We start from the raw sequence: 56,227 nt of genomic DNA on the forward strand, positions 1-56,227 counted from the left end.
GGAGGCGGTCGGGCGGGTATCGTTGAGGTCAGGCTCGGAAAAACGCGGATGGGACATGATTTCTTTCTCAAACAGTCCCCGCACCATGGCACGATTCCGCAGCGAGGATCGACCCGATAATCACGGCGCGTACGTTTGTCGCGTCTCGCAGTCGAACGCAGAACGGCCCCGAAGCACAGCACAGTGCCCGGAGCCGTTCTGAAAATCGATGTGATATCGCTTACTTGACGTAGACGACCTTGCCACCATTCGCGGCCGTCTGGATGCCGACGACATTTTCGATCTGGACATTCTTCTTGACGAGGATGTCCATCAGCGCCGGATCAGCCTGGATTTCCGTCTGGGCGCTGGAGATGGTTTCAGGCGACGCGTTCTTGTAGGTTTCCGGAACCTCCGTCTGGCCATCGTCCGGCAGCGGCTCGGACACAACGATGATGCTGACCATCTCCTCGGTCATCGCCATCGGCGCGGCCATGGGCGTCGTGGTGGTTGTGGTTTCCTGCGCGACGGCGATGCCGCCGATGGAAGCCGTCGAGAAAACTGCAGCAAGTGCAAGCGTAAGGGCCTTGTTCATGATTCTTCTCCTCGTTTGTCAAAATTCCTGTGCGACCATCTTCAAGGCTCTCGCCATGTCAGTCACACAGAGCAAACGGCTCATTCCCTTGATGGTTCCGCGATAAGATCGGGAGGAGAGAATGGGGGGAGACCGACCTGCCGGCAGGTTAAAAGGCAGAGGGCTACTTTCCGGCCGGCCCTTTGATGCGCCCTGACAGAACGCCGAAACCATCGATGATGGCCTCCTGGTTTTCCATGCGCACGACTTCGAGCTGGACCTCCTGGAGACTGCGCAGGACCTGCGATACGGTCTCGCCGTCGCCCTCCTCCGTGGCATAGGCCAGCTCGTTTTCCAGCTCCCGTCTCTGCCACAACAAGGCCTTGGTGCGCTTGTGCAGCGACATCGCCTGGCGGTAACCTTCAAGCGCATCTTCGGGGGCTGCGGCTGCCGTCGCAGTCCACAGGCGCGCGAAGCGGATCTGCTGGTCGAGCCCCTTCAAAAGCGCGCCAAAACCTTCCGCCTCCAGCATCTCGATCAGCACCTCGCGGGTCAGGCGCGGACCGGCGGACGACGCGGCGTTGAGCACGGCCGACCAGAACTTCTGCATATCGCGGTTTTCGTAGTCGATCGCCGAAACCTCGTCATACTCCTCGAACAGAAGTTGCGGATGGTTGACGATGGTGAGCGCCAGAACGCTCTCGCGCAAGGGCGGCAGCGCCTGGTTGCCGCTGACCATGGAGGAGCGGGCCAGCCGGTCGGATATGGCGCCCGTCCCTGCCCTCTGGGCCGGTTGTCCGCCCCTGCCCGCCGGGCCGCCGCGGCCGGCACTCTGCCGCGGATTGCGCTCGAAACCGCCACGCGGGGCCGATTGCTGGCGCGACGCCCCCTGGAAAAACGCGTTTAGCCGATCGCGCACGTCCTGACCGTAATGGCGCCGGACATTTTCATCGGTGATGACGGTGGTGATCTGCTTCAACCGCGCTTCGAGCTCGGCGCGCTTTTCCGGCGTGTCGAAGCCGCCGCCCTGGACTTCCCGGGTCCAGAGCATTTCGGACAGGGAGCGCGCATTCGCCAGCACCTTGTCGAAGGGCGCCCGGCCCTCGTGTTTCACCAGATCATCCGGATCCTTGCCGTCGGGCAGCATGGCAAAGCGCACGGAAAAACCGGGCTTCAGATGTGGCAAGGCAAGATCGACGGCGCGGTTGGCGGCGCGGATGCCGGCGCCGTCGCCGTCGAAGCAGAGCACCGGCTGCGCCGTCAACCGCCAGAGCAGCGAAAGCTGGTTTTCGGTGAGCGCCGTTCCAAGCGGCGCCACGGCATTTTCGATACCCGCCTGATGCAACGCAATCACGTCCATATAGCCTTCGACGGCGATGATCGTCCCGGCGCCGTCCGCGCCCCCCATCGCCTTGCGGGCACGGGAAAAATTGTAGAGCACGCTGCCCTTGTGGAAGAGTTCGGTCTCGTTGGAATTGAGATATTTGGCCGGCGCATCCGGCGACATGGCGCGGCCGCCAAAGGCAATGACCTTCTCGCGCGCCGACAGGATCGGAAACATGATGCGGTCGCGGAAGCGGTCGTAGGACACCGGGATCTCCGGCCCGTGAACGACAAGCCCGCAGGCCTCGATCTGTTCCTTCGGCACGCCTCTGCCGGCAAGATGCTCCTTCAGCGCATTGCGGCTTTCCGGAGCATAGCCGAGACGGAAGGTCTCGATGGTGCGGCCGGTCAGGCTGCGGTCGCGCAGATAGGCGCGGGCCTTCGCCCCATTCGCCGTCTGCAGCTGATCCTGAAAGAACTGTGTCGCCATTTCCATGACGTCCTGCAGGCTGGTGCGCTCCCGGTCGCGCTTTTCGGCCTCGACATCCGGTTGCGGCATGGCAATGCCGGCCATATCGGCAATCTGCTGCACGGCTTCGGGAAAATTCATGCCGTCGAGATCGGTCAAAAAGCGGAAATGATCCCCCGACACCCCGCAACCGAAACAATGATACCGGCCCTTGCGATCTTCGCAGTGGAAGCTCGGCGATTTTTCGCCGTGGAAAGGGCAGCAGGCCCAATAATCGCCCTTGGAGGCATTGGTCTTTTTCCGGTCCCAGGAGACGCGTTTGCCGATCACGTCCGAAATCGGCACGCGGTCGCGGATCTCGTCAAGAAAGGTCGGTGAAAAGCGCATTCGATCCTCTGGGGTTGGCCCTTGCTATAGATGGCAATGAAGGCAAGCGCCAGCAAGCGGAACGATGTTGCCCGCAATCCACAGCTTGATGAAACGCCGACAGTGGATATAGATTTTGGAAGCATGATCGTCGGGTTGATAACGCATGCCGGAACGATCGACGCCTGCCGGGACCGCAGCCATGACGTTTTCTGCCGAAGACCTCGCTTCCAGTGCGGATTTCTTTTCCGCGATGCGTCTCTATGCGCGGGACATGACGGCGATGTTCAGCGAAAATCCGCGGCTGACATCGATCTTCGCGTCGCAGCAACGCTGGCTGATGGCCCAGGCCGGGCTCGCCCTTTATTATGGCAGGGATCCTGCCGATCCCGCCTCGGGGCTCTATGCCGGTCGTTTCGTCGCCCAGACGCTGGTTCATGGCATTGCCAGCCGCAACACGGCGACCGCCTTCGTCCAGGAAATGCTGGCTTACCGCTTCGTGCGACCCAGCGACAATCCGCCGGACCGGCGCATGCGCCCGCTGGAGCCGACCGAGACCACCTATCAGGCGGTCTGGAAATGGCTGAACGCCCATCTTGCTATCCTTGACGGACTGGACGGTGGCAGCCGTGCCGAGCGTTTGGCCTATGGCGACCCGCTGTTTGAACGGATCCAGCCGCGCATCGCCGAAGCCATCCTGCAGAACCATCAGGTGCGCAATCCCGGCGAGACCTTCAATCTCTTCACCTGGGCCAATTCCGGCGGAGTGGTGATGGACCACTTCATTTCACAGATCGAAGCGTTCGATCCCGCACTGGCCCGCATCGGGATCGGCGTCCTCTCAACGAGCACGATCTGCCAGCGCTATTTGATCTCGAAAACCCATCTGAAGCGGCTGATCAACAAGGCGGCCGGCCTGCAAAGCCTCGGCATCGAGGAGCGCAGCGGCAAGAACCATCTCTGGCTCTCGCAGGGTTTCATCCGCGAATACTGGCGCTATCAGGCCGAGAAATTCGCGATCATCGACCACGCCTTCGAACAGGCTGTCGCCACCGGTGCGTCGGCTCTCGCCACTGTCGAAAGGCTCACGCCCCCGACAGCAGCGCTTTCAGCGTCGACGACGCTTTAGCGAAATCCATCTGGCCGGCATAACGCTCCTTGAGCACGGCCATGACCTTGCCCATGTCCTTCGGTCCGCTCGCGCCGAGTTCGGCGATGGCCGCGGCAACATTGGCCTGAACCTCGGCCTCGCTCAATTGCTTGGGCATGAAATCCTGGATGACGACAATTTCCGCGCGTTCCTTGGCAGCCAGTTCCGGACGGGCATTGTCCTCGTAGATCTTGGCTGATTCCTCGCGCTGCTTGACCATCTTTGCCAGGATCTGCAGAATTTCGTCGTCGCTGGCGTCGCCCTTGCCGGTGCCGCGATTGGCGATATCGCGTGTCTTGATCTCGGACTGAATGAGGCGAACGGCCGAGAGACGCGGCGCATCCTTCGATTTCATCGCATCTTTCAGGGCGGCAGCGAGGTGATCGCGCATCATTGTCCATACTCCTGTTGTTGCCGCTGCATAAACCGGCGGGACTATCGGGTGCAAACGAATTGCGCCACTTCCCTGCAAAAGCCAAGGGAAAAGCCGGATCTGCCCGTCTTCAACATTGACCTTGGCCGACATGGCGGCTATTGACCGTCACCTGCACAAACATCGTGACCAGGCCTTGAGAGCGCGCGCCCACAGCCCGCGCTCATCCGCCTGCGAACCACATCGGTCGCCCGGCGTTCGTCTGAACGTCCGGTCCGCGCCGCCTGAACGGGATGAAGACCATGACTGCGACAAGCCCCTGGACCACGGAAAAACCAACCGCCCTGCTCGTTCTGGCCGACGGCACGGTGATATCAGGCAAGGGCATCGGCGCCACCGGCACGGTTCAGGCCGAGGTCTGCTTCAACACTGCTTTGACCGGCTATCAGGAAATCCTCACCGACCCTTCCTATCTCGGCCAGATCGTTACCTTCACCTTCCCGCATATCGGCAATATCGGCGCCAATGACGAGGACATCGAAGACCTGACACCGGCGGCCCGGCACGGCGCGGTCGGCGTCATTTTCAAGGCTGAGATCACCGATCCCTCGAGCTACCGGTCCGAAAGACACCTCGATGACTGGCTGAAGGCTCGCGGCATCATCGGCATGTGCGGCATCGACACGCGCGCCCTGACGGCCTGGATCCGTGAAAACGGCGCACCAAATGCCGTCATCGCCCATGATCCGAACGGCGTCTTCGACATCGACGCACTGAAGGCACAGGCAAAGGCCTGGAGCGGGCTCGAAGGTCTCGATCTTGCCAAGGTCGCCTCCTCCGGCCAGTCGTCGCGCTGGAGCGAAAAGCCCTGGGTCTGGAACGAAGGTTACGACGACCTGGCAGATGCCGACACCACACACCATGTCGTGGCGCTCGACTATGGCGTCAAGCGCAACATCCTCAGGCTGTTCACCGGTCTCGGCTGCAGGGTCACGGTGATGCCGGCATCGACGTCGGCGGAAGAGGTCATGGCCCAGAAGCCGGACGGCATCTTCTTGTCCAACGGCCCCGGCGATCCGGCAGCGACCGGCGAATATGCGGTGCCTGTCATCCAGGACCTGATCAAGACGGATATTCCGATGTTCGGCATCTGCCTTGGCCATCAGATGCTCGGGCTTGCGCTCGGCGCCAAGACCGAAAAAATGCACCAGGGCCATCACGGCGCCAACCACCCGGTCAAGGATCACACGACCGGCAAGGTCGAGATCGTCTCGATGAACCATGGCTTTGCCGTCGATGCCAAGTCGCTCCCTGACGGTGTCGAGGAAACCCATGTCTCGCTGTTCGACGGCACCAATTGCGGCCTGCGCCTGAGCGGCAAGCCGGTGTTCTCCGTGCAGCATCATCCGGAAGCCTCCCCCGGGCCGCAGGACAGTCACTACCTCTTCCGCCGCTTCATCAATCTGGTGCGCGAAAAGAAGGGCGAGCCGGCTCTGGCAGAGCGCGGGTAACGTCCGGACACATCGCTAGCCGTAGTGTTACCGCGTCTGGAACATCTGATCAGCCCCTTCACACCCGTGAGGGGGCTTTTTCTGTGCCATTCCTGGAATCTCAGCGACGTTTGCCTTTCCGCTTTATTAAACACTAACATCTAATATAACAGCAGTGTTGGTTTGGATGGCGATCGCATCATTGCGCGATGAAGTTTACAGTGAGTACCATGCTCAAGCGCATTGAGATCAGTCAGCTCCGTGTCGGGATGTTCATCGAATCGCTCGAGGGTCCATGGTTGAACAGCCCGCTGGCCGGACGCCGTTTCCTCCTGGAAAGCGAAACGGATGCGCAGACATTGAAGCGAAGCAATCTCAGCGGCATCTTCATCAATACGGCAAAGGGAGTGGATGTGCCTTCGACCGCGAAAGCCTCTGCCGCTGTCGACAAGATGCGCCTCAATTTGCAGACACCGGTTCGGCAGAAGCGGCAGCGGGAGGCGATCGCGAGGATCCTCAGCGACGCCACCGCCATGCTGAAGGGCGTTTTCGACGGTGCCAGCGCTGGCGGGGACGTCACCGTCGCAATGGTTGCACCGATCGTTGCCCAGATAACCCAGGCGAGCCAGCGACACGGCGATATCATTTTGAGCATGACCCGCCTCAAGACACTGGACGAGGCCACGTTCCTGCACTCCATCGCGGTCTCTGCCTTGATGATCCGGTTTGGCCGATATTTGAATCTCGACGAACAGACCATTCGCACGCTCGGCATGGCTGGACTTCTGCACGACATCGGCAAGCTGTCGGTGCCGAGTGAACTGCTAAGCAAGGACTGCGCCCTCAGCGAGAGCGAGATGTATCTGATGCGCGAGCATCCCTCGAAAGGCCATGCCACGCTCTCACGCCAGCCCGACATGCCGGAGATCGTGCTGGATGTCTGCCTGCACCATCACGAACGCATTGATGGCAAGGGCTATCCGCGTGCCCTGGCAGGCGACGAGATCAGCCGGTATGCACGCATTGCCGCGATCTGCGACGTCTATGACGCCATCACCTCGGCGCGCCCCTACAAAAAAGCCTGGTCCGCACAGGAAGCCTCGACCTGGATGCTGGAGCGCAAGGGCTATTTCGATCGCGCGCTCCTGCTGCAGTTCCTCAACGGCGTGCTGCACTCCTGATCGGACCCGCTCCTGTCAGGCCGGCAGAGCCAGAAGTTTGCGCTCCGACGACAGGAACCGGAAAAACCGCCATGTGAGGGAAACGCTCGCGGCGGCAAGCCCGAGAACAAAACCGTACCAGACGCCGACGCCGCCAAAACCGGCATGAAATGCCAGCAGATAGGCGGCCACGAAGCCGATGGCCCAATAGGAGACGAGCGCCAGGATCATCGGCACCGTCGTATCCTTCAGTCCCCGCAGCATGCCGGCCGCCAAAGCCTGAACGCTGTCGACCAGCTGGAAGGCGCCGGCAATAACGATCAGCGGACCGGCATAGGCCAGAACCTGCGCCGCATCGGGGCGCCGCGTATCCAGATAGAGCGCCGCAAGCTCGCGCGAAAACACAGCCAGGACGACACTGCCCAGGACGGCAAAACCACAGCCGATCACAAAGACTGCAATCGCCGCCCTCTTGATCCCCTCGGCATCCCGACGCCCATGGGCAAGACCGATGCGCACCGTCGCCACCTGCGCCAGACCAAGCGGCACCATGAAGGCGATCGAGGCGAACTGAAGCGCAATGCCATGGGCAGCCAGTTCGACCGTGCCGATCATGCCCATCAGCAGCGAGGCCACCGTGAACAGGCTGACCTCCGCCAGGATCGTGACAGCGATCGGCAGGCCGAGCTTGAAGACATCCCACAGGACCGGCCAGTCGGACCGCCAGAACCGGACGAAGATTTCATAGGACCGGGTTTCCGGCTGGAACTGGATATAGGCGTAGAGCAGCAGAAAACTCAGCATGTTGACAATCAGTGCCGCAATGGCGGCCCCGACGATGCCGAGCGCCGGCGCGCCGAAATGGCCATAGATGAAGACATAGCAGAGCGCGGCATTGGCGATGAGCACGATGATCGTGACATAGAGGATGATGCCGGCGCGCTCGAGCGAACTCAGAAATCCGCGCAGGACCATGAACAGAAGCGCCGGAAACATGCCCCAGAGTGCGATTTTCAGATAGCTGCCGGCCAGGGCTGCGACGTCGGGCTGCTGGCGCATCAACAGCAGGATCGCTTCGGCATGCCACAACAGGGGCGCTGTCAGGGCACCGTAGCCGAGAACCGCCCACATGCCCATGCGCACGGCACGGCGAACCGCAACGCGGTCGCCCCTGCCCTCCGCCTGCGCCACGATCGGCACGACCGCATTGGCAAAGCCCGAGCCGAAAATGAACACGGTGAAGAACATCTGCGCCGCCAGCACCATGGCGGCAAGTTCGGTGGTGCCAAGACGGCCAACCATCAGCACGTCGGTCGCATGGATGGCAAACTGCGCCAGTTGCGCGCCGACAAAGGGAAGGCCCAGCGCGATGCTCGCACGATAATGCGCGGACCAGGAATTGTCGGTGCGGACGCCCGTATCGCTATGGGTCGAAATCAACATGGGAAAGCGGAGCCTTGACTGCGTCGCAGCCGGAATGGGCCGCATGACGGAGACCCCCGAAATAGATCAACCGCCGCATAAGAGCCAGAAGGAAACACGGACATGCTTATTTTTTCATCGAAACATCACAAAACGTGATGGATTTTTCGCAGATGGGCGTCTTCCAGGCCTAGGCCGGCTGCGGCGTGACCTTTGCAGAGCCTTGCGGAGATGGCCGCACCTTCAAAAGATACACGAACAGCGCGACCACGACAAAACAGGCGGCCAGCGCATAGGGCGCGCCGGCAAAGGCAACAGACGCCGATGGTCCGCCGAAATGGCTGAAGATCTGCGTGAAAATGAGCGGGCCGATGATCGTCGTGAGGCTCGAAAGACTGGAAAGCGCACCCTGCAACTCCCCTTGCGCCGACGGCGGCACTTTGGCGGCCGCAACGCTGCGCAGCGGCGCATCGGCCAGCGCTTCGAAGCAGGTGAGCAGGATGACGGCATAGATCATCCAGCCCTGCCAGGCGATGGCGTAGCCGAACAGCCCGATGGCCGTGAAAACCAGACCGACAGCACCGGTCTTCCATTCGCCGAGCACGGGAAGGATGCGCGGCAGAACAAAACCCATGACAAAAGCGCCGCCAATGCCGAAAATACCCAGCGACAGGCCGATCTGGCCTTCGCTCCAGCCGTAACGCGCCGCAGACACAAAAGGCCAGACGGAGGGATAGACGGCATGCGCCAGCCAATAGAGAAAGAAGACCAGGCCGATCCAGCCGATACCAGGATAGTTCCGCATCTGCTTCAATGCGCCGAGCGGGTTTGCCCGGCGCCAGTCGAACCGGCGGCGATGCTCCGGCGCGAGCGTTTCCGGCAGCAGGAACAGAGCGACGGCGAAATTCGCAAAGGCAAGCGCGGCGGCGCCATAGAAAGGGACACGCGGTCCGAATTCGCCGAGCAGGCCGCCGAGCACCGGGCCGAGCGCGAAGCCGGTGCCGAAGGCGATGCCGATCAATCCGAAATTCTTGGCCCGGTTGCTGTCGTCGCTGACATCGGCAATGTAGGCGGCGGCGGTCGAGAAACTCGCACCGCTGATGCCGGCCAGTACCCGGCCGACAAACAGCATGCCGTAGCTCACCGCCAGCGCGCAGATGAGATTGTCGATGGCAAAGGTCAGCACCGAGGCAAGCAGGACCGGCCGGCGGCCGAAACGATCCGACAGATTGCCGATCAGCGGCGCAAACAGAAACTGCATGGCGGCATAGACAAGCAGCAGCCAGCCGCCATCCACGGCCGCCTCGCTGAGGCTCGCCCCGGTCAGTTCGACCAGATAGGCCGGCAGCACCGGCATGATGATCGCGATGCCCATGACATCGAGAAACAGAATGACGAAAACGAGGAACAGGCCGCGCCGTGCAGATTTCGGATCGATCAACGGAAAACCCTCGTGTTTGCCTCCCGCATCAGGACGGAAGGCTGACCAGGAACGGACCGGGCTGCACGCTGGATAGACGAACTGCTGGTGCGAAACAATCGATGACATTTCGATCGCCGCGCCGGCCGCAGGCGTGATGCGGATCGATGCAGTCACGGCCGCTCACGGGCGCGGCAGCGCCTTGAGGAAATCGACAAAGGCCATGAGCGGCGGCGGCATGTGCCGGCGGCTGGCATAATAGAGATAGGGTCCGGGGAAATCGGGCATCCAGTCCTCAAGGATCGGCACGAGTTCGCCACGGTCAATCGCAGGGCCTACGAACTCCTCGAAGGTGGCGATGATCCCGAGCCCGGCAATCGCGGCACCGATCTCCACTTCCAGCGTATTGGCGGTGATCCGGGCCCGGGGCGACAGACGCACGGTTTCCCCGCCACGTTCGAATTCCCAGGGCGCGACCCTGCCGCTGGCGAACCGGTGACGGATGCAGGCATGATCGAGAATGTCGCGCGGATGCTGCGGCTCGCCATGCGCCTCGAGATAGGCCGGCGAAGCGGCAATGACGAAACGCTGCCGGCGCGGGCCTATCGGCACGGCGATCATGTCCTTCTCGAGCATTTCGCCATAGCGCACGCCGGCATCGAAGCCGGCGGCGAGAACGTCGATGAAATTATCCTCGGCGATGACTTCCAGCGTGATGCCCGGATAAAGATGGAGAAAATCCGCGATGATGCCGGGAAGCACGACGCGGGCGACGATGGTGGCAACGTTGAGCCGCAGCGTTCCGGTCGCGCTGTCGCGGAAACTGCCCACCTGGTCGAGCGCGGCGGCGACCTCGCTGAGCGCCGGCGACAGCCGCTCCAGCAATTGCTCGCCCGCTTCGGTCAGGGTCACGCTTCGTGTCGTGCGATTGAGCAGTCGCACGCCCAGCCGAAGCTCCAGCCGGCGCAGGGCCTCGCTCAAACTGGATGCCGAGACGCCGCGCAGGCGGGCAGCAGCACGAAAGTTCCGCTCCCGCGCAACGGCGGTGAAAGCGTCGAGATCAGCCAGCGGCAAATCATTCATTGTGCAATTTTCCAAACAGGCTGTTCATTCTAAAATGGATTATCGCACAAAACAATTGCGCGTAAACCCATCTCCGGAACGACGCCGCAACGGCGGCCCAGATGGAGAGACGACATGAAACAGGTTCAACTCGGAAACACCGGCCCCATCGTATCGAGCCTTGGCCTCGGCTGCATGGGCATGTCCGGCATGTATGGCCCCTCCGACCGGGCCACCAGCATCGCCACCTTTCACGCCGCCATTGATGCCGGGGTCAACCTCATCGACACCGGCGACTTCTACGGCATGGGTCACAACGAGATGCTGATCGGCGAGGCGATGAAGGGCATCGACCGCGACAAGGTTGTTCTCAGCGTCAAGACCGGCGCGCTGCGGGACCGCGACGGCGGCTTCACCGGCACCGACAACCGCCCGGCGGCGCTGAAGAACTTCATCGCGTATTCCCTGCAGCGTCTCGGCGTCGACTATATCGACATCTACCGGCCGGCCCGTCTCGATCCGGATGTGCCGATCGAAGACACCGTCGGCGCCATCGCCGACATGATCAAGGCCGGTTATGTCCGTCATATCGGCCTGTCCGAAGTCGGCGCGGAGACAATCCGTCGTGCCGCCGCCGTGCATGCGATCGTCGACCTGCAGATCGAATACTCGCTGATCTCGCGCGGCATCGAGGAGACGATTCTGCCGGTCTGCCGCGATCTCGGCATCGGCATCACCGCCTATGGCGTCCTGTCGCGCGGCCTGATCAGCGGTCACTGGCAGAAAGCCCAGGGCTTGGAAAAGGGTGATTTCCGCTCGCACAGCCCACGGTTCCAGGACGGCAATATCGACAGCAACCTCGGCCTGGTCGAGGCATTGCGGACCATTGCAGAGGCCAAGAACGCCTCTGTCGCCCAGATCGCCATCGCCTGGGTCGCTGCCAAGGGCACCGATATCGTGCCGGTGATTGGGGCCAGAAGGCCCGATCGCCTTGCAGAGGCGCTTGGCTCGCAGCAGGTCAGCCTGACGACGCAGGATCTTGTCGCCATCGAACGGGCCGTGCCCAGGTATGCTGCGGTCGGCGCACGTTACCCGGACGCCGTGCTCGCCCATATGGACAGCGAGCAATAAAAGGCAAAACGCGAACACCCCGTGCAATGCGCGGGGTGTTCGGCATGGTTTTCACGTCAATCGACGTAGACCACCTTGCCGCCGTTCAAAGCTGTTTTGACCGCATTGACGCGGTTGAACGGGATATTCCGGCGCTCGAGAAGCTGGCGGATGGCGGGTGTCTTGCGGATCTCGTCCTGCGCCCGTGCCAGCGTCTGGGACGATGGATTCCGGTAGATCGACGGAATCTGCGGATAGTCGACAATATCGGAATACTGATAGATATAGATGATCTGCACACCGGGAACAGACTGGGCTTTCGCCGGGATCGCGCCCAGCGACAGGGCAATGGCAGACAACGCCATCAGGATGATTTTTTTCATGGCAGTTTTTCCGTCTTCGCGAATTGTGCTTGCGCCCTAGCGGGCGAACAGGATCTTGCCGCCGTTTGCCGCCGTCTCGATCGCCAGCACATTGTGCGGCGCGATATGGCGACGCGCGATAAAGTCACGCAGCATCGGGTCGGACATTACCTCGGACTGCGCGTTGGCGCGGGTCTCGGGCGACGGATCGCGGTAGATGACCGGGGCGCGCTGATCGTTGCGCGAATCCGTACTCAGCCAGACGACGTTGATGCCCGGCTCAAGCGGCCTGCCGAAGATGATGTTGCCGGCCGCCGTGTCGTCAGCGACGTCGTTGGCGCTGGCAGCAAGCGGGCTGGACAGCGATAGGGCCATTGCGGCAAGGGCAAGAGCAGTCAGTCGACGCATGTGTTTCTCCTTCATGTCCCTGCCCCGCGGCTGGCAAAACAGCTGCGGAGCAGATGGTAATCATGGAAGAAATATAGGACGCCAAGCGGTCTTTACGACGGCAGAGGCGACAGTACACGCAAATTTGACAGTCCCCGGCACAGGCAACAGGCCGTTCGAACCGTCAGATATTACCGCTGAACGTATCGCAGGACGCCATCTTGCCGCTGTCGTAACCCCGCTTGAACCACTTGGCGCGTTGCGCAGAGGTGCCGTGGTTGAAGCTTTCCGGAACGACATAACCCTGGGTGCGCTTCTGCAGCGTATCATCGCCGATCTGGGTCGCTGCGTTCAGGGCTTCCTCGACGTCGCCCTGCTCGAGAAGTCCCTTCTGCTCGGTATACTTTCCCCAGATACCGGCGAAACAATCGGCCTGCAGTTCAACACGCACCGACATGGCATTGGCCTCGGCCTCGCTCATCGACTGGCGTGCCTGGTTGAACTTCGGGAGAACACCGATCAGGTTCTGGACGTGATGGCCGACTTCATGCGCAAGCACATAGGCCTGGGCAAAATCACCCGTCGCATTGAATTTCCGCGCCAGTTCGTCGAAGAACTGCATGTCGAGATAGACCTTGCTGTCACCCGGGCAATAGAACGGACCGGTCGCCGACGAGGCCATGCCGCAGGCCGAACTGACGCTGTCGCGGAACAAAACAAGCTTTGGCTCCTGGTAGGTTTCGCCTTCCGCCTGGAAAATGCCGTTCCAGGTATCCTCGGTCTCGGCCAGAACCGTCGACATGAAGGCCTTGGTCTCTTCTTCCTGTGCCGTGCCCTGCGGCGCCTGCGATCCGTCGCTCTGCTCGTAGCTGCTCGACGGGCCGGACATCTGCCCCCCATCCATCAGTTGCAAAAGGTCGATGCCAACCATCTTGAGACCGAAATAGACGACGACCAGAAGAACGATCGTGCCGATGCTCATGCCGCCGCCGGCCCTGCGGGGACCGCCACCGCCCGGCATCCGGAAACCGCCGCGACCGAAGGGATTGCCCCTCATGCCGCCCGAAGGCCCCGCGCCGCGCTGATCCTCGACATTGCTCGACTGGCGCCGACCCTTCCATTCCATGCCTGATCTCCCGGTCTCGCCTGCCTTTGCGGCACGCACATTGTTGTTTGCGATCATATAACGCGCGAGACGCAAATTTGTACAAGAGCAAAGGAAGAAAACTCTGCAGACGTTTCGGCAGCGCTGCCAAGACCATTGGCAGGCGATGGACGCCCATGCCACAGTGCCGAACACGATTTGGGAGGAACAATCGAATGAAAGCAGTGCGGCTCGAATCCATAGGCGAAATCTTCGTGCGCGAGGTCGAGAAGCCCGTGCCCGGCCCGGACGATCTTCTGGTCCGCGTCGAGGCCTGTGGCATCTGCGGCACGGACCGGCACCTGCTGCACGGCGAGTTTCCATCCAAACCGCCGCTGACGCTCGGCCATGAATTCTGCGGTATCGTCGAGGCGATGGGCAGCGGCGTGACGGGGTTTTCGCTCGGCGCCCGCATCACCGGCGATCCCAACATTTCCTGCGGCCGCTGCCCGCAATGCCTGGCCGGCCGGGTCAATCTCTGCCACAATCTGAAGGCCATCGGCATCGCCCGCGACGGCGGATTTGCCGACTATGTCATCGTGCCGCAAAAGCAGGCTTTCGAAATTCCGCTGACGCTTGATCCCGTGCACGGCGCCTTTTGCGAACCGCTGGCCTGCTGCCTGCACGGTGTCGACATGGCCAGCATCAAGGCCGGCTCCTCGGTCGTGGTCCTCGGCGGCGGCGTCATCGGCCTTCTCACCGTGCAGCTGGCGCGGCTCGCCGGTGCCACCACCGTCATTCTGTCCACCCGCCAGCAATCGCGCCGGGCGCTCGCCGAAGAGATTGGCGCGACGGCCAGCGTCGACCCCTCCGCCGGTGACGTCATCGAAGCGATTGCCGGGCCGAACGGGCTTGTTCCCGGTGGTGTTGATGTGGTTCTGGAATGCGCCGGCGTCAGCGAAACCGTGCAGCAGTCGCTACGGCTGGCCAAGTCCGGTGGCACCGTCGTCATTCTGGGCGTGCTGCCGCAGGGGCAAAAGGTCGAGATCGAGCCGTTCGATATTCTCTTTCGCGAATTGCGGGTTCTCGGCTCCTTCATCAATCCGTTTACGCACCGCAGGGCAGCCGACCTTGTTGCCTCCGGCGCGATCGAGATCGACAAACTGATTTCCCGGCGCATCTCGCTCGACGAAGCCCCCGATGTCATCAGCGCGCCGGCAGCCGCGGGTGAGGTCAAGGTCCTCGTCATTCCCGGCAAGGCCTGACGACCGGCAGCCCAGGCAGAGCGAATTGCGGGTCGGCGTCACGGCATGGTGAAGCGGCGGTTCTTTTTATTGGAACACAAGCCGTGTAAGAATCATTGTTGTGCCGCCGGCTCAGCTTTGGCATGACGACGGAAAATTCGGAGGATCGGGATGGATATGTCAACGCTCAGGCGGATTGCCGCAAAGGCGACGATTGTTCTGGCTGTGGTTTCGCTGCCGGCCATGCTGGCTTTTGCAGCCGGTTCAGCACGGGCTGCCGATTGCAGCGGCACAGCCGCGCCCGGCCTCGACTGGGGCGAATGCAGCAAGAAGAACCTGATGCTGCAATACAGCGACCTGCAAGGCGCCAACCTGTTCAGCACCGATTTCGCCATGACGGACCTGACAAGCTCCAATCTCGCTTCGGCAAACCTCGAAAAGGCCACCCTGCTGCGCACCTGGCTGAATGGTTCGAAGGCCGAAAAGGCGAACTTTACCAAGGTCGAGGCCTATCGCAGCAGCTTTGCCAATATCAGCGCCGCCGGTGCAACCTTTTATAGCGCCGAACTGCAGCGCGCCGACTTCACCGGCGCGGACCTTACCGGTGTCAGTTTCGAGAAGGCCGAGCTTGGCCGCGCCAATTTCAGCAAGGCGAACCTGACAGGGGTGAAATTCTCCTACGCCAACCTGTCGCGTGCGCAACTCGACGAGGCTGTCTTCGACGGCCCCCTCGGCTTTGACCACGCCTTCCTGTTCCTGACACGGATAGAGGGGCTGGATCTGTCGGCCGCAAAAGGCCTCGAGCAATCGCAGATCGACCTTGCCTGCGGCGACAAATCCACCAAACTGCCGACCGGACTGACGACGCCGCCGGACTGGCCCTGCGATTTCGAATAGGGGCATGGCGCCGCGCGTAGGACGCCGCTTTGGACGATCAAGGGGCGACGACGAACGGCCACGTATTTTCCTGTCGATTCCGGAATTTTCGGGGTTCCGCTGTGCCCCGGATTTCCCTATAAGCCGCTTCTAGCCTCGAAAGACCATTTCTGCGCACCCGGCCGGTGAAATTCACCCTGGCCGGTTTTTCGCGCAGACGGACAAGCGGATAGAGATCATGCCAAAGCGCGAAGACATTAAATCGATCCTCATCATCGGTGCGGGACCGATCGTCATCGGCCAGGCCTGCGAATTCGACTATTCGGGAACGCAAGCCTGCAAGGCGCTGAAGGAAGAAGGCTACCGGGTCATCCTGGTCAACTCCAATCCGGCGACGATCATGACCGACCCGGATCTGGCCGATGCCACCTATGTCGAACCGATCACGCCCGAAGTCGTCGCCAAGATCATTGCCAAGGAACGCCCGGACGCGCTTTTGCCGACCATGGGTGGCCAGACGGCGCTGAACACGGCGCTGTCCCTGAAGCGCATGGGTGTGCTTGACCGCTACAATGTTGAGATGATCGGCGCCAAGCCCGCCGCGATCGACATGGCCGAAGACCGCGCGCTGTTTCGCGAAGCCATGGCGCGCATCGGGCTGGAAACCCCGAAATCGCTGCTTGCCAATGCAACGGACATCAAGGATGCAGACCGCAAGATCCACGAGATCGAACGCGCCAAGCTGCGCGAAACGCTGTCGGGCGCCGCGCTCGACACGGCGCTGGACGATCTTGAAAACACCTGGAACCTTGGCGAGACCGACCGCAAGCAACGCTACATGAGCCATGCCATGGCAATCGGCGCGCAGGCGCTTGACGTCATCGGCCTGCCGGCGATCATCCGCCCGTCCTTCACCATGGGCGGCACCGGCGGCGGCATCGCCTATAACCGCTCGGAATTCTTCGAGATCGTCAATTCCGGTCTCGACGCCTCGCCCACCACCGAAGTGCTGATCGAGGAATCGGTTCTCGGCTGGAAGGAATATGAGATGGAAGTGGTCCGCGACACCGCGGACAACTGCATCATCATCTGCTCGATCGAAAACATCGACCCGATGGGCGTGCACACCGGCGACAGCATCACGGTTGCGCCGGCCTTGACGCTGACCGACAAGGAATACCAGATCATGCGCAACGCCTCGATCGCGGTGCTGCGCGAGATCGGCGTCGAAACCGGCGGCTCGAACGTGCAGTTCGCCGTCAATCCGGAAAACGGCCGCCTTGTCGTCATCGAGATGAACCCGCGCGTCTCGCGCTCGTCCGCGCTTGCCTCCAAGGCCACGGGCTTCCCGATCGCCCGCGTCGCCGCCAAGCTTGCGGTCGGCTATACGCTGGACGAACTCGACAACGACATCACCGGTGGTGCGACGCCGGCCTCGTTCGAACCGTCAATCGACTATGTGGTCACCAAGATCCCGCGCTTTGCCTTTGAAAAATTTCCCGGTGCCGGCACGACGCTGACGACGGCGATGAAATCGGTCGGCGAAGTCATGGCGATCGGCCGCACCTTTGCCGAATCGCTGCAGAAGGCGCTGCGTGGTCTCGAAACCGGCCTCACCGGTCTCGACGAGATCGAGATCCCGGGGCTGGAAGCAACCGGCGACAACCGCAACGCCATCCGCGCCGCCATCGGCACCCCGACACCCGACCGGCTGCGCATGGTCGCGCAGGCACTGCGCATGGGCATGTCGGAAGCCGACGTGCATGACGGCTGCAAGATCGATCCGTGGTTCATCGCCCAGTTGAAGGCGATCGTCGACATGGAAGCGCGGGTGCGCGAACATGGCCTGCCGACCGACCCGGAAAACCTGCGCATGCTGAAGGGCATGGGTTTCTCCGATGCCCGTCTCGCCACGCTTTCGGGCAAGCGCCCGAAGGAAGTCGCCGAACTGCGCAACAGCCTTAACGTTCGCCCGGTATTCAAGCGCATCGACACCTGCGCTGCCGAATTCGCCTCGCCGACGGCCTATATGTATTCGACCTATGAAACGCCGTTCGACGGCATTGCTCGCTCGGAAGCGCAGATCTCCGATCGCAAGAAGGTTGTCATCCTTGGCGGCGGTCCGAACCGCATCGGCCAGGGCATCGAGTTCGACTATTGCTGCTGCCACGCCGCCTTTGCGCTGCGCGACGCCGGCTACGAGGCGATCATGATCAACTGCAACCCGGAAACCGTGTCGACCGACTACGACACCTCCGACAGGCTCTATTTCGAGCCGCTGACGGCCGAAGACGTGATCGAGGTGCTGCGCGCCGAGCAGGAAAACGGCACGCTGCACGGCGTCATCGTCCAGTTCGGCGGCCAGACACCGCTGAAGCTTGCCGAAGCGCTGGAAAAGAACGGCATCCCGATCCTCGGCACCGCGCCCGACATGATCGACCTTGCCGAAGACCGCGACCGCTTCCAGAAGCTTTTGATGAAGCTCGACCTCAACCAGCCGAACAACGGTATTGCCTATTCGGTCGAGCAGGCCCGCCTCGTTGCCTCGGAAATCGGCTTCCCGCTGGTCGTGCGCCCGTCCTATGTTCTGGGCGGTCGTGCCATGCAGATCATCCATTCGGAATCGATGCTGCAGAATTATCTGCTCGATACGGTGCCCGGTCTCGTGCCCGAGGACATCAAGCAGCGCTATCCGAACGACAAGACCGGCCAGATCAACACCCTGCTCGGCAAGAACCCGCTTCTGTTCGACACCTATCTGACCAACGCCATCGAGGTCGATGTCGATGCCATCAGCGACGGCACGGATGTCTTCGTCTCCGGCATCATGGAACATATCGAGGAAGCCGGCATCCATTCGGGCGACAGCGCCTGCTCGCTGCCGGTCAACACGCTGTCCGACGAGATCGTCGACGAACTCGAGCGCCAGACCAAGGCGATGGCCAAGGCGCTCAACGTCGTCGGCCTGATGAACGTGCAGTTTGCCATCAAGGAAGGCACGATCTACGTGCTGGAAGTCAACCCGCGCGCTTCGCGCACCGTGCCCTTCGTCGCCAAGACCATCGGCGCGCCGATCGCCAAGATCGCCGCCCGGATCATGGCCGGCGAAAAGCTCGATGCGGCGATCGCCGCCTATGGCAAGCGCCCCGACCCGCGCAACCTGCCGCATATCGCCGTCAAGGAAGCCGTCTTCCCGTTTGCCCGCTTCCCCGGCGTCGACATCCTGCTCGGCCCGGAAATGCGCTCGACCGGTGAAGTCATCGGCCTCGACAAGACCTTTGCCATGGCCTTCGCCAAGGCCCAGCTCGGCGCCGGCGTCGATCTGCCGCGCGACGGCACAGTGTTCGTCTCGGTGCGCGATGACGACAAGGATCGCGTCCTGCCGGCCATCCGCATGCTCGTCGACAGCGGCTTCAAGGTGATGGCGACCGGCGGCACCGCCCGCTTCCTCGCCGAAAAGGGCATCACCGCCATCAAGATCAACAAGGTGCTCGAAGGCCGCCCGCATATCGAGGACGCCATCCGCAACCGCCAGGTCCAGCTGGTCATCAACACGACCGACAGCTCCAAGGCGATCTCGGATTCGAAGTCGCTGCGCCGCGCGACCTTGATGCAGAAGGTACCCTACTACACCACCATGTCCGGCGCCGAAGCCGCTGCCCGGGCCATCAAGGCCCTGAAGGCCGGCAGCCTCGACGTTCACCCGCTGCAGAGCTATTTCTGAGGGTCGTGTGATCAAGCCGCTGCGCTATACCTTGCATGCTGAGACCGTAATCCGCGAGCGTGGGTTGAACAAAAGCTGGATTGAGAACACGGTCCGCCAGCCGGACTGGCGGATACCGGACCCCGAGGACAAGGACATCGCGAGGCTGTATCGTCATATTTCCGAACGCGGGGACCGAATATTGCGGGTCGCATGCTTGGAAAATGTAGAGGAAATACGTATTATATCGGCATTTTTCGACCGAAAAGCGCGGAGACCATGATGAAACCCATCGTAGAGTATGATCGCGACGCCGACGCCGCCTATATCCGCTTCTCAAGCGAGGCAATCCTTGAAAGCGAAGAGGTATCGGCTGGCATTGTTCTGGACTACGATCACGAGGGACATATCGTCGGTATGGAAGTTCTCGACGCCCGATCAAATCTGCCACCTGCAATGCTGAGCGCCGCGGCTTAACTGACAAGACCGAATTGCTCGACCCGGTGACAACGCGCAACGTTAAACGTTGTCATCCGAAAAATCTGGCTTTCCTGCTGTTACTTCTGCTATAAGCGACGTTCAAATGTTTCGGACGGTTCCAGAGTTAACGCTCCGGTGACCGTTTTCTTTTGTGCTGACGTCTGCTGGATGCGGGCTTGGCGCGGACTATGAAGGACAGTGAAATGGTCGACAAAGTACCGATGACTCAGGCCGGATTCGTCAAGCTGCAGGAAGAACTGCGCTGGCGCCAGCAGGAAGAGCGCCCGCGGATCATCGAAGCGATTTCCGAAGCGCGCGCCCATGGCGACCTTTCGGAAAATGCCGAATATCACGCCGCCAAGGAAGCCCAGAGCCACAATGAGGGCCGGATCGGCGAGGTCGAGGATTACGTCGCCCGTGCCGAAGTCATCGACCTGTCGAAAATGTCGGGATCGAAGATCAAGTTCGGCGCCACCGTCAAGCTGGTCGACGAAGACACCGAGGAAAACAAGACCTACCAGATCGTCGGCGACCAGGAAGCCGACGTGAAGCAGGGCCGCATCTCGATCTCCTCGCCGATCGCCCGCGCGCTGATCGGCAAGGAAGTCGGTGATTCGATCGAGGTCGTCGCCCCCGGCGGTTCCAAGGCCTACGAGGTCCTGGCGATCAACTGGGGCTGAGACGTCTGAAGGCATGAATTGAAGAGCCCGGACGGCGCATTGTGCCTCCGGGCTTTTTCTTGAGATGACGGGCAATATCAGGGGCAGTCGATCGTGGAACACATCAGCGACGTCGAGATCATCGCGCCGAATTTCAAACGCCGGCTTTCCGGCGTCACCTCCACCATCATCCAGCTTGTTCCCGTCCAGCGCCGGCTCGGCCAGAAGGTTGCCACCCTCGGGCCAGGCTTACCCGAAACCCTGCCGCAGATCGGCTTTCTCAGCCTCCTGTCCCTCTGGAGCCCTCCAAAGGCACGGACGCAGCGGATCTGGCATGCGCGCCGCAACCTGGAAATGCTGCCGGCGATCATCCTGCGCGATCTCCTGCGGATGAAGCTGAAGATCGTCTTCACCTCCGCATCGCAGCGCCGGCACACCGGATGGAGCAAGTTCCTGATCGGCCGGATGGACGCCGTCATTGCAACGAGCAGCAAGACCGCAGCCTATCTCGAGGTGCCCTCGACCACGATCCTGCACGGCATCGACGCCGAGCGGTTTTTTCCGGCCGACGACAAGCCAGCCGCCAAAACCATGCTCGGCCTGCCCGCGGACAAAAACATTGCCGGCTGTTTTGGCCGGATCCGCCACCAGAAGGGCACCGATCTTTTCGTCGACGCGATGATTGCGCTTTTGCCGGACCGACCGGACTGGATTGCCATCGTCGCCGGTCGCGCAACCGGCGCGCATGTGGCCTTCGAGGCGGCGCTGAAGGAGAAGGTGAGAGCCGCCGGCCTTGCCGAACGCATCCTGTTTGTCGGCGAACATACCAATATTCCCTGTTGGTACAGGGCGCTGGACCTGTTCATCGCGCCGCAGCGCTGGGAAGGTTTCGGCCTGACCCCTCTCGAGTCCATGGCGACCGGCGTTCCGGTGGTTGCAACGGATGTCGGGGCCTTTGCCGAACTGCTGGCCACCGACGACAGCAGTCCCGGCACCATCCCTGGCACCAGCATGGGCAGCAGTGTCGGGCAACTGATCGAGGCGGATGCGCCAGAGGCCATGATGGCGGCCGCAGCAGGCCTGATGGACGATCCGGCGATGGCGCGACGTTGCGCGGAAAACGGGCTCGCGCGGGCGACCGCCCGTTTCACCATCGACGGCGAAGCCCGCAGCATCGGCGCTGTCTATGAGCGCCTTTTGAACGGGGCCTTTTGAACGGGGGCCTTTTAAAAGGAGGCCTGACGCATCACGCCCGAGCCGGTCTCAGGGCTTGCGCTTGAAAAGCTCGATATAGGCGCCAGCAACAGCGTCTTCGGAAAAGTGCTGCATCAAGGTCGTATGTCCGCCCGCAGCTACATGGTCGGCCAGCGGCTTGTCGTTGATCAGGCGCTCGATGGCGCGGGAAAAGCCATCGACGTCGCCGATATCGGCAAGCAGGCCGTTTTCGCCATCCTGCATGAACCAGTTTGGGCCTTCGGAGCGGCTGGAGACCACCGGTTTCTCCTGCGCCCAGGCTTCGAGGATAACGTTTCCCAGCGGCTCGTGGCTGGATGGCATCACGAAGATATCCGACGCCGCCAGGAAAGGACGTGTGTCCTTCTGCCAGCCGAGAAACCGGACGCGGTCGCTGACGCCGAGATCCGCGGCCAGCTTCTCGACGTTTTGCCGCTCCTCGCCATCACCGGCCAGCCAGAGATAGACGCCCGGCAGCCTGGCCACCGCCTCGGTCAGCAGCGCAAAGCCCTTGCGCGGCACAAAGCGGCCCATCGACATGACCACTGGCACACCTTCCGGCGTTGCGAGGCTCGCACGGTCGACCGGCGCGACGCGCTCGGTATTGGTGAAATTGGAGATAACCTCGACGCCGCGTGTCCAGCCGATCCGGCGCACATGCTCGCCGATCCCCGGCGTGTTGCAGACGAGAACATCGGTATTGCCGAAATAGCTGAGATTGGTCGGATAGTCCCCCAGCCGCGAGATCTTGATGCAGCCCTTGTAGTTCGGCATCAGGCGGCTTGCCCGCGTCGCCCAGGAAAACAGCGCATCCGGCTTTTCGCGCCGGGCATTGCGCATCACCTTGAGCGGCAGCAGCAGACGGTCGGGCGAAAGGTTGCGAAAGTTGCTTTCGATGAGGCGGGCGGATTGCTCGATATCCTTGCGCCACAGGCGATTGGGCCGGATGACTGCGCTCTGTTCGACGCCCCGCCGCGCCAGCGCATTGACGAGGTGGACGAAGAAGCGCTCGGCCCCGCCATCCTTGCCGAAATGGTAGTGGTGAACCTTCATGGCATCCTCATTTGCCGCGACGTGCGCGTTCCATGTCGTCGAAATTCGGCTTCCGCTTCAAGGCATGCCGCTGGTAGATCTTGGCGGCCGTGAGAAAGGCATAAACCCCTCCGGTCGCAGCCTCGATAAAGCCGGGAAAACCGCAGCGCCAGAGACCGTTGCGAAAATACAGCCGCAGGAAATACAGCGGCGGGCCGAAGATCATCTTGTAGGCGCGCAGCGGCTTGCCGGCGGCAAATTGTTGGTCGGCCTTGAGCGTCGAGTACCTGTTTTCTTTCAGGATCTGTTCGTCGATGATCAGCGGCCGGTAGTGCAAAAGACTGCCGGTCGCCGCGGCCTCGACCCTGCCATCGGGCACGATGCCCTCATGGACTGTCTGGGCAAGATCATAAGCACCCCGCCCCCGACGGATCAGCCGCAGGTTCTTGCGCTCGCGGACCTTTTCGGGCGTATAGCCATAGCCGACAAGATAGGGCCGGCGCGCAATGCGCCATCCCACCGTTTCGGCAGGCGCTGCCAGCAATGTCGGCAACAAGGACCGCAGCGGCGCGTCCAGCCGTTCGTCGGCATCGATGTTCAGGCACCAGTCCTGCGTGCATTGCTCCAGCGCAAACTGCTTCTGCCCGGCATAACCGCGCCAGGCCTCGAACAGGAACCGGATCGGCCAGCCCTTGTCGACATAGGACTGCACCAGCGCCGCCGTGCCATCCGTCGATCCGGAATCGACGATGACGATCTCGGCGCAGCTTTCCAGGCTCTCGATGCAATTGCCGAGATAGGCTTCCTCGTTCAGGCAGATGATGAAGGCGGAAATCGGCAGTTTGGTCATTCACAGGTCCCGTCAGGCTGGCCTTACAAGATAAGCCGTCTTGCGGATACGCTCCTTGATCATAAACCCGCGCTCCTCAAGGCTCTTCAGCAGCAACGCTATTTTCTCGTCACCGACAATATGCGGGTGAACTTCGACGATGATGTGCTGGATGCTCTTGAGGCTGCCAGCGCCGAGGAGATCGATTTCCGCGCCCTCCACATCCATGATCAGGACATTCGGATCGTGCTGCTCGAGAATGTCCGCCAGCGCCGTGCTCTGGACGGTAATCTTCTCGTCCTGGCGTTTGCGGTCATAGAGGCTTGAGGAAATGATGTTGTCGCTTCTGAAAAAGCTGATTGGCTGTCCATCGACCGTGACAGCATTCATCACGAGATTGGGCACACGATTGTTGCGCGCAAAGTTGTCTCGAATAATGGGTTCCAGCTCCGGGTTGGCCTCGAACGAAACCACATTGCCATCGCCGGCCAGGCGGGTTGCCAGAAGGCTGATGAAGCCGATCCCTGTGCCAATCTCCAGCACCTTCATGCCCGGTTTGACGACCTTGGCAATGAGAACGCGTTCGGTATCCTCGTAAATATCCTTGTAAAGCGCGTGCCGCACAGAATCTGGTATATGACCCGGCGCGCAGTTAATCTGGATGCCCGAGATCGTCACAGAACGCACCTGAAACAATTTGCGGTATCTGTTTCGGAGCGACCTCAGCAGCTTGTTCAACGGATATTCCTAACTTGGCTGGACGCAACACTGCCGACGCAATGCCTGCGTATCAAACTATACCTGGACCAAACCGATGTTCTTGATCTGCCGGATGGTCAACATGGTTCTGACGGCATCGACATTGTCGGTCGCTATCAGTTCCTCAATAACAAAATCCTGAAATGCCGCAAGGTTCTCCGCCACGCACTCCAGTAGAAAATCAGTCTCGCCGGACACCATCCATGCCTGGCGGACAAGGGGCCAGTCAACGGTCATCGCGGAAAACGCCTTGAGGTTGCCATCGGCCTGATGCTTGAGACCAACCATGCAGAAGGCGACGAGTTCATACCCGAGCGAAGAGGCGTTAAGCATCGCCCTGTAGCCCTTGATGACGCCCGCCTCTTCCAGCTTGCGGACACGCCTCAGGCAGGGCGGTGCGGAAATGCCGACCCGCGCGGCCAGTTCCACATTGGTCATGCGACCATCCTGCTGAAGTTCCCGCAGGATCTTCAGGTCGATCGCATCGAGTTCAGCGCGTAAAGCCATGCGTTGAGATCCTTGAAACGGCAACCTTCGCTCCCGAGTTGCCGGCGGGCGTCAATCCGGCAGGCGTTATCCGGAAAAGCCCGGCACTCGGATTATCAGCTATTGGCTTTTCACGTTTCCAGCAAGAGCGTCCCGTCATCCGTCCCCCGATCCTTCAGACGGACCGCCGGGCTTCCAACGTAAATTCCGTAGGGCTCAGTTCTGCCTTTGACGACCGCATTGGCGCCTATGATACAGCCGCGTGCAACATACGAGCCGCCAAGGATCTTTGCACCGGCGCCGATCCAGACATCATCTTCAATGACAATCGGCTTTAGGGTGACGCCCTGCATGGTGATCGGTTTCTTGCGGTCCTGGTAATTGTGATCAAAGGAGACGATGACAACCTGCGCAGCGATGCGCACATGGTCTCCGATCGTGATGCCGCCGAGACCATAGAGTATGCTGTAGGGATTGATCGAAACATTGTCGCCCAGAACGATCGAGCCCTTCTGCGCATCGATGATCGCACCGCGATTGATCTTCGCCCGTTTTCCGATCCGCACAGTGCCACGATAGGCATTGATATAGGCACCAGAGAGAATCTGGCTCTTGCTGCCGATGCGAAAATGGCCGGGCAGAACAAACGCGCGCACGACATTCAGATAATAGGCGATTGTCCCAATGCGCATGGCGTTACCATATTTCCTACAAAATCCAGAATTTCCTACAAGGTCCAGGGTGACCGCATAAAGCCGAGATCCAGCAATTGCTTCACCCCTTTATATTCGACGGTGCCTGCATACACAAAGTCCAGCTCGCCGCTTTCCGCGACAGCATCGAGGATCCGCTGATACTCTTGCGCTCCGTTGAAATACTGTTTGTCGGCGACGGCATCCTGCGTTTTCTGCTGGAAATCGGCGAAAAACTTGAAATGCAGCAAGACGCCCAGAATCGGCTGAAAATTACGTTCGAACGGCAGAGGCTGGTGAATGCTGACGCCGTAGCTGCAGGCGTCGTCCCAGTATAACAGGGGATATTTCATCAACTCGGCTTCCGTCCCGAACTTTCGGACGCGCGGACCTCCGCACAGGCTGGCAAACCGTTTCATGCGCTCGATGACGTAACCGTCGCCGTCAATCGAGTTCGCGACGTCCCAGGGTCTGCGGTCATCCGTGCCATCGAACGTGAAAGAGGCAACGCTGCCGGCAGGATACATGTCGATCATCGGTGCGGACAAACGACGAATACCGCGGCTCTCCAAGTGCTGGATGAGATCGGGCAAGCGGCGCTTGTCGCATTCGTCATAGACCAGATATTCGTCGGCATCGATATTGAGATACCAGCGGTTCTTGCCATAACGGGCAAAGAGCCACTCGCGCCAAAGCTTGCCCCGCTTTGCCTCCCGGTAGCGGACGCCAGACACCCAAACATCGACATCCGACTGGGCACAGAGAAACTCCCGCGTTCCATCGTCCGAGCGATCATCGACACAGATGAACCGTGTCACGCCCAGCGCCCGATAATGCGCCAGTAGCGATCGCATGAACTTGAAGTCGTTGTGCGCAAGGAAAACTAGCGGCATATCGCCCGCGCCCAGTGGACGGAACGCCTTGGGTTGCAGCAGGTCAAGAGGAACATGCTCGGCGGTCTTTTTACGCCTGGACGAAACCCTCTGGGTATCCAGCCATGTCAGCATGCGATCGACAAGATTTCTATCATTCGCGAAATCCGTCACCGTCCGGAACGGATAGGGGTGTTGTCGTTTGTTCACGGCCTGCCTTTAAAAATTCTTACCTAAACCCGCGTGTTCCTAGCATCCATATGGCCTGGCCGACGAGCAGATCCAGTCATCCATGAACAAAAACCTTGTCAAAGACCTCTTCCGAGCCATCCACCTGTGTGTATCGCACGTCTTGCCCTTGAAACAAGGCACCCGGAATCCCTAAACTAAGGCAAGCTCTGAAACACATTCACACGCCCGCTGCAGGACAGGCATTGCCGCCCCGGGGCGCAAGGATTTCGACCATGACATCCCGCCACACCAAGGTTCTCATCATCGGCTCCGGTCCGGCCGGTTATACGGCGGCGATCTATGCGGCGCGTGCCATGCTCAATCCCGTGCTGATCGCCGGCATGGAACAGGGTGGGCAGTTGATGATCACCACCGATGTCGAGAATTATCCGGGCTATGCCGATCCGGTCCAGGGGCCCTGGATGATGGAGCAGATGCTCAAGCAGGCGCAGCATGTCGGCGCCGAGATCGTCAATGACCTGGTGACCGACGTCGACACGTCGGTGCGTCCCTTCCGGCTGAAGACCGACAGCGGCACCGACTGGACAGCCGACGTGCTGATCATCTGCACCGGCGCAAAAGCCAAGTGGCTCGGGATCGAGAGCGAACCTGCATTCATGGGCTTCGGCGTCTCGGCCTGCGCCACCTGCGACGGCTTCTTCTATCGCAACAAGGACGTGATCGTCGTCGGCGGCGGCAATTCGGCCGTCGAGGAAGCGCTCTATCTGTCGAACCTGGCAAAGACCGTGACCGTCATTCACCGCCGCGACAGCTTTCGCGCGGAGCGCATCCTGCAGGAACGCCTGTTTGCCAAGCCGAACGTCAAGATCATCTGGGATCACGAGGTGACCGCCTATACCGGCACGCCGCCAAAGCCGCCCATGCCGGCCTCCGTCAGCGGTGTGACGCTGCGCAACACCAAGACCGGGGCGGAAAGCGCCATGCCGATCGACGGTGTCTTCGTGGCGATCGGCCATGCACCGGCGGTCGAACTGTTCAAGGACAAGCTGCGGATCAAGCCGAACGGCTACCTCTGGACAGCACCGGATTCAACTGCCACTGATATTCCAGGAATTTATGCAGCCGGCGATGTGACCGACGACATTTATCGTCAGGCTATCACCGCGGCTGGCATGGGCTGCATGGCGGCGCTCGAAGCGGAAAAATACCTGGCGGGTCACATGCCCGTCGCAATTGCGGCCGAATAGAAGCCGCGAACAATCGGAGCGGAACCACCCGCTCCGGAGTGGGAACAGACCAAACGGCTGGCGGGCGGGAAAAGCGAGGGCATTTTCCGTCACGATCGCATATGGGGGAAAGCATGCCGCTAGACTGGGACAAACTGCGCATTTTTCATGCGGCGGCAGAAGCGGGATCCTTTACCCACGCAGCCGACAAGCTGCATCTGTCGCAATCCGCCATCAGCCGCCAGGTCTCGTCACTGGAGCAGGATGTCGGCATCAAGCTGTTCCACCGCCACGCGCGCGGCCTGATCCTCACCGAACAGGGCGAAATCCTCTATCGCACCGCCCATGAAGTGCTGATGAAGCTGGAAAGCGTCAAGGTCCAGCTGACAGAGACAACCGACAAGCCGTCGGGCAAGCTGCGCATCACCACGACGGTCGGGCTCGGCCAGGGCTGGCTGACCGACAAGGTCCAGGAATTCCTCTCGCTCTATCCGGAAATGCAGGTCCAGTTGATCCTCGACAATGAGGAGCTGGACGTGAACATGCGCCATGCCGACTGCGCCATCCGGCTGCGCCAGCCGCAGCAGTCCGACCTCATCCAGCGCAAGCTCTTCACCGTGCACATGCACGTCTATGCAGCCCCCTCCTACATCAACAAGTTCGGCGAACCGCAGAGCGTCGAGGATCTCGACAATCATCGCATCATCACCTTCGGAGAGCCGGCGCCCAACTATCTGCTGGACGTCAACTGGCTGGAAATCGCCGGGCGCGACAGCGACAATCCGCGCCCCTCGCACCTGCAGATCAACAGCCAGACCTCGATCAAGCGCGCCTGCCTGCTGGGCATCGGCGTTGCCATGCTTCCGGACTATATTGTCGGGCGCGATCCCGGCCTGATCCAGCTGCCGATCGGGGCCGACATCCCCTCCTTCGATACCTATTTCTGCTACCCCGACGAGATGAAGAACGCCGCAAAGCTGAAGGTTTTTCGCGATTTCATCGTCGCAAAGGCGCGCAACTGGAGTTTCTGACGGCTTGAAAAACTGCTCAAATAAAAGGCTTGCCTGATACCCGTCGGCAAGCCTTTGTTTTATCATGATTTTGCTGCCTCATTGGAATTCTCCGCCGCGCAAGCACGAACAATACGCCTGTTTTATGCGCAGCGGTGCGCCCAGCACATGGCTGACATGCATAAGGATTAATTGCTAAGCGCACAAAAAACCATCATACCGACTGCAGCTGATGCAGTTTGGTGGCTTTTTTCCTCCCAGTGCCACCGCAGCAGCTGTTCCCCTCTGGAGGTTAATTACCTTCATAACTATAAAGGGCCCAAGTTTTCTTGTGGCCCTCTTTTTTTGCGCTTTTTTCGAGATCACCGCATGGTTGTATTGATTTACACTGCCAGCTCTTGAAATCGGCGCAGCGGCTTTCCATATCCAGTTCAGCTGTTGCAGTTTCGGTGGCCCATTTTCCTCCCAGTGCCGCCGCAGCAGCTGTTCCCCTCTGGAGGTTTTGGAAACCTTCAACCTTACAGGACCCAAGTTTTCTTGCGGTCCTTTTTTTTGCCTGATCGGCAGGCAGGTTTACCAGCTGAACCGTCGGCAGATTTCGATTTCACGGCTTCGTGACTTGATATCGGGAATTTCCGATCCATATATCGATAAATCGCGATTTGGCGATTTCGAAGCGATCGATGATCGGAAACGGACGATGGACAAGGACGAAATCCTGAAAGCGCTGGCCCACCCCAAGCGCATCGAAATGCTCGCCTGGCTGAAGGAACCGCAGGCGCATTTTTCAAACCAGGAGCATCCGCTCGACATGGGCGTCTGCGCCAGCCAGTTCGAGCGCTGCGGCCTGTCGCAATCGACCGTTTCAGCCCATCTGGCAACGTTGCAACGTGCCGGACTGGTCAGCACCCGCAGGGTCGGCCAGTGGATCTTCTATCGACGCAACGAAGAGACAATCGCGGCCTTCCTCACCGATATCAGCAGGACGCTCTGATCCGCGCTCTACACGCCCTCTCCCAAGACCCAATCCCAACCCTGAAATGGATAATCCCATGCCCACATTGTTTGACCCCATCACGATCGGCGACATCACGCTTTCCAACCGGATCGTCATGGCGCCGCTGACCCGCAACCGGTCGCCCAAGGCCGTGCCCGGCCCGCTTGTCGCCGCCTACTACGAGCAGCGCGCCTCGGCCGGCCTGCTGATCACCGAGGCCACCGCGATCACCCACCAGGGACAGGGTTATGCCGACGTTCCCGGTCTCTACACCAAGGAAGCACTGGATGGCTGGAAGGCCGTCACAGACGGCGTGCACAAAGCAGGCGGCAAGATCGTCGTGCAGATGTGGCATGTCGGCCGTATCTCCCACACTTCGCTGCAGCCGGATGGCGGCAAGCCGGTCTCCGCTTCGGCGATCCAGGCGAAGTCCAAGACCTACCTGATCAATGACGACGGCACCGGCACCTTTGCCGACACGTCCGAGCCGCGTGCCCTCGAACTTTCGGAAATCCCAGGTATCGTCGAGGATTACCGCAAGGCCGCCCGCGCCGCGATCGATGCGGGTTTTGACGGTGTCGAGATCCATGCCGCCAACGGCTATCTGATCGACCAGTTCCTGCGCTCGGGCTCCAATGTCCGCACCGACGCCTATGGCGGCGCCATCGAGAATCGCGCGCGCTTCCTGTTCGAAGTGACCGATGCGATCACCAAGGAAATCGGCGACGGCAAGACCGGCATCCGCATCTCGCCGGTGACCCCCGCCAATGACGCCTCCGATCCGGATGCACAGCCGCTGTTTGCCCATGTCGTCGAAGGCCTGGCCAAGTACAAGCTCGCCTATATCCACATCATCGAAGGTGCCACCGGCGGTCCGCGCGACTTCCAGCAGGGCGACACGCCCTTTGACTATGATGCGCTGCGGGCAGCCTACAAGAATGCGGGCGGTGCAGCCGCCTGGATGGCCAACAATGGCTATGACCGCGCGCTGGCGCTCGAGGCTGTCGAAAAGGGTCATGCCGATCTCGTCGCCTTCGGCAAGCCGTTCATCGCCAATCCGGACCTGGTCGAGCGCCTGAAGGATGATGCGCCGCTCAACACGCCGGATCAGCAGACCTTCTATGGTGGCGGTGCAAAGGGCTACACCGACTATCCGACGCTGGATCAGGCTGCCTGAGCCTTTCGGCGATAAGACATCTGGAAAATCCCGCCCGCGTGGCGGGATTTTTGTTTTGGAGAGTTGTTGCCCGCGCCGGACTGTGGCAACACGCCACCGCGTGAGCCAACAGCGACCACCACAGCGACAAGGACGGGGATTTCAGTGCAGATACGGGATGCAGACGAAAACGATCTGGCGGCAATCTGCGCCATCTACAACGACGCCGTCGCCAACACCACTGCGATCTGGAACGAGCGCGAAGTCGACATCGCCAACCGCGCCAACTGGCTCGCCGACCGGGTCCGCAGCGGCTATCCGGTGCTGGTTGCGGTGACCCAAGACGGTCTCGTCGCCGGTTACGCCTCGTTTGGCGACTGGCGCGCCTTTGACGGCTACCGGCACACCGTCGAACATTCCGTCTATGTCGAGAAAACCCAGCGCGGCGGCGGCATCGGTCGTCAGTTGATGCTTGCCCTGATCGAGCGCGCCAAGGGCTGCGGCAAACATGTCATGGTCGCCGGCATCGAGACAGGCAATGCCGGCTCGATCCGCCTGCACGAGACGCTCGGCTTCGAAGTGACCGGCCAGATGCGCGAAGTCGGCACCAAGTTCGGCCGCTGGCTGGACCTGACTTTCATGCAGCTGATCCTCAACGATCACGCCCCGGACCAGGCTTAACGCCAGTCTCTTCCGGCTATGCCCTGCGCCCGTGCCGGGTAGCCGGCTTTGGCTTCATTACGCCGGCGACAAAGGGTCATGGCGGCACGGACTGTCCGTCCCCTGCGATCCCCAAACAGAATGGGCTCAGCCGTTTCCGGCGGAGCCGATTTTCAAATGGCGAACTTTACTTGCAGGCGGCGGCGAAGCGCTGGATGCGCTTGCAGGCTTCTTCCAGCAATTCTTCTGATGTCGCATAGGAGATGCGGAAGTTCGGGCCCAGACCAAAGGCCGAGCCGTGAACAACGGCGACACCTTCGGATTCCAGCAGTTCCGAAACAAAATCCTCGTCGGTCTCGATAACTTTGCCGGTCGGTGCCGTCTTGCCGATCAGCCCCTTGCAGGACGGATAGACGTAGAACGCACCTTCCGGTGACGGGCACTCGATGCCGGTCGCCTGGTTGAGCATCGACACGACGAGATCGCGGCGGCCTTCGAATATCTTCTTGTTTTCCGGAATGAAAGCCTGCGTGCCGTTCAGCGCCTCGACGGCCGCCCACTGGGCGATCGAGCAGGCGCCGGAGGTCTGCTGGCCCTGGATCATGTCCATCGCCTTGATCAGCTCCAGCGGGCCGGCGGCGTAGCCGATGCGCCATCCGGTCATCGCATAGGCCTTGGAAACGCCGTTCATGGTCAGGGTGCGATCATAGAGCTTCGGCTCGACCTCGACCGGGGTCGCGAACTTGAAGTCGCCATAGGTCAGGTGCTCGTACATGTCGTCGGTCAGGATCCAGACATGCGGGTGCTTCAGGAGCACGTCCGTCAGCGCCTTCAGTTCGTCATGGCTGTAGGCGGCACCCGACGGGTTCGACGGCGAATTGAAGATGAACCACTTGGTCTTCTCGGTGATCGCCTTGTCGAGGTCTTCGGCGCGCAGCTTGAAATTGTTTTCCTGCGTCGTCGCGACAAACACCGGCGTACCCCCGCAGATCGACACCATTTCCGGATAGGACACCCAGTAAGGTGTTGGAATAACGACTTCATCGCCTGCGTTCATGGTGGCCATGAAGGCGTTGAAAAGAATCTGCTTTCCACCGGTGCCGACAATCGTCTGCGCTGCCGTGTAGTCGAGATTGTTTTCGCGCTTGAACTTCTTGGAGATGGCCTCGCGCAGTTCCGGAATGCCCGAAACCGGTGTGTATTTCGTCTCGCCACGGTTGATCGCGTCGATCGCCGCCTTCTTGATATTGTCCGGCGTATCGAAATCCGGCTCGCCGGCGCCCAGACCGATGACATCGCGCCCTTTGGCTTTCAGCTCGCGGGCTTTCTGGGAAACGGCGATGGTGGCGGAGGGCTTCACACGGGAAAGGATGTCGGCAAGAAAGGCCATGGGTCAGGTTTCCTGAACTGGTTGAAACAGCATGTCGCCTCTGGAGCAACACGCGGCTCCATAGCGGTTAGGTGTATGTCGAAAGACGACAGGCGTTTCAAGCGCAAAGGCCACGGAATCCGGCACCCCGACACGAAAATGCGTCACCCTGACAAAATTTCGGTCCCGGCATCCGCACAAAAGATGAATCAAACTGTCGGCATTTTCCGCCAGCGCGCTGAAAAGACTCCGTTTTCGGGCGATTGAATTGGGTCTGTGCCGCGCCATCGCGCGGACCAGAATTCACTAAGGAAATTTGCAATTTGTTAATAAAAATCAGCATGTTTCCTCAATTTTCTCATGCCTTTATTTTGCCGCAACAAAAGACGTGGCCCGCCGCAATTCGGTCCTTGTCCAGCCGGTTTCCTGCGCTTTTTTAGGGCTTGGCAATCTGCATGGCATTGAAGGACGGAACGATGGGTCTCGACCACGAAATCGGCGCGACACGCAGGGCGGCGCGGCCCATGCGGTGGCGGGCCCATCTGGCGCTGGGCACAATCGCCATCGGCATGCTGATGACCATGGGTGTCGGAACACAGGCCGCGGCTGAACCGCAACCGGCAACGACGTTGGGTGCGGCGTTGACGACATCCGCGGCGGCCGGCACGGCCGGAGCGGCGATGGCGGGCGCGCATTCGAGCGCTTGGCGTACGACCGAGTCAATGGCCGACCGATCAATGCATACGGGTGGCATTCCCGCCGTTGAAGGCGCATCCCTGGTCGAACTGTCGCGCGCCTCAAGCGCCGAACGCCATATCCAGATCGGCATGCTTCTGATCATTGTCTCGCTGATGGCGGCGACGTCTTTCAGCCTGTGGCGCTGGCAACTGCGCGGCCTGATTTCGGAAGCTGCCCACCATGACGCCTGATATGTCCACACCACCGCGCCACGGCTTCCTTGCCCGGCTCAATCCGATCGAGACCCTCGTTCTGGCGATGATCGCGCTGCTTGCGCTCGCCGGCCTGATGCTGATCGGCAAGGGTCTCCTGCTGAAGAGCGGGCCGGCCATCGACAGCATGCCCTCGAGCCCGCAACTTCTCGCCCCGCTATGATCATGACCGGTGCCTGGCAAGCACCGGGACATCCGGCCGCGCAGGATCGTCAAACCAGCATCAATCCGGACCGATCCGGGCCGAGAAGCTCCGACCATCGAGACTTGGTGTTACTTCCCGTGCATTTGTCCCGTGCGGGGATATGCTTGCGCCCTGCGCCAGGAAGCATCCGTTCAATGCCAAAGAAACCGTATTGCGCCAGAGCGGATGACTAAATCCTCCATCAGGACAAAAGGTTTCAGAAGCCAGTTTTATCAAACGGTTAATAAATCTGCTCGGTCCTGCCGGCCCGTTCGGCCGGGCAGCAAGCGACATGAAAGGACGCAATCAGCCCAGAATTTCCGCATAAATATCGTAAAATTCCATGATTTCAATAGCTTGCGATACAAAACCCTAAAAATCGAAAAAGCGGCAGATGCGCGGTTTTTGAACAATGCCACTTGGCGTCGGACCTTCAAAAAACTTTTGCTTGCCAATTTAAACTAAACCCATCAATCTTACTGTGTTCGGGCATTTTGCGAACATGGGAAGACCTAGAATAATGCGCGCCGGAGACGCAAAATGCTCCGGGCAGTCGGATGAAGAGGCCGCCGCAAGGCAGTCTGTTTGATGACTGGCTGTAATGACAGGATCCTTTCCTCTTAGTCGAGAACTGCCTGCCCCCGCCCCCATGGGCATATAATGTGATGCTGCCCGCCGCTCCTCCGGGCAGAGGAAAAAGGACCTGACGCATGGCCGAGACTGGCATTGTAAAATTCTTCAACACCGACAAGGGCTTTGGATTTATCAAACCGGACAATGGTGGCGCCGATATCTTCGTCCATATTTCTGCCGTGCAGGCATCCGGCCTGAACGGACTTTCGGAAAACCAGAAGGTCAGCTTCGACACGGAACCGGATCGCCGCGGCAAGGGGCCAAAGGCGGTCAACCTGCAGGTCGACGGCTAAGGCCGCACCCGCAAAATCGTTCACGTTGAAGCCCGGCGGTCTGCCGGGTTTTTTCGTTCAGCCTGCATTCAGTTTCGCCACACTACTCTGTTTTCATCATGAAGGACGGAATGTGATCCGGACCATGCACAGGATTAAACCAATGAATACGTTCATCAAAGCAGCAGTTCTTGCAATCGTTGCAACGGCGACCGTTCTGCCGACGCTGTCGGTCGCCCATGCGGAAGATTGGCGCCGTCATCGTCGCCATCATGATAGTGATCGCGGCGACGGCATAGCACTCGGCGCACTCGGCCTTGCAACCGGCGTGATCATCGGTGGTGCCATCGCCAATTCGCAGCCGCGCTACCGGGAACGCGTCTATATCGATCCGGAGCCCGAATATTACGAGCCGCGCCCGGTCTATCGCCGCCAGCGTCCGGTCGTCGTACAGCAGACCTACGGGTCGGTCGAACCCTGGTCTCCGGCTTGGTACCGTTACTGCTCGCAGCGATACCGCTCGTTCAACCCGAACTCCGGGACGTTCCGCGGCTATGACGGTCGCGACTATTTCTGCACCGCCGGCTGATCGCGACCACGGTCAGACAACATTCAAAGGCATGCGCTTTGCGGCGCATGCCTTTTTTGCGTCCTGAGGCGCGTCAGAGCCCGCGCAGATAGGGGTTGGTTCGCCGCTCCTCGCCGATCTGGCCGCCGGGGCCATGACCGCAGATGAACCCGACGCCATCGCCCAGCGGCAGGATCTTGTCGCGGATGGAATCGAGAAGCTGCTGGTGGTCGCCGCCCGGCAGATCGGTGCGCCCGATCGACCCGCGGAACAAGACGTCGCCGACATGCGCGAAACCCTGTTCGCGGTTGAAATAGACGACGTGGCCCGGCGCATGACCTGGACAATGCAGGACTTCGAAAAGGTGATTGCCGAAGGAGACCGTATCGCCATCCTCCAGCCACTGGTCCGGGATGACGTTCTGGACTTTCATCGCCAGGCCAAAGTGCTCAGCCTGCGTTTCGAGTTTTTCGAGCAGGGGCAGATCGTCCTTGTGCGGGCCGATGATATCGAGACCCAGCGCTTCCTTGAGTTCCTTGGCGCCACCGGCGTGGTCTATATGACCATGGGTCAGCCAGATCGCCTTCAGTGTGATGCCGTTGCCTGTGACCGTTTCGAGGATGACATCGACGTCGCCACCGGGATCGACGATCACGCCTTCCTTGGTTTCGGTGTCAAACAGCACCGTGCAATTCTGCTGGAAATGGGTAACCGGGATAACGCCCGCCTGTAGCATGCTGTCCGTACCTCTCATGCCCGAAGATTGGGTCGGGTCCAACGATAGGGTCGCACCCGAAGGAACGGACCAGGTCCAAAGATCGACCCAGATATAGCGAAGCTGCCGGCTGAGTACAGGGGACGACTAACGGATCGAGGCAATTTCCACCGGTGCATGGATCGGCGCCGGGAGGTTGAGCGTGGTCATCAGCAAGGCAAAGACCATGATTTTGAGTGTGACGACGGTGACGACCACCGGCCGAAGCTGCGCGGCGGCAGTGTGGTGGTCATGGGGCAATTGTGGCTGCATGGTGGCGATCTCCGGTTCGGCCCATAAACCAGCGGGCCCGCAAAAAGTTCCCATGAAAACGGAACGATTCCAGTATTTTACATTTTCATATTTCGTGAAGTTCCGCGGGGAACATCCCCGCCCCGCCGGCGTTTTGGTGGCATTGTCAGATTGGAGAACGAGACCATGAAACCCACCCTGAAATTGCGCCACATGATCGCCTTGAGCGGCTTTGCCCTTGCGGCGACGACGTCGCTTGCCTTTGCCCAGATGAGCGTGACGACCGTCACCGATCTCAACATCCAGTCCGGGCCCGGGACGGAATATCCAACCGTCGGTCTCGCAACGCGCGGCAGTGCCGGCGTGCTCGATGGCTGCATCGAGGGCAGCAACTGGTGCCGCATCGACGTCAATGGCATGCGGGGCTGGGTCTTTGCCGAGAACCTGTCGGTCGACCAGGGCGGTCAGCCGATGATCGTCGAACAGCACCGCGTCGACCTTGGCGTGCCTGTCGTCACCTATGAAACGACAAGCAGTGCCGTCGCCGCGCCGGATCCGCAGCCGGGTGACGAATTGCTTGGCCGCGTCGGCGAGGTCAATCCGCCGGAACTGGTGCGCACCTATATCGACACCAACCCTGTCGAAACCGTGACGATCGATGGCGACATCATCGTCGGTGGCACAGTGCCGGAGACCGTGACCATGGTCGAAGTCCCGGATTACCAATATCGCTATGCACGGGTCAATGATCGCCAGGTTCTGGTCGACCCAGCGACCCGCCAGATCGTCTACGTCTACCAGTAACAGCAGCGACACGACAAAAACGGCGGCCTTCGCGGGCCGCCGTTTTTGCATGGATTATTGTGGATCACGCAGCTTCCGCCCGGCAGCGTTTTTTGGCCACAGCGACCACCGCACGGTCTCCACCCTCTTGCGACAATGCACACAAGCCTGTTCCACGAATTGCGAATTGCAGATTGTGGATTGGCGATCGGCACGTCACCGCCTATCTTGCGAAGCACGGAAGCGCAGGTTCATGGCATCCGGAATGATTGATGCTATCAATCTGAAAAATATGTCAATAAAGCTGACATATCCTGATGACTGTGTCGTCAAGTGCAGGCTGAGTGAAAGGAAACGACCGCGTGGCAGGACAGCCCAAAGACACCCGTCCGGAACTGGCGGCGATCGCTCCGGGAAACGATGACGGTGTCATCGACTACGAGATTATCGAACTGCTGTTTTTTGCCTATCGCGATTTCATTTCCGATCCCGATGCGATCCTGGAAAGGCGCGGTTTCGGGCGTGCCCATCACCGCGTCGTCCACTTCGTTGACCGCGAACCCGGCATGACGGTGGCCGATCTTCTGGAAACCCTGAAGATCACCAAGCAAAGCCTTGCCCGTGTCCTGAAGCAATTGATCGACAGCGGCTATATCCATCAGGTCGCCGGACCCGAGGATCGTCGCCAGCGCAAGCTCTATACCACGCGCGAAGGAAAAGCCTTCGCCCATGCCCTTGCCGAGCCACAGTCCCGACGCATAGCAGCGGCACTGGCAAAAACAGGACCCGGCGCGCGCGAAACGGTGAAACGCTTTCTGGGCGGGATGAAGACCGGCAGTGATACAAGCGGCACCGACCGCTAGAGACAGGGCTTGGCCAACATGACGAAGACGACGAGGATCTCAGACGATGCCGCCCACCTGCTGGTGGTTGACGACGACCGGCGCATCCGCGACCTGCTCAATCGCTATCTGGTCGAACAGGGATTTCGCGTCACCGTCGCCGGCGACGCCGACGAGGCCCGCCGCAAGCTGAACGGCATCGACTACGATCTGCTGATCGTCGATGTGATGATGCCCGGCGAAACCGGAATCTCGCTGACCCAGAGCCTGCGCAAGATCAAGACCGTGCCGATCATCATGCTGACGGCGCTGGCCGAAGCCAATGCCCGCATCGAGGGCCTCGAGGCCGGCGCCGACGATTATCTGCCGAAACCCTTCGATCCGCGCGAGCTGGTCCTGCGCATCAACAATATCCTGCGCCGCAATGCGCCCGCCCAGGCGCCGAAGGTCGAGCAGGTCATTTTCGGGCCGTTTACGTTTTCCGTGGTGCGCAAGGAATTGCGGCGCGGCGCAGATCATATCCGGCTCACCGACCGCGAACAGGACATCATGATGCTGTTCTCCCAGCGCGCCGGCGAGACCATCCCGCGTCACGAACTGGTCAGCGACGATGCAGAAGTCGGTGAACGCACTATCGACGTGCAGATCAACCGTCTCCGGCGCAAGATCGAGGATGACCCGTCGAACCCCGTTTTCCTGCAGACGGTGCGCGGCATCGGCTACCGGCTGAGCATCGACTAGGAAAGATCGTGACCGCAAAGGCTGTGCATGGCGAGCTATGATTTCCTGCGACGCGACCGCCTGAGGATCGCAGCCAAGGTCGGGGACGGCTACTGGAAACGCGCGACCCGCTGGATGCGCAGGCGCCTGCCCATGGGCCTCTATGCCCGCTCGCTGCTGATCGTCATCATTCCGATGGTGCTCCTGCAATCCGTCGTCGCCTTCGTCTTCATGGAGCGGCACTGGCAGATGGTGACACAGCGCCTGTCGGCCGCGGTCACCAGCGATATCGCGGCGGTCATCGACCTGATATCGGCGGAACCGGAGGGAGACTATGCGGACATCATTCGCATTGCCCGCGACCGGCTGAGCCTCAATATATCCGTCGAACCCGACGGCGAATTGCCGGCACCGCGCCCGAAGCCCTTCTTCGAAATTCTCGACCAGATCCTCAGCGAGGAAATCTCCCGGCAGATCCGGCTGCCCTTCTGGATTGACACCGTTGGAAACTCGAACCTCGTCGAGATCCGCATCAAGATCGATGGCGATCGTATCCTGCGGGTCTATGCCCGCCGCAACCAGGCCTATGCCTCCAACACCCATATCTTCATCGTCTGGATGGTCGGCGCCTCGCTCGTGCTGCTGGCCATCGCGATCCTTTTCCTGCGCGGCCAGATCCGGCCGATCCTGACGCTGGCAAAGGCCGCCGAAAGCTTCGGCAAGGGCCAGAAGATCGACGATTTCTCGCCGCGCGGCGCCGAGGAGATCCGGCGAGCCGGCCTTGCCTTCATCCAGATGCGCGAGCGTATCGAACGACAGATTGAACAGCGCACGGCCATGCTGACCGGTGTCAGCCACGACCTGCGCACCATATTGACGCGCTTCAAGCTGCAACTGGCATTGGCCGGCACCAGCCCTGACCTCGACAATCTCAATCAGGATGTCGAGGACATGCAGAGCATGCTGGAGGGCTATCTCGCCTTTGCCCGTGGCGAGGCCGAGGAGGACGTCGGGCAGCTGCGGCTGAACGACCTGATGATCCGTCTCGAGGCGGAGGCAGAACTCCACGGCAAGGCTTTGACGACATCCGTCGAGGGCGACGACCTGATCCGTGTGCGGCCGAACGCCTTCACCCGTCTTGTGGCCAATCTGGCGTCGAACGCCTATCGCTACGCCAACACGGTGCATATAGACGCGCGCCACAGCGGCAAATGGCTGACGATCACCGTCGATGACGATGGGCCCGGCATTCCGGAACGATCCCGCGACGACGTCTTCAAGCCGTTCTTCCGGCTCGATGAAGCGCGCAACCTCGACAGTTCCGGCACCGGCCTTGGCCTTGCCATCGCCCGTGACATCGCGCGCAGCCATGGCGGCAATGTCACCCTGTCCGACAGCCCGCTGGGCGGGCTAAGGGCGATGATCCGGGTGCCGGCGTGATGACATACCGCGTCACCACCTGCCCTTCGGCAGACGATTTTTCGGGAAACGGGATGGATAGAGGCTCGATGCGCTCTCATCCAGACAATCGATGACACATATGCCCCACTTTCGCGAACGCATCGCGCTCTACGCCTGCCTGACCTCCCTGACCTCGCTCAGCATCGACGCGCTCCTGCCGGGACTGCGCCAGATCGGCGTGGCGCTCGACGTTTCCCCGCCGCTGTCCACCCAGCACGTCATATCGCTCTTCATCCTCGGCATGGCCTTCGGCGAACTGCTGCTCGGGCCACTGTCAGATGCGATCGGGCGCAAGAAGGCGCTGGTGCTGGGCCTTGCGGTCTACGCGCTTGGAACAGGGATCGCCCTGCTGGCCGGATCATTCGAGATGTTGCTGTTCGGCCGGTTTCTGCAGGGCGTCGGTGTGTCCGGCCCGAAGATCGCCACACGCGCGATGATCCGCGATCAGTTCGAGGGTGATGCCATGGCCCGTATCATGTCCTTCATGTTCACCCTGTTCATCCTTGTGCCGATGCTGGCACCGGCGCTGGCACAGGCCCTGATTGCCGTTGCAGGATGGCGCAGCCTGTTTGGGTTCTATCTCGCGATTGCAGCGGTTCTCGGCACCTGGCTTGTCGCGCGCCAGCCGGAGACCCTGCCGCCGGATCGCCGCATCGCTTTTCGTCCATGGCTGCTTTTCATCAACGCCAGGCGCGTTCTCAAAAATCCGCGGGTCGTGCTGTTGATCCTCGCCACCGGCCTCGTTTTCGGGGCACAGCTTTTGTATCTGAGCACGGCGGCGGATCTCTTCTTCGATGCCTATGGAATCACGGACACGTTCCCCTTGTACTTTGCAGGGCTCGCGCTGGGCATAGGGCTCGCATCCTTTGTCAATGCAAAGCTCGTGCAGCGCTTTGGCATGGAGGCCATGGCACGCGCAGCCTTTGTCGGCCTGAGCTTTGCAGGACTGGCAATGGTGATCGCAACCCACCATTGGGCCGGACGCCTGCCGCTCATAGGTCTGCTGGTGCTGGGTTTTGCGGCGTTTTTTGCCGTCGGCCTGCTCTTCGGCAATTTGAACGCGATGGCAATGCGCCCGCTCGGACAGATGGCCGGTCTCGGCACATCGCTGATCGCATCCGGGTCAAGCCTCGTTGCAACCCTGTTCGCGATTGGAATGGGGCATTTCTACGATGGCACAGCCCACACCCTCGGCTTCGGCTTTCTACTTGCCGGCGTTTTGGCACTGATCATGGCCGAAGTCGCCATCCGCTGTGCCTGCACGCCTGTAGAGGCCGCACGATAAATCCGACAAGACGGGTTACAGCAGCTTCTGCCCGTTCGGAACGGCCTGTCCGACAGCGGCCAGCACAACGGCACCGGCCGCATCCTCGAAGCCCAGCGTCAGCACCTCGGAGCGGAACGGCCCGATCTGGCGCGGCGGGAAATTGACGACGCCGAGAACCTGGCGGCCGATGAGGCTCTCCAGCGTATAATGCACGGTGATCTGGGCGGATGACTTCTTGATGCCGATCTCCGGCCCGAAATCGATCACCAGCTTGAAAGCCGGTTTGCGCGCTTCGGGAAAGGCGGCGGCCTCCAGAATGGTCCCGACCCGGATGTCGACACGCTCGAAATCGGCGTAGCTGATGGACTCAGACATGGAAGTTCTCCGACTTAACCGGCGAGTTCTTCGGCGCGCTTGCGGGCTGCAGCAATCGCTTTGTCGAACAGGGGCTGCATGCCGTCCTCGGCCATCAGCACATTGAGGGCAGCGGCGGTCGTGCCGCCGGGAGACGTGACGTTCTGGCGCAGCCTGGAGGCGTCATCGGGGGACTGGTGCAGGAGTTCACCAGCCCCCGCGACGGTTTCCCGAGCGAGACGCATGGCGAGGTCCGCCTGGAGCCCGGCCTTGCGACCGGCTTCCGCCATGCACTCGACGAGATAAAAAACATAGGCTGGGCCGCTGCCCGAAACGGCCGTCACCGCATCGATATCGGCTTCCGTTTCGACCCATTCGACCGGGCCGCTGACCTTGAGCAAGTCATGGACGAGCTTGCGCTGGTCTGCGGAGACCGCGCCATTGGCAAATGCGCCCGTGACACCGCGTCCGATCATTGCCGGCGTGTTCGGCATGGCGCGAACCATGGCGGCATCGCCGAGATGCGTTTGCAGGAAAGAGAGCGTCGTGCCGGCGGCAACGGAGACGACAACGGTCTCCGGGCCGACGAGGCTCCGGAGCGGCGGCAGCACCGCGCCCATCATCTGCGGCTTGACGGCAAGGAAAAGTACACCGGCCCTGAGGCCTTCCGGCGCTGTTGTTTCATGCCGCGCGCCCTTGTCGGAAATAAGCGCGGCCATGGCTGGAGCCGGACCCGGGTCGATCACAAGGACCTGCGAACCGGCAATGCCGCTTTTCAGCCAACCGCTGAGCATTGCACCGCCCATGTTTCCCGCACCGATCAGAACGATCGGACCCGCCGTGCCCACTGCCATTGTGTTTATGCTTCCCCGACTGTTTCGAACATGACGGCTTCGACAGCGCTCTGCGCATCGACGCCGGACCAGACCACGAACTGGAACGCCTGGAAATAGGATTCGCAGGCCTCGAGCGCGCTCGACAGAAGAACTTCGACCTGCCTGTTCGTCGGCTCGGCGCCCCCGGAGAGCAGCAGCGACTGGCGGAAGATCACCACATCCTCCTGACGCCACAGATCGAAATGGCCCATCAGAACCTGACCGTTAATGTGGGACAGCAGCCGGATGACTTCGTTGACGCGGCTTTCGGGAACCTTGATGTCGAAGGCGCAGGCAAGATGCAGCGCCTCGAACTCCTCCATCCAGGAGAAGGAAACATGATAGTCCGTCCACTTGCCCTCGACGGTCATGGCGATCTCGTCTTCGCCGGAACGCTCGAAGGACCAGTCATTGTTGGCAGCGACAAACTCGATCATATCGACCGGGTTTGATTGACGCTCAAGTTCCAATTCCATCAAGCTCATGCTTCACCCTAAATGCTCCGGCAATGGACGTGCGCCATCGTGCTCACACACGTATGCAGCAAACTCCAGATACCGGAAACGAACACAGTTATGATTGTTTGGATACACGGTCATCCTGGCTGACTTACCCTGCCTGGAGCTTGTGTGATCCGTTTCGAATCATCATTTAAAATCAGTGTATAATGCCGGAGTCCGCGTGCCAGCCCCCCAGACCCAAATTAGCGCTGCAGGCCTGTGGAAAGGCTTGCGAAACTGATTCAGCGGCGGTTCTTAAACGACTCTGCCGTAAGCGTTTTTTGGCAGTGTCCACAGGGCGAAAATAATTCGGGGAAAGTCGAAAGTGTGCGCTTGCGGAGCGTGTCCCACCTTGGCGCAACAGACACTGCCGGAGCCAGGGGCCCGGGCGGGGGATCGGCGCATACAGAGCGATGCGCCGATCGGCGGGAAAATGACCCGTCGGTGAACAGAAGCCTTATTGCGCGGGGTCTGACAGGCGGGCTTCAAGTGCAGCGATACGGGCCAGAAGCGCATCGTTTTCATCACGGGCCTTGATCGCCATGTCCCGCACCGCCTCGAATTCCTCGCGCTTGACGACATCCATGGAATTCAGGAGGCGCTCGCCTTGGGCGCGAAAGACGGTTTCCATCTCGCGCCGCACGCCCTGCGCGGCACCGGCGGCATCTGTCATCAGCTTGGCGAAATCATCCAGAATGCGGTTTGTCCCAGTGCTCATCGTCTCGTTCTCCGATTGATCCTCACGGCCCTTGATAGAAGGGCATCCATGCGCATGAGGTAGGAGCCCAGAGCGCCCGTTGCAAGGAAAAATACAGTGGTCAGTGACGCCGCTTTGGCAGCTGTGCCTTGACCGTGCCGAATTGGAACGCCATGTTCCGCCGCAATGATCAATCCGGAATTGAACCAACACCTTGGAAACACTCGCGACCCTCCTGTCCATCATGCCCTTTCCGGATATCGATCCGGTGCTGTTTTCGCTCGGCCCGCTGCAGGTCCACTGGTATGGCCTGGCCTATGTCTGCGGTATCCTCATCGGCTGGCAATATGCCCGCCGGCTGGTACGCAACCCAGCCCTCTGGCGTGACGGCCAGCCGGGGGCAACAGAAGCGCAGCTCGACGACTTCCTGCTCTGGGCAGCGGCCGGCATCGTCGCCGGCGGGCGGATCGGCTATATCCTGTTCTACGACCTCGGCACGGTGATCGACAATCCGCTGCGGGCGCTGGAAATCTGGAACGGCGGCATGTCCTTCCATGGTGGCCTGATCGGCACCCTGATCGCCATGCTGGTCTTTGCCCGTCGCAACGGCATTGCCATCTGGAACCTGTTCGACATCGTCTGCGCCGTCGTCCCGATCGGCCTGTTCTTCGGACGCATCGCCAATTTCATCAATGCAGAACTCTGGGGCAGGCTGTCGTCTGCGCCCTGGGCCGTGGTCTTTCCGACCGGCGGACCCTTTGCACGACATCCGAGCCAGCTTTACGAGGCAGGCCTTGAGGGCGTCGTTCTGCTCGCGGTTCTGGCCATCTTGATCTATCGCCGCCACGCGCTGAAATCGCCGGGCCTCGTTTCAGGCGTCTTCGTCAGCGGCTACGGCCTGTCGCGCATCTTCGTCGAATTCTTCCGCGAGCCCGATGCCCAGCTTGGCTATCTCGCCGGCGGATGGCTGACCATGGGCATGCTGCTGTCGCTGCCGATGGTGTTCATCGGCCTTTGGGCTGTGCTGCGCGCGCGTCGCGCCGCCGCCATGGCCTGAGCGGAGCCGTCCGATGACCACGCCGCTTGCGGAAAAGATCAAGGCCATCATCCAGCTCAACGGACCGATCAGCGTCACCGACTATTTTGCCCTGTGCCTTGCCGATCCAGATCACGGTTATTACCAGGTCCGGGAGCCATTCGGGCGGGACGGAGACTTTACCACTGCGCCCGAAATCAGCCAGCTTTTCGGCGAGATGATCGGCATCTTCCTCGTGCAGGCCTGGCAGCAGCATGGATCGCCGGACGAGGTCATTCTCTGCGAAATCGGCCCGGGCCGCGGCACGATGATGGACGATATCCTGCGCGTCGTTGAAAAACTGGCGCCGTCCCTCTACGAAAACGCCTCCGTGCATCTGATTGAAACCAGCGAACGCCTGCGCAAGGTCCAGAGCCAGACGCTCATCCGCCACAAGTGGAAGATTTCCTGGCACGACAGTTTCGACACCCTGCCGGAGGGCTTCGTGCTGCTGGCCACGAACGAACTGTTCGATGCCATCCCGATCCGCCAGTTCATCAAGACCGCGCAGGGGTTCCGCGAACGTCTGGTCGGTCTTGATGCGCAGGACGATCTCATTTTTGCAACCGGTGCCGCCAGCATCGATCCGGACCTTCTGCCCGTGCCGGCAAAAGACGTGCCGCTCGGCACCGTCTTCGAAGTGGCGCCGGCCCGCGATGCGGTGATGGCAACCTTGAGCGCCCGCATCCGCAAGGGCAGCGGCACGGCGCTGATCATCGATTACGGCCACCTGTCGACCGGCTTTGGCGATACGCTGCAGGCGATCCGCGATCACCAGTACGACCCGCCGCTGAAACATCCGGGAGAAGCGGATATCACCAGCCATGTCGACTTCGAGCAACTGGGTCGGCGGGCGCTGGCCGAGGGCCTGCAGGTCAACGGGCTCACCTACCAGGGCGATTTCCTGACGGCCCTCGGCATCGTCGAGCGAGCCTCGGTTCTCGGCAACAGCAAGGATCCGATAACCCAGGAAGGCATCCGTCAGGATGTCGAACGGCTGGCCGGTTCCGGCGAAGGAAAGATGGGCGAACTGTTCAAGGTTCTCGTCGTCAGCAGTCCCGTGGTGGCGCTGGCGCCGTTCCAGAAATAGGCCCGTCGATGACAGTCCAGATCGAGGTCGGGCGGTCCGATGATCAATCCTGCAATTGACAGCGGCCGAGCCGGGGGCCAACATCCGCGCCAAATCACCCGGACAGAATGCCACGTCCACCCTTTCAAAAAACCTCCACGATCCCAGCGCAGAAAGGGGCAAGACCACCGATGAAGCATGACGCCCTGCCCTCTCCGGTCACAAGTCCGCTGCTGTCGGAAACGCTCGGCCCGACGATCCGGCACGGCTATTTCACACGCGCAGGCGGTGTTTCTGACGGCATCTATCGCGGCCTGAATGTCGGGCTCGGCTCGAACGACGACCGTGACCACGTCCTCGAGAACCGCCATCGTGTCAGCCGCTGGTTCGACGCAGCACCCGAGAGGCTCGCGACCCTGCATCAGGTCCACTCGCCGGACGTCGTTGTCATCGACGCTCTCTATGACGGAAGCCGTGCGCAGGCGGACGCCATGGTCACGGCGACGCCGGGGCTGGTGCTTGGCGTTCTCTCGGCCGATTGCGGCCCGGTGCTGTTTGCGGACCCGGATGCCGGCATCATCGGCGCGGCGCATGCCGGATGGAAGGGGGCGCTGACGGGCGTTCTCGAAAACACGATCGATGCGATGGTGGCGCTCGGCGCGGCGCGCAACCGCATTCACGCCTGCCTCGGCCCCTCGATCAGCCGGCGGAACTATGAGGTCGGCGCGGAGTTCATCGCGCGTTTTCTGGAGAAGGATGCCGCCTACACCCGCTTTTTCACACCCTCCGACACCCCCGGACATTCGATGTTCGACCTGCCTGCCCTGACCTTGATGCGGCTGGGCGAGGCCGGAATCGTGGCCGAAAACCTCGACATCTGTACCTATGCGGACGAGGAGCGCTTTTTCTCCTACCGCCGCACCACCCATCGTCGGGAACCGGATTACGGCCGACAGATTTCTGCAATATCCATACGGGAGAGATAACATGGCTCTGCACTTTGCACCCGAAGAATACGCGGCGCGACTGGACCGGATGACAGCCAGGATGCGTGAAGACAAGCTCGACGCCGTTCTCCTGTTTGCCCAGGAAAGCATGTACTGGCTGACGGGTTACGACACGTTCGGCTACTGCTTCTTCCAGACGCTGGTGGTCAAGGCGGACGGATCGATGGTGCTTCTGACGCGCTCGGCCGATCTTCGCCAGGCACGCCACACCTCCAATATCGAGCGTATCGAGATCTGGATCGACCGGGTCAATGCCGATCCGACGATGGACCTGAAGAACCTGCTCAGCGACATGGACCTGCTCGGCGCCCGCATCGGCATCGAATATGACACCCATGGCATGACCGGGCGGATCGCCCGCCTGCTCGACCACCAGCTGACGAGCTTCGGCGAACTGACCGATGCCTCGATGCTGGTCAGCCGCCTGCGCCTGGTCAAGAGCCCGGCGGAGATCCTGCATGTCGAGAAGGCCGCCAGCCTTGCCGACGACGCGCTCGACGCGGCCCTGCCGCTGATCGTGCCCGGTGGCAGCGAGGCCGCGATCCTGGCCGCCATGCAAGGCGCTGTCTTTGCCGGCGGCGGCGATTATCCCGCCAATGAATTCATCATCGGCTCCGGTGCGGATGCGCTTTTGTGCCGCTACAAGGCCGGCCGGCGCGATCTCGACCCGCAGGACCAGCTGACGCTGGAATGGGCCGGTGTCAGCGCCCATTACCATGCGGCGATGATGCGCACCGTCGTCGTCGGCGAACCGACCAACCGCCACCGCGAACTCTACAGCGCCTGCCGCGAAACGCTGCAGGGCATCGAGATGGTGCTGCGCCCCGGCAATACATTCGGCACGGTGTTCGACATCCATTCGAAGATCATGGACGAACGCGGCCTTGCCAAACACCGGCTGAATGCCTGCGGCTATTCGCTCGGCGCGCGCTTCTCGCCGTCCTGGATGGAGCACCAGATGTTCCACATGGGCAATCCGCAGGAAATCGAGCCCGACATGTCTCTGTTCGTGCACATGATCATCATGGACAGCGACAGCGGAACGGCAATGACGCTCGGCCAGACCTACCTGACGACGGCGGACAGCCCGAAGCCGCTGTCGCGCTATGGCCTGGACTTCATCTCTGCGTAAGGAAATGCGGTTAGCATATCCTGCGATTGACAGGGCAAGACGGCTCCCGTCATAAATCTGTCGCCGAGACATCACGGGACGGTGGAAACAATGCAGAAGCTGGTCATGCTCCTCCTGGGCCTTGGTCTTGTTGCAGCCCTTTCGGGCTGCAACACAACGGATGCGCTGACGCCGCAGGTGGATGTCGGCGACGGCACTGTCCAGTCGTCATCGCCCGTCAACCAGGCCGATCTCGACCAGATGGCGCAGCAGCAGCCGGTTGTCACCGAACAGCAGCTTGCGCCGGTCAACCAGACGTCAGCCTTTTCCGCGCAGAACACCACACCGGCCGAAACGGCGCTGGCGCGCGCGGACGCGACCTATACAAACCCCGCCGGCACGCTCGACGCCCAGGCCGGTCAGTTGCAACAGGGCAGCATTCCGGCGCAGGTTACCCAGCCTGCCGAAAGCGCGACCGAGCAGGAAATGCCGCAACAGCAGCAGACCACGGTTGCCGCCGTATCGCCGGCCGCAGCCACCGGCACGATCCGCTTCCTGCCGATCATCGGCGCGCCGGTTCAGGCCGTGACGCCCCTGTCGAAGCAGCTTGGCGCCGAAGCCCGTGCCAAGGGCCTGACCATCAAGGGCGCCGCCGACCCGACCAGTCGCCATATCCTCAAGGGCTATTTCTCGGCCTTCAAGGACGGGGACCAGACGACGGTCGTCTATGTCTGGGACGTTCTCGACAATTCCGGCAACCGCCTGCATCGCATCCAGGGCCAGGACACTGTTGCGGGAGCGGCCGCGGATCTGTGGTCAGCAGTGCCGGCGACAACCATGCAGGGCATCGCCACCCGCTCGATCGAGGCCTATCTGTCCTGGAGCCAGAGCAATCCGGGTTGATACGGCGACAGCTGGACAAACTTTTTAGGATAAACACGATCCACACGTCGCTATCCCCTTGCATTCGGGTTCAGGGCCGCTAAAAAGCGGCCAATCGGTTCTGAACCAATCGCATTCAGACTGCATACGATCACTCGGATAGGCTTACGGAATTTGCGCGGAGACGGACCCTTTCAGATACTTCCATCTGAGAGATAACCGCGCCAGCACAGGCGGACCATCAATGAAGGTATTCGCAGGCAACTCGAACCGGCTTTTGGCCGAAGCGATCTGCAATTATCTCAACCTGCCCCTGGGCAAAGCAACAGTCAGACGCTTTGCGGACCAGGAAATCTTCGTGGAAATCCAGGAAAACGTGCGCGGCGAGGACGTTTTCGTCGTCCAGTCCACCTCGTTTCCGACCAATGACCACCTGATGGAACTGCTGATCATGATCGACGCGATGCGTCGCTCGTCGGCCCGCCGTATCACCGCCGTCATTCCCTATTTCGGCTATGCCCGTCAGGACCGAAAGCCCGGTCCGCGCACGCCGATCTCGGCCAAGCTGGTCGCCAACCTGATTACCGAAGCCGGTGCCGACCGCGTTCTGACGCTCGACCTGCATGCCGGCCAGATCCAGGGCTTCTTCGACATCCCGACCGACAACCTCTACGCCGTGCCGATCCTGTCGCGCGACGTCAAGGAAAACTACGACCTCAAGAACGTCATGGTGGTCTCGCCGGACGTCGGCGGCGTGGTGCGTGCCCGTGCGCTCGCCAAGCGCCTCGATTGTCAGCTGGCGATCGTCGACAAGCGCCGCGAACGGGCCGGCGAATCCGAAGTCATGAACGTCATCGGCGACGTGACCGGCAAGGACTGTCTGTTGATCGACGACATCGTCGACAGTGGCGGCACGCTCTGCAATGCTGCCGAAGCGCTCCTGAAAAACGGTGCAACGAGCGTGACCGCCTATATCACCCACGGCGTCCTGTCCGGCGGCGCCGTTGCCCGCGTCACCTCGTCCAAGCTCAAGGAACTGGTGATCACGGATTCGATCCAGCCGACGACCTCGGTCCAGTCCGCCCACAATATCCGGGTCATCTCGACCGCCAGCCTGATCGGCGAAGCCATCAACCGAACCAGCCAGGAAGAATCGGTCTCCAGCCTGTTCGATTGACCGCCAGCTTTGACAGGGCGCAGCCGATGTTTCGCCGGTTGTTTGGCGGCGAAACCGCCGTCTTTCCGGTTGTCAGACGCCCTTGACCCAAACGGCCTCACTTGTGCTCGAGCAGCGATGGAAGCTCTTGAAACAGACTGTCGCGGGCGCGAAAACCGGCGCTGCCTGCGGTTTTCCGGTCATCCCGGACGAGGCGTGCAAAGACGATGGTCCGGTCGCCCTTTTTTCCCCAACCGACATACCAGCCCCACGGATGGTTCCGGTCGAACCTGCCACCCGCATCGCGGGGATAGGCCATGCCGGTCTTGCCCTTGACGGCCCAGCCCGATGCCAGGATCCGCCCCTCGACAACAGCCACGGTCCTGTCCACTGCCGCATCGCTGACGCGAAACTGATGGTTGATCAGCCGGCGCAGAAAAGTGACCTGCTCGATCGGCGATATCTTGAGGGATGACGCGATCCACGCCCGCTCAAGGCCGTTGTTCCTGCCTGGATCGCCAGAGAGGTCGGCATTTCCGTAGTCAAAGCGCCGGGCATAGTCGGTCAGTTTTTCTGCGCCAAGATGCGCAGTCATCCGCTGCGAGAACCAGACAACCGAATATTTGAGCCAGCGGACGGCATCGGTCGGCTGCTTCCAGTTATCGCCGCCCCAATCGGGATCGCCCTTGCGGAAGGGCAAGGTGGGCGTGTGACCGTCTGTCAGGAAACCGGAATCATAGCCCATGACGGCCAAAGGTATCTTGAAAGTCGACGCGGGCGTGACGCGCGCGTCGCATTTCCCCTCCCGCACCAGGATGTCACCCGTCTTTGCATCGGCAATGACGGTGCACAGTGTCGCGGCTTGCGCGGGTATGGCGAAGAGCGCAGACAGCGCCAGCACTGTCACTGAAAACCGAATACCCGGAAAAGAACGAAAACTCATGCGCAGCCCTCCATGCGCTTTTCTTGTCCGTGACCTTGGTGGCAAGACTTTGACCAGGAAAACAAAAAGGCGATCGCCCCGCGTCGCTCAGGCATGCGCCTATATCGTCAGGATCGGCAGGTGGGGTGCTGCGTCCGTCGGGCTGCGGCCGGACAGGCGCGGATCATCGAAGACCTCAACCTGGCGCTTGAAGGGGCTGAAACCCGAGCGCATGTAGAAGGGCAAAGCCTGCGGACTGTCGAGCGTGCAGGTGTGCAGCCAGAAGCGTTCGATCGGATGGCGCCAGGCAAGGTCGATGGCCCGGTTCATCAACCAGCGACCGGCACCGGTACCGATCTGGGTTGCGGAGATACCGAAGAAGGCCATCTCACACATTCCGGCTTGGCGAAAATCCAGTTCCGCGATGCCTTGCGCGACACCGTCGACCTCCAGAAGGTGGACTTCGACCTCGGGAGAATGCACATGCGACGCCAGCTCTTCATCCGACATCATGAGGCGCGAGCACCAGAGCCATTCGGCACCGATCTCCGTATAGAGGTCCCGGTAACTGTCGAGGGCGATGTTTGCGTGCTGGCGCAGCGTCCACGGGCCGGATGCCTCTGCCCGGACAGGCGGACGTTGCAACATCTGCAGGGAGGTGACGACGGCAACAATCTTGTCGGATGGAATGTCGTGATAGCCGTCTTCGAGCATGGAATGCGCCTTCTTGGAGATCGAGGCAGAGCCGCGATGCGGAGAGTGGCGCCATCAATAGCCGTGCGGACCCGTTTGCATCAACCCTGTCAGCGCTGACGTCCCATGAATATTGCGCCCGTCATACCCGCTTGACGACGGGAACGGCACAGGCTTCGCCGCCGGCAAACAGTTTCGACCGCGTCAGGAAGCGGCGCTCGCGACCATTGTCGAGCGAGAACATGCCGCCCCGGCCGGGCACGACATCGATGATCAGCTGCGTATGCCGCCAGACCTCGAACTGGCTGGCCGAGATATAGACCGGCACGCCGCCGATCTCGCCGAGCTGCACGTCATGGTCGCCGACGATATAGTCATCCGCCGGATAACACATGGGCGATGAGCCGTCGCAGCACCCACCGGACTGGTGAAACAGCAGATCGGGGTGATCCATCTGGATTTCGCGGATGAATTCGAGCGCCGCGTCGGTGGCGAGAACACGGGGTTCGCCGTTGATGGTACCGGTCATGGTCGTTTCCAATGGTTCGGCTTGGCGGAACCGCATCTTCGGGCTGCTCCCTCCCCCTTGTGGGGAGGGGTTGGGGAGAGGTGTTTTTAGTCAACGCCTTCCCTTCGCTTGGCTTTGACACTGCCCACAAGGGGCGGATGAGACCCGGCTCAGAAGAACCCCAGCGCCTTCGGGCTGTAGCTCACCAGCATGTTCTTGGTCTGCTGGTAATGGTCGAGCATCATCTTGTGGGTTTCGCGGCCGATGCCGGACTGTTTGTAACCGCCGAAGGCAGCGCCTGCCGGATAGGCATGGTAGCAATTCGTCCAGACGCGTCCGGCCTGGATGTTGCGGCCGAAATTGTAGCAGCGGTTTGCATCGCGGCTCCAGACGCCCGAACCCAGGCCGTAAAGCGTGTCATTGGCGATCTCGAGCGCTTCCTCGTCGGTCTTGAAGGTTGTCACGGAGACAACAGGCCCAAAGATCTCCTCCTGGAAGACGCGCATCTTGTTGTGGCCCTTGAACACGGTCGGCTTGACGTAGAAACCACCGGCCAGTTCGCCGTCGAGCGTGTTGCGCTCGCCGCCGATCAAAACTTCGGCACCTTCCTGGCGACCGATATCCATGTAGGACATGATCTTTTCCAGCTGTTCGCCGGAGGCCTGTGCGCCGATCATCGTCGACATATCGAGCGGGTTGCCCTGCTTGATCGCCGCGACGCGTTTCAGTGCCTTTTCCATGAAGCGATCGTAGATCTTCTCGTGGATCAGCGCCCGGCTCGGGCACGTGCAGACCTCGCCCTGGTTGAGCGCAAACATGGCAAAGCCTTCGAGCGCCTTGTCGAGATAGTCGTCGTCCTCGCGCATGACGTCTTCAAAGAAGATGTTCGGCGACTTGCCGCCCAGTTCAAGCGTCACCGGAATGAGGTTCTGGCTGGCATATTGCATGATCAGCCGACCGGTCGACGTCTCGCCGGTAAACGCCACCTTGTTGATCCGCGGATTGGTCGCCAGCGGCTTGCCGGCCTCCAGCCCGAAGCCGTTGACGATGTTGAGAACACCCGGCGGAAGCAAGTCGCCGACGAGCTCGATCCAGACGAGGATCGAGGCCGGCGTCTGTTCGGCCGGCTTGAGGATGACGCAATTGCCGGCAGCAAGCGCCGGCGCCAGTTTCCAGGCGGCCATCAGGATCGGAAAATTCCAGGGAATGATCTGGGCGACGACGCCGAGCGGCTCATGGAAGTGATAGGCGACGGTGTCATGGTCGATCTCGCCGATCGAGCCTTCCTGGGCCCGGACGCAGGAGGCGAAATAGCGGAAGTGGTCGATGGCGAGCGGCATGTCGGCGGCCATCGTTTCACGCAGCGGCTTGCCGTTGTCCCAGGTTTCTGCCTTGGCCAGAAGCTCGATATTGTCTTCCATCCGTTGCGCGATCTTCATCAGAATATTGGCGCGCTCGGTCGACGAGGTGCGGGCCCATTTGTCCTTGGCGGCATGCGCGGCATCGAGCGCCAGCTCGACGTCGGCGGCCTGGGACCGGGCGATCTGGCAGAGAACCCCACCCGTGACCGGCGTCGTATTGTCGAAATAGCGCCCGTCGACCGGCTCGCGCCACGCACCGCCGATGAAATTGCCGTATTTCGGCTTGAACGGATTCTCGACGATCTTCTGATGCAACATGAAACTTCCTCCCGTAAAACAGACTCCAACATCTGCTGGGGAAACGGTGCGCCGGAACGTCCGCGGGCGGTAGAGGGCCGAGAACGCAGGCGCAAGGATGTGTTTCAGATTTGCGACAGGTCGGCGTCGCGTTCCATGCTGCAGCGCAAGAAAGTCGCGTCAGTTCATCGAGAGGCGTCGCATCTTGCGATAGAGCGTTGCACGGCTGATGCCGAGAATGTCGGCCGCCTGCGAGACATTGCCGCCTGCCCGCGACAGGACGCGGCGCAACGCTGCTCGCTCGGCATCCGGTAGGTCAGTGCCCTCGCTGCCGGCGTCTTCGCCGAGAAGATCCGCCGCCGCTATGCCGGCAGCGATCCGGCGATCGTCGATGTTGAGCCGCAGCCGGGCGGCCCGTGTCGCACCGAGCACGAGATCGTCGCGGTCGATGGCCAGAAGCGCCGGCGCCGACTTGCCTTCGGCCGGAACCAGCAGGATGCGCGCGCCGGCATAGGCGCGGTGGAACAGGTTGGCCTCGATCCGGGCGGCAGCGTCGCGCACCGCCTGCGAGAGGATCATCATCGCCATGTCGCCGGCATCATCGCGGCAAGTGGAAATGTCGATCGCTGCAGCGATCCGGCCCTTGTGGTCGCGGATCGGCGCAGTGGCGCAGGACAGGCCGGTATTGCGCGTGAGAAAATGCTGGTCACGGTGGATGATCACGGCGCGCTCGTCGGCGATCGCCGTGCCGATGCCGTTGGTGCCGACACTCGCCTCGCTCCACAGCGTGCCCGACCACAGACCAATGCCGCGAAATTCCTTGTCGTCGCCGGCAGCCCCCCGGCGGTCGAGTGCCACACCCTGCCCGTCCGTTAAAAGCAGGCAGCAGCCCGCCTTGCCAACGGTGGAAAACAGCCGGTCGAGTTCGCTGGCCGCTTCCTCGAGCAGGGGACCGGAGCGGTCCTTCGCGCTGAGAAAATCTGCCTCTGACAGGCGGATCGGAGTGCGCGCCTCTTCCGGCGACAGACCATGCTGGGTCATGCAGCGGCGCCACGATGCGGCGATCGGCGAACTGGCGGCCGCCGATGTCTGATGCGCGATGGTCTGGACATGATCCGAATGGTTCATCTGCTTCCCTCCCTGAAAGCCGACACAGGCGCAATATAGGCGTTTATCGCCCGGCGTCTATCCTGACGAAGGTCAAAGCCACCGTTTCGGTTTCGGACATTCCGTCGCAAGAGCATTCTCGTGGTAACGGGAGTGTGATAGGAAGCCTCGCATCCTGCCAATTGCTTTCGGTTCACACACCTATGCTTCGCGACTTTTCCCTGCAGAGCCTGTTCATGGGCCTGCTCACCGCCTTTGTCGGCTTTGCCAGTTCCTTTGCCGTCGTGCTGCATGGCCTGACCGGCGTCGGCGCCACCGAAGCGCAGGCAGCGTCCGGCCTGATGGCGCTCTCCATCTCCATGGGCGTCTGCGCCATCGTGCTCAGCATCGCCACCCGCCTGCCGGTCAGCATTGCCTGGTCGACGCCGGGTGCAGCCCTTCTGGCAAGCTCGGGCATCGTGGTCGGCGGCTTCAACGCCGCGGTCGGCGGTTTTCTGGTCTGCGCCGTGCTGATCGTGATGGCCGGTCTCTGGAAGCCGCTGGGGCGGATGGTTGCCGCGATCCCGGCGGCGCTCGCCAATGCCATGCTCGCCGGTGTACTGATCGGGCTCTGCTTTGCACCCGTGAAAGCGATCGCTTTCAATCCATTCTTCGGGCTGCCGATCGTGCTGGCCTTCATCGTCGTCGGCAGCATCAACCGGCTGTTTGCCGTGCCTGCGGC

The 56,227-nt window shown here is 61.1% G+C and carries 59 protein-coding genes (1 of these 59 cut by a window edge); 32 read left to right on the plus strand and 27 right to left on the minus strand.

Annotated elements, in window-relative coordinates; translation table 11 throughout:
- Positions 1-220 precede the first annotated feature (220 nt).
- Together AX760_RS11880 and dnaG are read right to left on the minus strand one after the other, a co-directional pair.
- Positions 221-574 carry a hypothetical protein gene (locus AX760_RS11880; protein ID WP_071833104.1) on the minus strand — a complete coding sequence of 118 codons (354 nt, stop codon included), beginning with the start codon at positions 572-574 and terminating at the stop codon, positions 221-223.
- Between the two features lie 163 nt (positions 575-737).
- Positions 738-2,732, minus strand: a complete 1,995-nt coding sequence (gene dnaG / locus AX760_RS11885; protein WP_071833105.1) for a DNA primase — start codon at positions 2,730-2,732, stop codon at positions 738-740.
- A 181-nt stretch (positions 2,733-2,913) separates the two neighbouring features.
- Between dnaG and AX760_RS11890 the strand changes: the two genes are divergently transcribed.
- The gene (locus AX760_RS11890) at positions 2,914-3,840 is read left to right on the plus strand and encodes a hypothetical protein (RefSeq protein WP_071833106.1); all 927 of its coding nucleotides are present in this window, start codon (positions 2,914-2,916) and stop codon (positions 3,838-3,840) included.
- On the opposite strand, the gene AX760_RS11895 is transcribed toward AX760_RS11890, so the two are convergent.
- Positions 3,797-4,255: a GatB/YqeY domain-containing protein gene (locus AX760_RS11895; protein WP_071833107.1), complete on the minus strand. Its 459-nt coding sequence runs from the start codon at positions 4,253-4,255 to the stop codon at positions 3,797-3,799. The genes AX760_RS11890 and AX760_RS11895 overlap by 44 nt on opposite strands.
- Positions 4,256-4,536: 281 nt before the next feature.
- Here AX760_RS11895 and carA point away from each other — a divergent pair, with 281 nt between their 5' ends.
- A complete protein-coding gene (gene carA / locus AX760_RS11900) occupies positions 4,537-5,745 on the plus strand; it encodes a glutamine-hydrolyzing carbamoyl-phosphate synthase small subunit (protein WP_071833292.1) in 1,209 nt (402 codons plus the stop codon).
- A 209-nt stretch (positions 5,746-5,954) separates the two neighbouring features.
- Positions 5,955-6,905: an HD-GYP domain-containing protein gene (locus AX760_RS11905; protein WP_071833108.1), complete on the plus strand. Its 951-nt coding sequence runs from the start codon at positions 5,955-5,957 to the stop codon at positions 6,903-6,905.
- Positions 6,906-6,920: 15 nt separating this feature from the next.
- On the opposite strand, the gene AX760_RS11910 is transcribed toward AX760_RS11905, so the two are convergent.
- The 3 genes from AX760_RS11910 to AX760_RS11920 form a co-directional block, all read right to left on the minus strand.
- Entirely contained in the window at positions 6,921-8,327 is a 1,407-nt protein-coding gene (locus tag AX760_RS11910) for an MATE family efflux transporter (RefSeq protein ID WP_071833109.1), read from the minus strand.
- Positions 8,328-8,496: 169 nt separating this feature from the next.
- Positions 8,497-9,747, minus strand: coding sequence for a TCR/Tet family MFS transporter (locus AX760_RS11915; RefSeq protein WP_071833293.1), 1,251 nt, complete (start codon positions 9,745-9,747; stop codon positions 8,497-8,499).
- A gap of 162 nt (positions 9,748-9,909) precedes the next feature.
- On the minus strand, positions 9,910-10,809 hold the full coding sequence (locus tag AX760_RS11920; RefSeq protein ID WP_071833110.1) for a LysR family transcriptional regulator: 900 nt from the start codon (positions 10,807-10,809) through the stop codon (positions 9,910-9,912).
- 114 nt (positions 10,810-10,923) lie between these two features.
- Here AX760_RS11920 and AX760_RS11925 point away from each other — a divergent pair, with 114 nt between their 5' ends.
- Positions 10,924-11,919: an aldo/keto reductase gene (locus AX760_RS11925; protein ID WP_071833111.1), complete on the plus strand. Its 996-nt coding sequence runs from the start codon at positions 10,924-10,926 to the stop codon at positions 11,917-11,919.
- Positions 11,920-11,975: 56 nt separating this feature from the next.
- Here the strand turns inward: AX760_RS11925 and AX760_RS11930 are convergent, their stop codons facing one another.
- From AX760_RS11930 to ypfJ, 3 genes are all read right to left on the minus strand, one after another.
- Positions 11,976-12,281: a hypothetical protein gene (locus tag AX760_RS11930; protein ID WP_071833112.1), complete on the minus strand. Its 306-nt coding sequence runs from the start codon at positions 12,279-12,281 to the stop codon at positions 11,976-11,978.
- Between the two features lie 36 nt (positions 12,282-12,317).
- Positions 12,318-12,668 carry a hypothetical protein gene (locus AX760_RS11935; protein ID WP_071833113.1) on the minus strand — a complete coding sequence of 117 codons (351 nt, stop codon included), beginning with the start codon at positions 12,666-12,668 and terminating at the stop codon, positions 12,318-12,320.
- 163 nt (positions 12,669-12,831) lie between these two features.
- Positions 12,832-13,773 (minus strand): KPN_02809 family neutral zinc metallopeptidase, encoded by a 942-nt coding sequence (gene ypfJ / locus AX760_RS11940; protein WP_071833114.1) that lies wholly within the window; start codon positions 13,771-13,773, stop codon positions 12,832-12,834.
- Positions 13,774-13,967: 194 nt separating this feature from the next.
- On the opposite strand from ypfJ, the gene AX760_RS11945 reads away from it, so the two are divergent.
- The 7 genes from AX760_RS11945 (at position 13,968) to AX760_RS11975 (ending at position 21,908) form a co-directional block, all read left to right on the plus strand.
- Entirely contained in the window at positions 13,968-14,996 is a 1,029-nt protein-coding gene (locus tag AX760_RS11945) for a zinc-dependent alcohol dehydrogenase family protein (RefSeq protein WP_071833115.1), read from the plus strand.
- Between the two features lie 222 nt (positions 14,997-15,218).
- Positions 15,219-15,872 carry a pentapeptide repeat-containing protein gene (locus tag AX760_RS11950; RefSeq protein ID WP_071833294.1) on the plus strand — a complete coding sequence of 218 codons (654 nt, stop codon included), beginning with the start codon at positions 15,219-15,221 and terminating at the stop codon, positions 15,870-15,872.
- A 217-nt stretch (positions 15,873-16,089) separates the two neighbouring features.
- Positions 16,090-19,575: a carbamoyl-phosphate synthase large subunit gene (carB, locus tag AX760_RS11955; RefSeq protein WP_071833116.1), complete on the plus strand. Its 3,486-nt coding sequence runs from the start codon at positions 16,090-16,092 to the stop codon at positions 19,573-19,575.
- A 7-nt stretch (positions 19,576-19,582) separates the two neighbouring features.
- On the plus strand, positions 19,583-19,837 hold the full coding sequence (locus AX760_RS28190; protein WP_175552055.1) for a DUF4258 domain-containing protein: 255 nt from the start codon (positions 19,583-19,585) through the stop codon (positions 19,835-19,837).
- Positions 19,837-20,031 (plus strand): DUF2283 domain-containing protein, encoded by a 195-nt coding sequence (locus AX760_RS11965; protein WP_071833117.1) that lies wholly within the window; start codon positions 19,837-19,839, stop codon positions 20,029-20,031. Before AX760_RS28190 ends, AX760_RS11965 begins: the two co-directional genes overlap by 1 nt.
- A gap of 206 nt (positions 20,032-20,237) precedes the next feature.
- Positions 20,238-20,714: a transcription elongation factor GreA gene (gene greA / locus AX760_RS11970; RefSeq protein WP_071833118.1), complete on the plus strand. Its 477-nt coding sequence runs from the start codon at positions 20,238-20,240 to the stop codon at positions 20,712-20,714.
- A gap of 93 nt (positions 20,715-20,807) precedes the next feature.
- Positions 20,808-21,908, plus strand: a complete 1,101-nt coding sequence (locus AX760_RS11975) for a glycosyltransferase family 4 protein (RefSeq protein ID WP_071833119.1) — start codon at positions 20,808-20,810, stop codon at positions 21,906-21,908.
- 48 nt (positions 21,909-21,956) lie between these two features.
- On the opposite strand, the gene AX760_RS11980 is transcribed toward AX760_RS11975, so the two are convergent.
- The 6 genes from AX760_RS11980 to AX760_RS12005 all read right to left on the minus strand — a co-directional run bounded on the left by AX760_RS11980 (position 21,957) and on the right by AX760_RS12005 (position 26,731).
- Positions 21,957-22,979 (minus strand): glycosyltransferase, encoded by a 1,023-nt coding sequence (locus AX760_RS11980; RefSeq protein ID WP_071833120.1) that lies wholly within the window; start codon positions 22,977-22,979, stop codon positions 21,957-21,959.
- Positions 22,980-22,986: 7 nt separating this feature from the next.
- Positions 22,987-23,808 (minus strand): glycosyltransferase family 2 protein, encoded by an 822-nt coding sequence (locus AX760_RS11985; protein ID WP_071833121.1) that lies wholly within the window; start codon positions 23,806-23,808, stop codon positions 22,987-22,989.
- Positions 23,809-23,820: 12 nt separating this feature from the next.
- Positions 23,821-24,411, minus strand: coding sequence for an FkbM family methyltransferase (locus tag AX760_RS11990; RefSeq protein WP_139276014.1), 591 nt, complete (start codon positions 24,409-24,411; stop codon positions 23,821-23,823).
- A 171-nt stretch (positions 24,412-24,582) separates the two neighbouring features.
- Complete coding sequence (locus AX760_RS11995; protein ID WP_071833123.1) at positions 24,583-25,053, minus strand: Lrp/AsnC family transcriptional regulator; 471 nt, start codon at positions 25,051-25,053, stop codon at positions 24,583-24,585.
- Between the two features lie 110 nt (positions 25,054-25,163).
- Positions 25,164-25,724, minus strand: coding sequence for an acyltransferase (locus AX760_RS12000; RefSeq protein WP_071833124.1), 561 nt, complete (start codon positions 25,722-25,724; stop codon positions 25,164-25,166).
- 35 nt (positions 25,725-25,759) lie between these two features.
- A complete protein-coding gene (locus tag AX760_RS12005; protein WP_071833296.1) occupies positions 25,760-26,731 on the minus strand; it encodes a glycosyltransferase family 2 protein in 972 nt (323 codons plus the stop codon).
- A gap of 329 nt (positions 26,732-27,060) precedes the next feature.
- Here AX760_RS12005 and trxB point away from each other — a divergent pair, with 329 nt between their 5' ends.
- From trxB to AX760_RS12030, 5 genes are all read left to right on the plus strand, one after another.
- The gene (trxB, locus tag AX760_RS12010; RefSeq protein ID WP_071833125.1) at positions 27,061-28,035 is read left to right on the plus strand and encodes a thioredoxin-disulfide reductase; all 975 of its coding nucleotides are present in this window, start codon (positions 27,061-27,063) and stop codon (positions 28,033-28,035) included.
- Positions 28,036-28,148: 113 nt separating this feature from the next.
- Positions 28,149-29,045 carry a LysR family transcriptional regulator VtlR gene (locus AX760_RS12015; RefSeq protein ID WP_071833297.1) on the plus strand — a complete coding sequence of 299 codons (897 nt, stop codon included), beginning with the start codon at positions 28,149-28,151 and terminating at the stop codon, positions 29,043-29,045.
- A gap of 679 nt (positions 29,046-29,724) precedes the next feature.
- Positions 29,725-30,018 carry an ArsR/SmtB family transcription factor gene (locus AX760_RS12020; RefSeq protein WP_071833298.1) on the plus strand — a complete coding sequence of 98 codons (294 nt, stop codon included), beginning with the start codon at positions 29,725-29,727 and terminating at the stop codon, positions 30,016-30,018.
- A gap of 58 nt (positions 30,019-30,076) precedes the next feature.
- On the plus strand, positions 30,077-31,198 hold the full coding sequence (locus tag AX760_RS12025) for an alkene reductase (RefSeq protein WP_071833126.1): 1,122 nt from the start codon (positions 30,077-30,079) through the stop codon (positions 31,196-31,198).
- A gap of 144 nt (positions 31,199-31,342) precedes the next feature.
- Positions 31,343-31,858, plus strand: a complete 516-nt coding sequence (locus AX760_RS12030) for a GNAT family N-acetyltransferase (protein WP_071833127.1) — start codon at positions 31,343-31,345, stop codon at positions 31,856-31,858.
- Positions 31,859-32,024: 166 nt separating this feature from the next.
- Here AX760_RS12030 and AX760_RS12035 read toward each other — a convergent pair whose 3' ends face one another.
- Entirely contained in the window at positions 32,025-33,227 is a 1,203-nt protein-coding gene (locus tag AX760_RS12035; RefSeq protein ID WP_071833128.1) for a pyridoxal phosphate-dependent aminotransferase, read from the minus strand.
- Between the two features lie 434 nt (positions 33,228-33,661).
- Between AX760_RS12035 and AX760_RS12040 the strand changes: the two genes are divergently transcribed.
- The 4 genes from AX760_RS12040 (at position 33,662) to AX760_RS12055 (ending at position 35,834) form a co-directional block, all read left to right on the plus strand.
- Positions 33,662-34,135 (plus strand): hypothetical protein, encoded by a 474-nt coding sequence (locus AX760_RS12040; RefSeq protein WP_139276016.1) that lies wholly within the window; start codon positions 33,662-33,664, stop codon positions 34,133-34,135.
- The gene (locus AX760_RS12045) at positions 34,125-34,319 is read left to right on the plus strand and encodes a hypothetical protein (protein ID WP_071833130.1); all 195 of its coding nucleotides are present in this window, start codon (positions 34,125-34,127) and stop codon (positions 34,317-34,319) included. Before AX760_RS12040 ends, AX760_RS12045 begins: the two co-directional genes overlap by 11 nt.
- 731 nt (positions 34,320-35,050) lie before the next feature.
- Positions 35,051-35,266, plus strand: coding sequence for a cold-shock protein (locus AX760_RS12050; protein ID WP_071833131.1), 216 nt, complete (start codon positions 35,051-35,053; stop codon positions 35,264-35,266).
- A gap of 142 nt (positions 35,267-35,408) precedes the next feature.
- Positions 35,409-35,834: a BA14K family protein gene (locus tag AX760_RS12055; protein WP_071833132.1), complete on the plus strand. Its 426-nt coding sequence runs from the start codon at positions 35,409-35,411 to the stop codon at positions 35,832-35,834.
- 73 nt (positions 35,835-35,907) lie between these two features.
- Here AX760_RS12055 and AX760_RS12060 read toward each other — a convergent pair whose 3' ends face one another.
- Together AX760_RS12060 and AX760_RS27210 are read right to left on the minus strand one after the other, a co-directional pair.
- Positions 35,908-36,549 carry an MBL fold metallo-hydrolase gene (locus AX760_RS12060; RefSeq protein ID WP_071833133.1) on the minus strand — a complete coding sequence of 214 codons (642 nt, stop codon included), beginning with the start codon at positions 36,547-36,549 and terminating at the stop codon, positions 35,908-35,910.
- 126 nt (positions 36,550-36,675) lie between these two features.
- Positions 36,676-36,840, minus strand: a complete 165-nt coding sequence (locus AX760_RS27210; RefSeq protein WP_175552056.1) for a hypothetical protein — start codon at positions 36,838-36,840, stop codon at positions 36,676-36,678.
- A 177-nt stretch (positions 36,841-37,017) separates the two neighbouring features.
- On the opposite strand from AX760_RS27210, the gene AX760_RS12065 reads away from it, so the two are divergent.
- The 5 genes from AX760_RS12065 (at position 37,018) to AX760_RS12085 (ending at position 41,910) form a co-directional block, all read left to right on the plus strand.
- Positions 37,018-37,623, plus strand: coding sequence for a DUF1236 domain-containing protein (locus tag AX760_RS12065; RefSeq protein WP_071833299.1), 606 nt, complete (start codon positions 37,018-37,020; stop codon positions 37,621-37,623).
- A gap of 374 nt (positions 37,624-37,997) precedes the next feature.
- Positions 37,998-38,465, plus strand: a complete 468-nt coding sequence (locus tag AX760_RS12070; protein WP_087149233.1) for a MarR family winged helix-turn-helix transcriptional regulator — start codon at positions 37,998-38,000, stop codon at positions 38,463-38,465.
- Positions 38,466-38,483: 18 nt separating this feature from the next.
- Positions 38,484-39,185 carry a response regulator gene (locus AX760_RS12075; RefSeq protein WP_071833300.1) on the plus strand — a complete coding sequence of 234 codons (702 nt, stop codon included), beginning with the start codon at positions 38,484-38,486 and terminating at the stop codon, positions 39,183-39,185.
- A 27-nt stretch (positions 39,186-39,212) separates the two neighbouring features.
- Entirely contained in the window at positions 39,213-40,604 is a 1,392-nt protein-coding gene (locus tag AX760_RS12080) for an ATP-binding protein (RefSeq protein WP_071833135.1), read from the plus strand.
- A gap of 91 nt (positions 40,605-40,695) precedes the next feature.
- Positions 40,696-41,910 (plus strand): multidrug effflux MFS transporter, encoded by a 1,215-nt coding sequence (locus AX760_RS12085; RefSeq protein ID WP_245295002.1) that lies wholly within the window; start codon positions 40,696-40,698, stop codon positions 41,908-41,910.
- 15 nt (positions 41,911-41,925) lie between these two features.
- Here the strand turns inward: AX760_RS12085 and AX760_RS12090 are convergent, their stop codons facing one another.
- From AX760_RS12090 to AX760_RS12105, 4 genes are all read right to left on the minus strand, one after another.
- Positions 41,926-42,267, minus strand: coding sequence for a tRNA-binding protein (locus tag AX760_RS12090; RefSeq protein WP_071833136.1), 342 nt, complete (start codon positions 42,265-42,267; stop codon positions 41,926-41,928).
- A 14-nt stretch (positions 42,268-42,281) separates the two neighbouring features.
- Positions 42,282-43,100, minus strand: a complete 819-nt coding sequence (gene proC, locus AX760_RS12095; RefSeq protein ID WP_071833137.1) for a pyrroline-5-carboxylate reductase — start codon at positions 43,098-43,100, stop codon at positions 42,282-42,284.
- Between the two features lie 5 nt (positions 43,101-43,105).
- Positions 43,106-43,606, minus strand: a complete 501-nt coding sequence (locus AX760_RS12100) for a type III secretion system chaperone family protein (RefSeq protein ID WP_071833138.1) — start codon at positions 43,604-43,606, stop codon at positions 43,106-43,108.
- 472 nt (positions 43,607-44,078) lie between these two features.
- Entirely contained in the window at positions 44,079-44,339 is a 261-nt protein-coding gene (locus tag AX760_RS12105; RefSeq protein ID WP_071833139.1) for an accessory factor UbiK family protein, read from the minus strand.
- A gap of 193 nt (positions 44,340-44,532) precedes the next feature.
- On the opposite strand from AX760_RS12105, the gene lgt reads away from it, so the two are divergent.
- The 6 genes from lgt to AX760_RS12135 all read left to right on the plus strand — a co-directional run bounded on the left by lgt (position 44,533) and on the right by AX760_RS12135 (position 50,639).
- Positions 44,533-45,375: a prolipoprotein diacylglyceryl transferase gene (gene lgt / locus AX760_RS12110; RefSeq protein ID WP_071833140.1), complete on the plus strand. Its 843-nt coding sequence runs from the start codon at positions 44,533-44,535 to the stop codon at positions 45,373-45,375.
- Positions 45,376-45,388: 13 nt separating this feature from the next.
- Positions 45,389-46,483 carry a class I SAM-dependent methyltransferase gene (locus AX760_RS12115; RefSeq protein WP_071833141.1) on the plus strand — a complete coding sequence of 365 codons (1,095 nt, stop codon included), beginning with the start codon at positions 45,389-45,391 and terminating at the stop codon, positions 46,481-46,483.
- A 170-nt stretch (positions 46,484-46,653) separates the two neighbouring features.
- Positions 46,654-47,448, plus strand: a complete 795-nt coding sequence (gene pgeF / locus AX760_RS12120) for a peptidoglycan editing factor PgeF (RefSeq protein ID WP_071833142.1) — start codon at positions 46,654-46,656, stop codon at positions 47,446-47,448.
- Between the two features lies 1 nt (position 47,449).
- Complete coding sequence (locus tag AX760_RS12125) at positions 47,450-48,601, plus strand: M24 family metallopeptidase (protein WP_071833143.1); 1,152 nt, start codon at positions 47,450-47,452, stop codon at positions 48,599-48,601.
- Positions 48,602-48,691: 90 nt separating this feature from the next.
- Complete coding sequence (locus AX760_RS12130) at positions 48,692-49,483, plus strand: hypothetical protein (RefSeq protein WP_071833144.1); 792 nt, start codon at positions 48,692-48,694, stop codon at positions 49,481-49,483.
- Positions 49,484-49,706: 223 nt separating this feature from the next.
- Entirely contained in the window at positions 49,707-50,639 is a 933-nt protein-coding gene (locus tag AX760_RS12135; protein ID WP_071833145.1) for a ribose-phosphate pyrophosphokinase, read from the plus strand.
- A gap of 97 nt (positions 50,640-50,736) precedes the next feature.
- Here the strand turns inward: AX760_RS12135 and blaOXA are convergent, their stop codons facing one another.
- The 5 genes from blaOXA to AX760_RS12160 form a co-directional block, all read right to left on the minus strand.
- Positions 50,737-51,561 (minus strand): class D beta-lactamase, encoded by an 825-nt coding sequence (gene blaOXA, locus AX760_RS12140; protein WP_071833146.1) that lies wholly within the window; start codon positions 51,559-51,561, stop codon positions 50,737-50,739.
- 99 nt (positions 51,562-51,660) lie between these two features.
- Positions 51,661-52,254 carry a GNAT family N-acetyltransferase gene (locus tag AX760_RS12145; RefSeq protein WP_071833147.1) on the minus strand — a complete coding sequence of 198 codons (594 nt, stop codon included), beginning with the start codon at positions 52,252-52,254 and terminating at the stop codon, positions 51,661-51,663.
- A gap of 121 nt (positions 52,255-52,375) precedes the next feature.
- Entirely contained in the window at positions 52,376-52,762 is a 387-nt protein-coding gene (locus tag AX760_RS12150; RefSeq protein ID WP_071833302.1) for a DUF779 domain-containing protein, read from the minus strand.
- Between the two features lie 149 nt (positions 52,763-52,911).
- On the minus strand, positions 52,912-54,420 hold the full coding sequence (gene adh, locus AX760_RS12155) for an aldehyde dehydrogenase (protein WP_071833148.1): 1,509 nt from the start codon (positions 54,418-54,420) through the stop codon (positions 52,912-52,914).
- Positions 54,421-54,579: 159 nt separating this feature from the next.
- Positions 54,580-55,527: a helix-turn-helix domain-containing protein gene (locus AX760_RS12160; RefSeq protein WP_071833149.1), complete on the minus strand. Its 948-nt coding sequence runs from the start codon at positions 55,525-55,527 to the stop codon at positions 54,580-54,582.
- 182 nt (positions 55,528-55,709) lie between these two features.
- Between AX760_RS12160 and AX760_RS12165 the strand changes: the two genes are divergently transcribed.
- On the plus strand, positions 55,710-56,227 hold the beginning of the coding sequence (locus tag AX760_RS12165) for a benzoate/H(+) symporter BenE family transporter (protein WP_071833150.1). Its footprint extends 667 nt past the window's final position; the window shows 518 of its 1,185 coding nt (coding positions 1-518); it begins with the start codon at positions 55,710-55,712; the stop codon falls past the right edge of the window.

The organism is Pararhizobium antarcticum (genome assembly GCF_001885585.1).
Lineage (GTDB): Bacteria > Pseudomonadota > Alphaproteobacteria > Rhizobiales > Rhizobiaceae > Pararhizobium > Pararhizobium antarcticum.

Excerpts from the sequence above, each read along its gene's own strand:
- AX760_RS11880 (WP_071833104.1), bottom strand. The coding sequence starts at position 574 with ATGAACAAGGCCCTTACGCTTGCACTTGCTGCAGTTTTCTCGACGGCT.
- dnaG (WP_071833105.1), bottom strand. The coding sequence starts at position 2,732 with ATGCGCTTTTCACCGACCTTTCTTGACGAGATCCGCGACCGCGTGCCG.
- AX760_RS11890 (WP_071833106.1), top strand. The coding sequence starts at position 2,914 with ATGACGTTTTCTGCCGAAGACCTCGCTTCCAGTGCGGATTTCTTTTCC.
- AX760_RS11895 (WP_071833107.1), bottom strand. The coding sequence starts at position 4,255 with ATGATGCGCGATCACCTCGCTGCCGCCCTGAAAGATGCGATGAAATCG.
- carA (WP_071833292.1), top strand. The coding sequence starts at position 4,537 with ATGACTGCGACAAGCCCCTGGACCACGGAAAAACCAACCGCCCTGCTC.
- AX760_RS11905 (WP_071833108.1), top strand. The coding sequence starts at position 5,955 with ATGCTCAAGCGCATTGAGATCAGTCAGCTCCGTGTCGGGATGTTCATC.
- AX760_RS11910 (WP_071833109.1), bottom strand. The coding sequence starts at position 8,327 with ATGTTGATTTCGACCCATAGCGATACGGGCGTCCGCACCGACAATTCC.
- AX760_RS11920 (WP_071833110.1), bottom strand. The coding sequence starts at position 10,809 with ATGAATGATTTGCCGCTGGCTGATCTCGACGCTTTCACCGCCGTTGCG.
- AX760_RS11925 (WP_071833111.1), top strand. The coding sequence starts at position 10,924 with ATGAAACAGGTTCAACTCGGAAACACCGGCCCCATCGTATCGAGCCTT.
- AX760_RS11930 (WP_071833112.1), bottom strand. The coding sequence starts at position 12,281 with ATGAAAAAAATCATCCTGATGGCGTTGTCTGCCATTGCCCTGTCGCTG.
- AX760_RS11935 (WP_071833113.1), bottom strand. The coding sequence starts at position 12,668 with ATGCGTCGACTGACTGCTCTTGCCCTTGCCGCAATGGCCCTATCGCTG.
- ypfJ (WP_071833114.1), bottom strand. The coding sequence starts at position 13,773 with ATGGAATGGAAGGGTCGGCGCCAGTCGAGCAATGTCGAGGATCAGCGC.
- AX760_RS11945 (WP_071833115.1), top strand. The coding sequence starts at position 13,968 with ATGAAAGCAGTGCGGCTCGAATCCATAGGCGAAATCTTCGTGCGCGAG.
- AX760_RS11950 (WP_071833294.1), top strand. The coding sequence starts at position 15,219 with ATGCTGGCTTTTGCAGCCGGTTCAGCACGGGCTGCCGATTGCAGCGGC.
- carB (WP_071833116.1), top strand. The coding sequence starts at position 16,090 with ATGCCAAAGCGCGAAGACATTAAATCGATCCTCATCATCGGTGCGGGA.
- AX760_RS11965 (WP_071833117.1), top strand. The coding sequence starts at position 19,837 with ATGAAACCCATCGTAGAGTATGATCGCGACGCCGACGCCGCCTATATC.
- greA (WP_071833118.1), top strand. The coding sequence starts at position 20,238 with ATGGTCGACAAAGTACCGATGACTCAGGCCGGATTCGTCAAGCTGCAG.
- AX760_RS11980 (WP_071833120.1), bottom strand. The coding sequence starts at position 22,979 with ATGAAGGTTCACCACTACCATTTCGGCAAGGATGGCGGGGCCGAGCGC.
- AX760_RS11985 (WP_071833121.1), bottom strand. The coding sequence starts at position 23,808 with ATGACCAAACTGCCGATTTCCGCCTTCATCATCTGCCTGAACGAGGAA.
- AX760_RS11995 (WP_071833123.1), bottom strand. The coding sequence starts at position 25,053 with ATGGCTTTACGCGCTGAACTCGATGCGATCGACCTGAAGATCCTGCGG.
- AX760_RS12000 (WP_071833124.1), bottom strand. The coding sequence starts at position 25,724 with ATGCGCATTGGGACAATCGCCTATTATCTGAATGTCGTGCGCGCGTTT.
- AX760_RS12005 (WP_071833296.1), bottom strand. The coding sequence starts at position 26,731 with ATGCTGACATGGCTGGATACCCAGAGGGTTTCGTCCAGGCGTAAAAAG.
- trxB (WP_071833125.1), top strand. The coding sequence starts at position 27,061 with ATGACATCCCGCCACACCAAGGTTCTCATCATCGGCTCCGGTCCGGCC.
- AX760_RS12015 (WP_071833297.1), top strand. The coding sequence starts at position 28,149 with ATGCCGCTAGACTGGGACAAACTGCGCATTTTTCATGCGGCGGCAGAA.
- AX760_RS12020 (WP_071833298.1), top strand. The coding sequence starts at position 29,725 with ATGGACAAGGACGAAATCCTGAAAGCGCTGGCCCACCCCAAGCGCATC.
- AX760_RS12025 (WP_071833126.1), top strand. The coding sequence starts at position 30,077 with ATGCCCACATTGTTTGACCCCATCACGATCGGCGACATCACGCTTTCC.
- AX760_RS12035 (WP_071833128.1), bottom strand. The coding sequence starts at position 33,227 with ATGGCCTTTCTTGCCGACATCCTTTCCCGTGTGAAGCCCTCCGCCACC.
- AX760_RS12040 (WP_139276016.1), top strand. The coding sequence starts at position 33,662 with ATGGCATTGAAGGACGGAACGATGGGTCTCGACCACGAAATCGGCGCG.
- AX760_RS12045 (WP_071833130.1), top strand. The coding sequence starts at position 34,125 with ATGACGCCTGATATGTCCACACCACCGCGCCACGGCTTCCTTGCCCGG.
- AX760_RS12050 (WP_071833131.1), top strand. The coding sequence starts at position 35,051 with ATGGCCGAGACTGGCATTGTAAAATTCTTCAACACCGACAAGGGCTTT.
- AX760_RS12055 (WP_071833132.1), top strand. The coding sequence starts at position 35,409 with ATGAATACGTTCATCAAAGCAGCAGTTCTTGCAATCGTTGCAACGGCG.
- AX760_RS12060 (WP_071833133.1), bottom strand. The coding sequence starts at position 36,549 with ATGCTACAGGCGGGCGTTATCCCGGTTACCCATTTCCAGCAGAATTGC.
- AX760_RS27210 (WP_175552056.1), bottom strand. The coding sequence starts at position 36,840 with ATGCAGCCACAATTGCCCCATGACCACCACACTGCCGCCGCGCAGCTT.
- AX760_RS12075 (WP_071833300.1), top strand. The coding sequence starts at position 38,484 with ATGACGAAGACGACGAGGATCTCAGACGATGCCGCCCACCTGCTGGTG.
- AX760_RS12080 (WP_071833135.1), top strand. The coding sequence starts at position 39,213 with ATGGCGAGCTATGATTTCCTGCGACGCGACCGCCTGAGGATCGCAGCC.
- AX760_RS12085 (WP_245295002.1), top strand. The coding sequence starts at position 40,696 with ATGACACATATGCCCCACTTTCGCGAACGCATCGCGCTCTACGCCTGC.
- AX760_RS12090 (WP_071833136.1), bottom strand. The coding sequence starts at position 42,267 with ATGTCTGAGTCCATCAGCTACGCCGATTTCGAGCGTGTCGACATCCGG.
- proC (WP_071833137.1), bottom strand. The coding sequence starts at position 43,100 with ATGGCAGTGGGCACGGCGGGTCCGATCGTTCTGATCGGTGCGGGAAAC.
- AX760_RS12100 (WP_071833138.1), bottom strand. The coding sequence starts at position 43,606 with ATGAGCTTGATGGAATTGGAACTTGAGCGTCAATCAAACCCGGTCGAT.
- AX760_RS12105 (WP_071833139.1), bottom strand. The coding sequence starts at position 44,339 with ATGAGCACTGGGACAAACCGCATTCTGGATGATTTCGCCAAGCTGATG.
- AX760_RS12115 (WP_071833141.1), top strand. The coding sequence starts at position 45,389 with ATGACCACGCCGCTTGCGGAAAAGATCAAGGCCATCATCCAGCTCAAC.
- pgeF (WP_071833142.1), top strand. The coding sequence starts at position 46,654 with ATGAAGCATGACGCCCTGCCCTCTCCGGTCACAAGTCCGCTGCTGTCG.
- AX760_RS12125 (WP_071833143.1), top strand. The coding sequence starts at position 47,450 with ATGGCTCTGCACTTTGCACCCGAAGAATACGCGGCGCGACTGGACCGG.
- AX760_RS12130 (WP_071833144.1), top strand. The coding sequence starts at position 48,692 with ATGCAGAAGCTGGTCATGCTCCTCCTGGGCCTTGGTCTTGTTGCAGCC.
- AX760_RS12135 (WP_071833145.1), top strand. The coding sequence starts at position 49,707 with ATGAAGGTATTCGCAGGCAACTCGAACCGGCTTTTGGCCGAAGCGATC.
- blaOXA (WP_071833146.1), bottom strand. The coding sequence starts at position 51,561 with ATGAGTTTTCGTTCTTTTCCGGGTATTCGGTTTTCAGTGACAGTGCTG.
- AX760_RS12145 (WP_071833147.1), bottom strand. The coding sequence starts at position 52,254 with ATGCTCGAAGACGGCTATCACGACATTCCATCCGACAAGATTGTTGCC.
- AX760_RS12150 (WP_071833302.1), bottom strand. The coding sequence starts at position 52,762 with ATGACCGGTACCATCAACGGCGAACCCCGTGTTCTCGCCACCGACGCG.
- adh (WP_071833148.1), bottom strand. The coding sequence starts at position 54,420 with ATGTTGCATCAGAAGATCGTCGAGAATCCGTTCAAGCCGAAATACGGC.
- AX760_RS12160 (WP_071833149.1), bottom strand. The coding sequence starts at position 55,527 with ATGAACCATTCGGATCATGTCCAGACCATCGCGCATCAGACATCGGCG.